The organism is Krasilnikovia sp. MM14-A1259, from assembly GCF_047159535.1.
Classification (GTDB): domain Bacteria; phylum Actinomycetota; class Actinomycetes; order Mycobacteriales; family Micromonosporaceae; genus Actinoplanes.
Genome location: NZ_BAAGAJ010000004.1, coordinates 1 through 54,988, shown reverse-complemented (window position 1 = coordinate 54,988; position 54,988 = coordinate 1). Strand labels below are relative to the sequence as shown.

The 54,988-nt window shown below is 72.8% G+C and carries 55 protein-coding genes and 1 pseudogene (1 of these 56 cut by a window edge); 13 read left to right on the top strand and 43 right to left on the bottom strand.

The window, feature by feature from the left end:
* Window positions 1-1,048, bottom strand: the 5' portion of a protein-coding gene (locus tag ACMCNK_RS36165; protein WP_412741211.1) for a hypothetical protein. It extends 104 nt beyond the left edge of the window; only the first 1,048 of its 1,152 coding nucleotides appear in the window; the start codon lies at window positions 1,046-1,048; the stop codon falls past the left edge of the window.
* Between the two features lie 140 nt (window positions 1,049-1,188).
* Here ACMCNK_RS36165 and ACMCNK_RS36160 point away from each other — a divergent pair, with 140 nt between their 5' ends.
* Window positions 1,189-1,368 carry a hypothetical protein gene (locus ACMCNK_RS36160; protein WP_412741210.1) on the top strand — a complete coding sequence of 60 codons (180 nt, stop codon included), beginning with the start codon at window positions 1,189-1,191 and terminating at the stop codon, window positions 1,366-1,368.
* 7 nt (window positions 1,369-1,375) lie between these two features.
* On the opposite strand, the gene ACMCNK_RS36155 is transcribed toward ACMCNK_RS36160, so the two are convergent.
* Window positions 1,376-2,314, bottom strand: a complete 939-nt coding sequence (locus tag ACMCNK_RS36155; RefSeq protein ID WP_412741209.1) for a hypothetical protein — start codon at window positions 2,312-2,314, stop codon at window positions 1,376-1,378.
* 169 nt (window positions 2,315-2,483) lie between these two features.
* Here ACMCNK_RS36155 and ACMCNK_RS36150 point away from each other — a divergent pair, with 169 nt between their 5' ends.
* From ACMCNK_RS36150 to ACMCNK_RS36125, 6 genes are all read left to right on the top strand, one after another.
* Window positions 2,484-3,125: a hypothetical protein gene (locus ACMCNK_RS36150; protein ID WP_412741208.1), complete on the top strand. Its 642-nt coding sequence runs from the start codon at window positions 2,484-2,486 to the stop codon at window positions 3,123-3,125.
* Between the two features lie 86 nt (window positions 3,126-3,211).
* The gene (locus tag ACMCNK_RS36145) at window positions 3,212-3,478 is read left to right on the top strand and encodes a hypothetical protein (RefSeq protein WP_412741207.1); all 267 of its coding nucleotides are present in this window, start codon (window positions 3,212-3,214) and stop codon (window positions 3,476-3,478) included.
* A complete protein-coding gene (locus tag ACMCNK_RS36140) occupies window positions 3,475-5,064 on the top strand; it encodes an exonuclease domain-containing protein (protein WP_412741206.1) in 1,590 nt (529 codons plus the stop codon). The genes ACMCNK_RS36145 and ACMCNK_RS36140 overlap by 4 nt, the downstream gene beginning before the upstream one ends.
* A 71-nt stretch (window positions 5,065-5,135) precedes the next feature.
* On the top strand, window positions 5,136-5,426 hold the full coding sequence (locus ACMCNK_RS36135; RefSeq protein ID WP_412741205.1) for a hypothetical protein: 291 nt from the start codon (window positions 5,136-5,138) through the stop codon (window positions 5,424-5,426).
* Window positions 5,423-6,673, top strand: a complete 1,251-nt coding sequence (locus ACMCNK_RS36130) for a DNA-processing protein DprA (protein ID WP_412741204.1) — start codon at window positions 5,423-5,425, stop codon at window positions 6,671-6,673. The genes ACMCNK_RS36135 and ACMCNK_RS36130 overlap by 4 nt, the downstream gene beginning before the upstream one ends.
* Window positions 6,670-7,416, top strand: coding sequence for a ComF family protein (locus tag ACMCNK_RS36125; RefSeq protein ID WP_412741203.1), 747 nt, complete (start codon window positions 6,670-6,672; stop codon window positions 7,414-7,416). Before ACMCNK_RS36130 ends, ACMCNK_RS36125 begins: the two co-directional genes overlap by 4 nt.
* A gap of 187 nt (window positions 7,417-7,603) precedes the next feature.
* Here the strand turns inward: ACMCNK_RS36125 and ACMCNK_RS36120 are convergent, their stop codons facing one another.
* On the bottom strand, window positions 7,604-7,807 hold the full coding sequence (locus ACMCNK_RS36120) for a DUF397 domain-containing protein (protein WP_412741202.1): 204 nt from the start codon (window positions 7,805-7,807) through the stop codon (window positions 7,604-7,606).
* On the bottom strand, window positions 7,804-8,631 hold the full coding sequence (locus ACMCNK_RS36115; protein ID WP_412741201.1) for a helix-turn-helix domain-containing protein: 828 nt from the start codon (window positions 8,629-8,631) through the stop codon (window positions 7,804-7,806). The genes ACMCNK_RS36120 and ACMCNK_RS36115 overlap by 4 nt, the downstream gene beginning before the upstream one ends.
* Before the next feature lie 512 nt (window positions 8,632-9,143).
* Here ACMCNK_RS36115 and ACMCNK_RS36110 point away from each other — a divergent pair.
* From ACMCNK_RS36110 to ACMCNK_RS36095, 4 genes are read left to right on the top strand one after another with little or no spacing between them, the layout of a single operon-like run.
* Window positions 9,144-9,488 (top strand): hypothetical protein, encoded by a 345-nt coding sequence (locus ACMCNK_RS36110; protein WP_412741200.1) that lies wholly within the window; start codon window positions 9,144-9,146, stop codon window positions 9,486-9,488.
* Window positions 9,485-9,763, top strand: a complete 279-nt coding sequence (locus tag ACMCNK_RS36105) for a hypothetical protein (RefSeq protein ID WP_412741199.1) — start codon at window positions 9,485-9,487, stop codon at window positions 9,761-9,763. The genes ACMCNK_RS36110 and ACMCNK_RS36105 overlap by 4 nt, the downstream gene beginning before the upstream one ends.
* Before the next feature lie 19 nt (window positions 9,764-9,782).
* On the top strand, window positions 9,783-10,043 hold the full coding sequence (locus ACMCNK_RS36100) for a hypothetical protein (protein ID WP_412741198.1): 261 nt from the start codon (window positions 9,783-9,785) through the stop codon (window positions 10,041-10,043).
* A gap of 19 nt (window positions 10,044-10,062) precedes the next feature.
* The gene (locus ACMCNK_RS36095; protein ID WP_412741197.1) at window positions 10,063-10,761 is read left to right on the top strand and encodes a hypothetical protein; all 699 of its coding nucleotides are present in this window, start codon (window positions 10,063-10,065) and stop codon (window positions 10,759-10,761) included.
* 219 nt (window positions 10,762-10,980) lie between these two features.
* Here the strand turns inward: ACMCNK_RS36095 and ligA are convergent, their stop codons facing one another.
* The 15 genes from ligA to ACMCNK_RS36020 all read right to left on the bottom strand — a co-directional run bounded on the left by ligA (window position 10,981) and on the right by ACMCNK_RS36020 (window position 25,677).
* Entirely contained in the window at window positions 10,981-13,113 is a 2,133-nt protein-coding gene (gene ligA / locus ACMCNK_RS36090) for an NAD-dependent DNA ligase LigA (protein WP_412741196.1), read from the bottom strand.
* Window positions 13,114-13,231: 118 nt separating this feature from the next.
* A complete protein-coding gene (locus ACMCNK_RS36085) occupies window positions 13,232-13,786 on the bottom strand; it encodes a hypothetical protein (protein ID WP_412741195.1) in 555 nt (184 codons plus the stop codon).
* A 325-nt stretch (window positions 13,787-14,111) separates the two neighbouring features.
* Window positions 14,112-14,576 (bottom strand): hypothetical protein, encoded by a 465-nt coding sequence (locus tag ACMCNK_RS36080; protein ID WP_412741194.1) that lies wholly within the window; start codon window positions 14,574-14,576, stop codon window positions 14,112-14,114.
* A 39-nt stretch (window positions 14,577-14,615) separates the two neighbouring features.
* Entirely contained in the window at window positions 14,616-17,849 is a 3,234-nt protein-coding gene (locus ACMCNK_RS36075; protein WP_412741193.1) for a LysM peptidoglycan-binding domain-containing protein, read from the bottom strand.
* Between the two features lie 15 nt (window positions 17,850-17,864).
* Window positions 17,865-18,287 (bottom strand): pilus assembly protein TadG-related protein, encoded by a 423-nt coding sequence (locus ACMCNK_RS36070; RefSeq protein WP_412741192.1) that lies wholly within the window; start codon window positions 18,285-18,287, stop codon window positions 17,865-17,867.
* On the bottom strand, window positions 18,284-18,748 hold the full coding sequence (locus tag ACMCNK_RS36065) for a TadE/TadG family type IV pilus assembly protein (protein ID WP_412741191.1): 465 nt from the start codon (window positions 18,746-18,748) through the stop codon (window positions 18,284-18,286). Before ACMCNK_RS36065 ends, ACMCNK_RS36070 begins: the two co-directional genes overlap by 4 nt.
* Before the next feature lie 47 nt (window positions 18,749-18,795).
* The gene (locus ACMCNK_RS36060; protein ID WP_412741190.1) at window positions 18,796-19,254 is read right to left on the bottom strand and encodes a TadE/TadG family type IV pilus assembly protein; all 459 of its coding nucleotides are present in this window, start codon (window positions 19,252-19,254) and stop codon (window positions 18,796-18,798) included.
* On the bottom strand, window positions 19,251-19,424 hold the full coding sequence (locus ACMCNK_RS36055; protein WP_412741189.1) for a hypothetical protein: 174 nt from the start codon (window positions 19,422-19,424) through the stop codon (window positions 19,251-19,253). The genes ACMCNK_RS36060 and ACMCNK_RS36055 overlap by 4 nt, the downstream gene beginning before the upstream one ends.
* 33 nt (window positions 19,425-19,457) lie before the next feature.
* On the bottom strand, window positions 19,458-20,333 hold the full coding sequence (locus ACMCNK_RS36050) for a type II secretion system F family protein (RefSeq protein ID WP_412741188.1): 876 nt from the start codon (window positions 20,331-20,333) through the stop codon (window positions 19,458-19,460).
* Entirely contained in the window at window positions 20,330-21,217 is an 888-nt protein-coding gene (locus ACMCNK_RS36045; protein ID WP_412741187.1) for a type II secretion system F family protein, read from the bottom strand. The genes ACMCNK_RS36050 and ACMCNK_RS36045 overlap by 4 nt, the downstream gene beginning before the upstream one ends.
* On the bottom strand, window positions 21,217-22,755 hold the full coding sequence (locus ACMCNK_RS36040; protein WP_412741186.1) for a CpaF family protein: 1,539 nt from the start codon (window positions 22,753-22,755) through the stop codon (window positions 21,217-21,219). Before ACMCNK_RS36040 ends, ACMCNK_RS36045 begins: the two co-directional genes overlap by 1 nt.
* Complete coding sequence (locus ACMCNK_RS36035) at window positions 22,748-23,539, bottom strand: ParA family protein (protein WP_412741185.1); 792 nt, start codon at window positions 23,537-23,539, stop codon at window positions 22,748-22,750. Before ACMCNK_RS36035 ends, ACMCNK_RS36040 begins: the two co-directional genes overlap by 8 nt.
* 4 nt (window positions 23,540-23,543) lie before the next feature.
* Window positions 23,544-24,239 (bottom strand): SAF domain-containing protein, encoded by a 696-nt coding sequence (locus tag ACMCNK_RS36030; RefSeq protein ID WP_412741184.1) that lies wholly within the window; start codon window positions 24,237-24,239, stop codon window positions 23,544-23,546.
* Window positions 24,239-25,120, bottom strand: a complete 882-nt coding sequence (locus tag ACMCNK_RS36025) for a hypothetical protein (RefSeq protein ID WP_412741183.1) — start codon at window positions 25,118-25,120, stop codon at window positions 24,239-24,241. The genes ACMCNK_RS36030 and ACMCNK_RS36025 overlap by 1 nt, the downstream gene beginning before the upstream one ends.
* Complete coding sequence (locus tag ACMCNK_RS36020) at window positions 25,114-25,677, bottom strand: hypothetical protein (RefSeq protein ID WP_412741182.1); 564 nt, start codon at window positions 25,675-25,677, stop codon at window positions 25,114-25,116. The genes ACMCNK_RS36025 and ACMCNK_RS36020 overlap by 7 nt, the downstream gene beginning before the upstream one ends.
* A 366-nt stretch (window positions 25,678-26,043) precedes the next feature.
* On the opposite strand from ACMCNK_RS36020, the gene ACMCNK_RS36015 reads away from it, so the two are divergent.
* A complete protein-coding gene (locus tag ACMCNK_RS36015; protein WP_412741181.1) occupies window positions 26,044-26,250 on the top strand; it encodes a helix-turn-helix domain-containing protein in 207 nt (68 codons plus the stop codon).
* A complete protein-coding gene (locus tag ACMCNK_RS36010) occupies window positions 26,243-27,013 on the top strand; it encodes a prepilin peptidase (protein ID WP_412741180.1) in 771 nt (256 codons plus the stop codon). Before ACMCNK_RS36015 ends, ACMCNK_RS36010 begins: the two co-directional genes overlap by 8 nt.
* Before the next feature lie 12 nt (window positions 27,014-27,025).
* Here the strand turns inward: ACMCNK_RS36010 and ACMCNK_RS36005 are convergent, their stop codons facing one another.
* From ACMCNK_RS36005 to ACMCNK_RS35890, 24 genes and pseudogenes are all read right to left on the bottom strand, one after another.
* Window positions 27,026-28,333, bottom strand: coding sequence for a competence protein CoiA family protein (locus ACMCNK_RS36005; protein WP_412741179.1), 1,308 nt, complete (start codon window positions 28,331-28,333; stop codon window positions 27,026-27,028).
* A 32-nt stretch (window positions 28,334-28,365) separates the two neighbouring features.
* Window positions 28,366-29,376 (bottom strand): ADP-ribosylglycohydrolase family protein, encoded by a 1,011-nt coding sequence (locus ACMCNK_RS36000; RefSeq protein ID WP_412741178.1) that lies wholly within the window; start codon window positions 29,374-29,376, stop codon window positions 28,366-28,368.
* Window positions 29,377-29,455: 79 nt separating this feature from the next.
* A complete protein-coding gene (locus ACMCNK_RS35995; protein WP_412741177.1) occupies window positions 29,456-29,860 on the bottom strand; it encodes a hypothetical protein in 405 nt (134 codons plus the stop codon).
* Window positions 29,857-30,321, bottom strand: coding sequence for a helix-turn-helix domain-containing protein (locus tag ACMCNK_RS35990; protein WP_412741176.1), 465 nt, complete (start codon window positions 30,319-30,321; stop codon window positions 29,857-29,859). The genes ACMCNK_RS35995 and ACMCNK_RS35990 overlap by 4 nt, the downstream gene beginning before the upstream one ends.
* 48 nt (window positions 30,322-30,369) lie before the next feature.
* The gene (locus tag ACMCNK_RS35985; protein WP_412741175.1) at window positions 30,370-30,654 is read right to left on the bottom strand and encodes a hypothetical protein; all 285 of its coding nucleotides are present in this window, start codon (window positions 30,652-30,654) and stop codon (window positions 30,370-30,372) included.
* 74 nt (window positions 30,655-30,728) lie between these two features.
* A complete protein-coding gene (locus ACMCNK_RS35980; RefSeq protein WP_412741174.1) occupies window positions 30,729-31,160 on the bottom strand; it encodes a hypothetical protein in 432 nt (143 codons plus the stop codon).
* A 35-nt stretch (window positions 31,161-31,195) separates the two neighbouring features.
* A complete protein-coding gene (locus tag ACMCNK_RS35975; RefSeq protein WP_412741173.1) occupies window positions 31,196-33,373 on the bottom strand; it encodes a hypothetical protein in 2,178 nt (725 codons plus the stop codon).
* Window positions 33,374-35,848, bottom strand: a complete 2,475-nt coding sequence (locus ACMCNK_RS35970) for a hypothetical protein (RefSeq protein WP_412741172.1) — start codon at window positions 35,846-35,848, stop codon at window positions 33,374-33,376. It lies immediately after the preceding gene.
* Between the two features lie 2 nt (window positions 35,849-35,850).
* Window positions 35,851-36,192, bottom strand: a complete 342-nt coding sequence (locus ACMCNK_RS35965; protein WP_412741171.1) for a hypothetical protein — start codon at window positions 36,190-36,192, stop codon at window positions 35,851-35,853.
* Complete coding sequence (locus ACMCNK_RS35960; protein ID WP_412741170.1) at window positions 36,189-37,307, bottom strand: hypothetical protein; 1,119 nt, start codon at window positions 37,305-37,307, stop codon at window positions 36,189-36,191. The genes ACMCNK_RS35965 and ACMCNK_RS35960 overlap by 4 nt, the downstream gene beginning before the upstream one ends.
* 18 nt (window positions 37,308-37,325) lie before the next feature.
* Window positions 37,326-38,549, bottom strand: coding sequence for a ParB/RepB/Spo0J family partition protein (locus tag ACMCNK_RS35955; RefSeq protein ID WP_412741169.1), 1,224 nt, complete (start codon window positions 38,547-38,549; stop codon window positions 37,326-37,328).
* A 118-nt stretch (window positions 38,550-38,667) separates the two neighbouring features.
* Window positions 38,668-39,609, bottom strand: a complete 942-nt coding sequence (locus tag ACMCNK_RS35950) for a replication-relaxation family protein (protein WP_412741168.1) — start codon at window positions 39,607-39,609, stop codon at window positions 38,668-38,670.
* Between the two features lie 16 nt (window positions 39,610-39,625).
* The gene (locus tag ACMCNK_RS35945; protein ID WP_412741167.1) at window positions 39,626-42,307 is read right to left on the bottom strand and encodes a hypothetical protein; all 2,682 of its coding nucleotides are present in this window, start codon (window positions 42,305-42,307) and stop codon (window positions 39,626-39,628) included.
* 590 nt (window positions 42,308-42,897) lie between these two features.
* Window positions 42,898-43,347 carry a hypothetical protein gene (locus ACMCNK_RS35940; RefSeq protein WP_412741166.1) on the bottom strand — a complete coding sequence of 150 codons (450 nt, stop codon included), beginning with the start codon at window positions 43,345-43,347 and terminating at the stop codon, window positions 42,898-42,900.
* 110 nt (window positions 43,348-43,457) lie between these two features.
* Window positions 43,458-44,477 carry a hypothetical protein gene (locus tag ACMCNK_RS35935; protein ID WP_412741165.1) on the bottom strand — a complete coding sequence of 340 codons (1,020 nt, stop codon included), beginning with the start codon at window positions 44,475-44,477 and terminating at the stop codon, window positions 43,458-43,460.
* Window positions 44,474-45,031, bottom strand: coding sequence for a hypothetical protein (locus ACMCNK_RS35930; protein ID WP_412741164.1), 558 nt, complete (start codon window positions 45,029-45,031; stop codon window positions 44,474-44,476). The genes ACMCNK_RS35935 and ACMCNK_RS35930 overlap by 4 nt, the downstream gene beginning before the upstream one ends.
* Window positions 45,028-46,818, bottom strand: a complete 1,791-nt coding sequence (locus ACMCNK_RS35925; protein ID WP_412741163.1) for a hypothetical protein — start codon at window positions 46,816-46,818, stop codon at window positions 45,028-45,030. The genes ACMCNK_RS35930 and ACMCNK_RS35925 overlap by 4 nt, the downstream gene beginning before the upstream one ends.
* Window positions 46,815-49,463 (bottom strand): ATP-binding protein, encoded by a 2,649-nt coding sequence (locus ACMCNK_RS35920; RefSeq protein WP_412741162.1) that lies wholly within the window; start codon window positions 49,461-49,463, stop codon window positions 46,815-46,817. Before ACMCNK_RS35920 ends, ACMCNK_RS35925 begins: the two co-directional genes overlap by 4 nt.
* On the bottom strand, window positions 49,463-50,002 hold the full coding sequence (locus tag ACMCNK_RS35915) for a hypothetical protein (RefSeq protein WP_412741161.1): 540 nt from the start codon (window positions 50,000-50,002) through the stop codon (window positions 49,463-49,465). Before ACMCNK_RS35915 ends, ACMCNK_RS35920 begins: the two co-directional genes overlap by 1 nt.
* Window positions 50,002-50,298 (bottom strand): hypothetical protein, encoded by a 297-nt coding sequence (locus ACMCNK_RS35910; protein WP_412741160.1) that lies wholly within the window; start codon window positions 50,296-50,298, stop codon window positions 50,002-50,004. Before ACMCNK_RS35910 ends, ACMCNK_RS35915 begins: the two co-directional genes overlap by 1 nt.
* Window positions 50,299-50,311: 13 nt before the next feature.
* A complete protein-coding gene (locus ACMCNK_RS35905; protein WP_412741159.1) occupies window positions 50,312-51,421 on the bottom strand; it encodes a hypothetical protein in 1,110 nt (369 codons plus the stop codon).
* Window positions 51,421-51,675 (bottom strand): hypothetical protein, encoded by a 255-nt coding sequence (locus ACMCNK_RS35900; protein ID WP_412741158.1) that lies wholly within the window; start codon window positions 51,673-51,675, stop codon window positions 51,421-51,423. Before ACMCNK_RS35900 ends, ACMCNK_RS35905 begins: the two co-directional genes overlap by 1 nt.
* Window positions 51,676-51,752: 77 nt before the next feature.
* Complete coding sequence (locus tag ACMCNK_RS35895) at window positions 51,753-52,490, bottom strand: hypothetical protein (protein WP_412741157.1); 738 nt, start codon at window positions 52,488-52,490, stop codon at window positions 51,753-51,755.
* 1,290 nt (window positions 52,491-53,780) lie between these two features.
* Window positions 53,781-54,988 (bottom strand): annotated as a pseudogene (locus tag ACMCNK_RS35890) (MFS transporter); the annotation flags it as partial.

The following is a 54,988-nucleotide window of genomic DNA, read 5'->3' as shown; positions in this document are numbered from 1 at the left end:
GCCGGTCCATGCCGGCGCCGAGGGACAGCAGCATGACGGCGGTGCTGACCCTGGTGCTGAGCGAGGGGCGGCGGTCGCGCAGCACATCGCGGATGAGCAGTCGCGGCAGCCCAAGGGCGGAGCTCATCATCCACGCGACCGTCGCGTCGCCGAGGTCACCGCTGTCCAGCTCGGCCTCCACGGCGGCGCACTGGGCCAGCGCCCATTCGCGCATGTCTGCCGCGGCGCGCCAGGCGGCCCGTAGCTGCTCCGGCGTCGCGGCGTCGATGGTGCGCAGCAGGTCTTCGCGGACGTCGCCGGCCGGCAGCAGGCTCGTCCCGGCGCCGTCGTTGATCTCCGCCGGGTCGGTGCCGGGCTCCTCGGGATACTCCAGCCACGACGCGATCGGGCTGACCGCGCCGGCGGGCAGCAGCGCCCGCACGTGCGGGGCCATCGCAGGACCGGACAGCTCGGAGACGCCGGCGAGCACGCCGGCGACGGCGAAGGTGGCGAAGTCCTTGGCGGTGACCGGCTCGGTGCTGGCGGGGCCGCGGTCGAACTGGGCCAGGTCGGGCGGGGCCCAGGACACGCCGGCGGCGGTGATCCGCTTGTCGATGCGGCGCATCCGGCGCGGTAACACGACCGAGGCGGCGTCGGCCGTCGCGCGTTCGGCCACGCTCCACGCCCAGTCGGCGCGGTCGTCGGCGTCGCCGGCCGGCCGGGGTGCGTCGCGTTCTCCAGGAAGCACGACCCGTTGCACGGCGGCGCGCCATGCCGCGCGGACGGTGGTTTCAGGAACGGCGAAGCCGTCTCCGAAGGCGTGCACAGCGAGGTCATGGGGTCGGCGGCCGGGCCGGGCGTGCTCGGCCAGCCACACCACCAGCTCCAGCGCACCGTCCGGGGCGATGGAGGTGCTGCCGCGGCCGCGGCCGAGCGAGCGGGTCACGTTGCGCGGCAGCAGCACGGCGCTGCGCCAGCGCTCGAGCTGGGTCGCGGACACGACGGCGCCCTGGGCTCGGGCGGCGGCCAGCAGGTCCTCGTCGGCGGGGCTGCTGGTTTTGCGCGGCATCGGCCGAACGTACCGGGTCGGCGTCGGCTCGCCGCACATTGGAGCCCCGCGAGCTCGGACAGGATCCGCGTCTGGCGGCCTGGTCCCCTGGTGATGTCGCCGCTCGACCCGAGCGGCACGTCGTCGGAAGGAACCAGGTCATGAGCAGGGAACGCACGTCAGATCGTCCGCGGTCGGTACGGCGCTGGTGGGGATGGGCAGCCGCTGCCGGTGTGGCTGGCGGGGCGGGCCTGGTAGCCGCGCACAGCCCGGTGTGGGCGGTCGGAATCGGTACGGCGGCCGCGGTGCTTGCCTCCGCGACCGAGGTGCTGCGCCGGTGAGCGCCGGTCACGACCGTCGGTCGGGCCGCCGGGCTGGCCGCGATGACGGCACCTGCTTCACCAGCGACTTCCACGGATCGACCGGAGGCGGGACGGGTCGAAGGTGCGCGACGTCGACCGCCTCGGCCAGGTCCTGCCGCACCGGAGTGGACGGCCCTGCCGGCAGCGCGGTCGGGGCTGGAGGCTGGGCATCGACTGCCGGGCCAGCAGGGTCGGCAGCGAGCGACGGCGGCGGCAGCGTGACCGTCGTGGTCCGGGCTCGGGCTGCGTTTCCCCGGCCGGTGGCGCGGACGGTGATCTGCTGGTGGCGCAGCCGGCCGCGGCCAGCGCCGAGGCCGGTCCAGTGCCGGTCGATCAGCTGCAGGGCAAGGTCGGTGCCCGGCCAGGCCGTGTCGGTGACCATTACCAGGACGCTGCCGCGCTGGCGGGCCCGGGCGGCCAGCGACCGCACCACGCGATCGGCGGGCGGGCCGCCCGGGGCCGCGGCGACTACCAGGTCGACGCCGTCGAGCAGCGCCGCGACGACGGTGGGCCAGTCCGGGCCCGGTTCGGGAACCAGCGCGAGTCTGCTGCCGTCGATGCGGTAGTCGGTGATCGCGGCCAGCAGGCCCAGGCTGGGCATGCCGGCCACCGCGGCCCACGATCCGGCCGCGACGACCGGGGCGATCAGCGCCAGCAGCAGCGACGTGCTGCCGGTCGAGGTGATGACGCTGCCACGACGCAGCCCGGCGGGAAACAGGTCGGCGAGCTCGGGCAGCACCGGCAAGGTGCGCGCCACGTTCGGACCAGTGAGCTGGACCTCGTCGGCCGTGGCGACGCTACGCGCCAACGCGGCGGTGCGGTCGCGGCCGAGACCGGCGGCGTTGACCTGCTCGATCACCCGCGCGACGTCCGCAGGACCGGTGATCCGTGCGGCACCGGTCCACGATCGCTCAGCGCTCGCCATCTCGTTCGCTCCTTCCCCGGGGTCGGTCCGCGGAGGTACGCCACCGGGGAAGAGATGACGAACATGTGTACTAATAGTCAGCATAACCGCTGCGGCCCCCGCACCGGCACGGCGGAAAGTCGTACTGCTTCATGCCGGGTCTTATGGTCTGAACTGCCATCATGTCAGCGTGAGGACGTTCTCGGTGCGGTGCGATCCGGATTTGGCGGAGGCGGTGGCGGCGCGGGTGGCGATCGCCGCGGCGGTGGAGGCCGACTGGTGGCAGCTCCACCGCCGCCAGCTCGACGACCTCGCCGAGGCCGAGGACTGGCCGACCGCCCGGCTGGCGGCCGCGCGGCGGACCTTGGCCGGTGAGCACGCGCGGCTGCGCGAGGCCGGGGTGCTGCGGGGCGCCCGCGGCGCCTGGGTGCTGCCGGCGTTGTCCGAAATGTTGTTCGAGCGGGGCTGGCTGGACCGGCGGTGGCGGCCGTTGCCGCCAGGCGCTCGCCGGGGCCGGCCGTGGGGTGCAGGCGATGCCGGCTACGAGGGCCTGGTCGTGTTGCAGCTACCCGACGATGTCGCCGAGCTGCTCGTGCGTGCCTGCTGGTGGTCATCAGCGCCCGCGGTCCGGGCGCTGCAGAAGTGGTACGACGCGCACGGCGATCACTGGCGCGGCGACCTGCACGGCGGCCGCCGCGGCTGGTCCGAGCTCCGGCCCACCATCGAGGAACTCGACAAACGCGACCGGTGGGCCGCACAGATCACCACCACCGGTCAGGTGCTACGCAGCGCCATGTTCCGCGCCGTTGAGACCCACTCAGTTGGCGGATAGTGATATTACTTTCCGCCGTTACATATGCTCTGAACTGCGAAAACATCGTTTGACAGTTGCATGACAGCTTCCTTATGGTGAGCATCATGTTGGAGATTCGGTTACAGGGCGACCTGGACGAGGCCCGGGCGCTGCTGGCGTTCCTGACCGCCGCCGGCGCCGAGGTGCAGGCCGGCGGGGTGCGGGTCCGGGCCGAGGGGTTCTCGCACCAGTACGCGGTGGTGCGGCTGCCGGACGGGTGCTGGCCGGGCGCGCCCGCTGCCGGTCCGGTGTGGGCGGACTCGAGCATCGGCGTGCCGGCGCGGGAACTGCCCGCCGGCGGCCGCCGTGATGTGCGGCGGCGCGGCCGGTGAGCACGGAGACGGCGGAGACGGCGGTGGGCGGCTACGACGTCGACGAGCTGGCCGCCCGGATCGGCCTGTCCCGCTGGGACGTGCAGCGCGCGGTGGCGAAGCAGCTGCTGCCGGCCGCCGACGTCGACGGCACCCGCTGGTCAGCTGCTCTGGCCGCCACGATCGCCGTTGGTGACGAGCTAGTCGACGCGCTCGACGCGGACTGCCGGTGGGGTGCGCTGCGCTGCGCCGAGCGGCTCGCGGTCCGCAGCGGACTGCCGATCGGCCCGGACGACATCGAGGACCTGGCCGAGCAGGGCCTGGTCGCCGCCGTCGACACGTACAAGGGGCATCCGCTGTATCGGGTGGGCGACCTGGTGGCGCTGGTGGGCGGGCCGGATCTCGCCGTGGCGGTGGCTGACCACAGGGCGTGGATGGCCGGCAGTCTGGACGCGTTCGACGCGGCCCGCCGGCTGGGCTGGCACACCGAGGATCTGGCGAGCGCGGCTGCGGCCGCCGGCGTGCGGCCGGGCCGGCAGGACCGGTACGCGATCGCGGATCTGGACCGGCTCGCCGCTGACGAGCAGTTCATGGCGGGCCGGCTGCTGGGCCCGAATCAGGCCGCCGAGTATCTGGAGATCCGCCGCACCGACTTCGACTATGTCATCGCGGCCGGCTGGCTGGACGCCGCACGGTTCCGGAAGATGCCGGTCGGCCGGTCCAGCATGGTGACCGTGCCGTTGTACCGGGCCGGCGACCTCGACGACGTACTGCATATCCCCGGCGTCGATTGGCGCCGCGTCCGCGAGGTCGCCAAGGGCCGGACGTCGCGGCTACGGGAGTTTGTCGCGAAACCGCCGTCGCGGGCCCGCATCATTCACCGGCTCGCCCGTGACCTGGGAACGAGGTTCCGCACCGACGTGTACGTGTGGTTCAACGGTCACGAGTGGGAGCTGGACTGGACGGTCGACGAGCTCGGCGGGCCGACCGCGAAGCAGATCACCGCGGCAATTGCCGAGGACCCGGTCACCGCCCAGTACCGCAAGGACCTGCAGGTGGGCACCGAGCGCGGCGGCGCGATCCGCTGGGCCACCGCCATGCTCGCCGCCGGCGCTGCGGTCATCTGCGACACCGAGACCACCGACCTGTTCGGAGCGATCGTGGAGATCGCGGTGATCGACGCCGCGACCGGCCGAACCCTGCTCGACACCCTGGTCAATCCCGGCTGCCCGATCGAGCCGGGGGCGCAGGCGATCCACGGGATCAGCGACGCGGACGTCGCCAACGCCCCGACCTGGGACAAGGTGCTGCCCCGGCTCAAACGGGTCACCAAAGGCAAGCAGGTCTTGGCGTACAACGCCGACTACGACCAGGGCGTCGTGCTGCGCGACACCGAGCGAGCCGGTCGCAAGGCCGGCCACCTCGCTGACGCCGATCGGTGGGCGTGCGTCATGCAGGCCCGCTCCGACTGGGCCGGCTCGCGCCGGTGGCTCCCGCTCGGCGGCGGCCATCGCGCCGTCGGGGACTGCCAGGCCGCCCGTGAAGTGCTGATCGACATGAGCCAGACCTCGCAGCAGCGGCCGGCGCGCAGTCGAGCGCGATGCTGAAGTACGCCCTCGGCGGGCTACTGCAGGAGGCGGATGCACTTTTCTGGACCTTTTTCTGTACGATTGCGGGTATGACGATCAACTCCCCACCGCAGCGCCCCGAGGTGGCGGCGGGCATGGCCGCTGCCCGGCAGAAGGGCGTGCGGCTGGGCCGGCCGCGCGTGGGGTTGCCGACGTCTGCTCAGCGCATTGACGAGCTGCGCGAGCAGGGCTTGTCGCTGGCGGTCATCGCCGGCACGCTGGACGAGGAGAAGGTGCCGACGCTGTCCGGTCGCGGGTCCTGGTCCAAGAGCAGTGTGCGGTACGTGCTCGACCGTCTCGAGCAGCAGCGGAGCCCCGCCAGCGGGACGAGGTCGTCATGAGTCATCCCGATAGCGGCGTCGACGCCGTCGTCACCGGCGACGAGATCACGGTGTTTCAGGCCAAGTCCTGGCATCCCACCGCCGACGATCCCGGCCCGTCGGGCTGGAAGCCGGGCATGAGCTTCGTCGTCCTCTACACGGAAGGGCAGTCGGAGACGACGTGGTTGTCGCAGCTGGCGGACGTGCCCACACCGCCGCAGGTCGCTAGCGTCGATCGCGAGCGGCTGCTGGTGTTGTGCGCGGTCCACCATGGCGAGTACGGCCGCATCGACGGGAACCTGCTCGCCCGCACCGCCCAGACCCCGGACGCCCTCGATCGGTGGTACGCGGGCGAGGTGCCGGAACAGTCGCCCAAGGCCACCAAGGCCCGCCGGGTCCTGGAGTGGGCGCTGAACGACCCGGCCGCGTGCCAGCGGGCGCAGGATTTCGTCGGTGAGCAGCTGGACGCCGCCGCGGCGGTCGACGCCGAGCTGACGACCGTCCTGGACGACGACTACCCGGCCAATCTACGGATGGTTCCGGACGCCCCGCCGTTCCTGTTCCACCGTGGGGCTCTGCAGCCGGCGGACGCCCGGTCGATCGCTGTGGTCGGTACGCGTCGCGCCACCCAGGACGGCTTGGCCCGGGCCAAGAGGATGGCGCGGGGGCTCAGCGACGACGGCGTCGTCGTAGTGTCCGGGCTGGCCCGGGGCATCGACACCGCCGCGCACACGGCCACCATCGAGCGAGGCCACCGCACGGTGGCCGTCATCGGCACCGGCATCGCCGCGCGCATCTACCCGCCGGAGAACGCGGCGTTGGCCGAGCGCATCGTCTCCGGCGGTGGCGCGGTCATCTCGCAGTTCTGGCCGACCGATCCGCCGGACCGGTGGAGGTTCCCGGCCCGCAACATCACCATGAGCGGCTTCACCCAGGGCACTGTGGTCGTCGAGGCATCCGAGACGTCCGGGGCCAAGATGCAGGCGCAGGCCGCGCGCCGGCACGCCAAAACGGTGTTCCTGCTGCGGTCGCTGGCCGCCGCCCAGCCCTGGGCCCGCGCGATGGTCGACGAGGCCCGCGCCCAGATGCAGCAGCCCGAGCAGCTCGAGCTCGGCACCGAGCCTGTCGACGAGCGGCGCCTGCCGCTGGCCGTGGTCGAGGTCAGCGACGTCGATGACGTCCTCGACCGGGTCGCGGCCGCCGACGCCGTACGCGCGGCCGCCGGCCTGCGGCACGAGCTCGCGCACGCCTGGCCGGCGCTGCGATGACCTTCCCGGCCGCGACCGGCAAACCCTTGGGATTTCCGAACTGCCCCACCTGCCCCTACTACGCCCAGGGCGCCTCGGACATCTGTATCGACTGTGCCCTGAGCACCGTCCCGCCGCTGACCGGGCGGCGTTGTCCGACCTGCGCTCAACAGGTCGACGCCGGCGGCTGCCGCAACCGGATCTGCACCATGCCGGCCGGGCAGCGGGGATTCACCAGCGTGGCCGCCATCTCCGTCGACTCGTCACCGCTGCGCGAGAAGGTGCGCCAGTACAAGTACGACGGGGTCATCGGGTGGGGCGCCATCTTCGGCCGGCTGGTGCTGGGCTGGCTCGACCGCCACGCCACGGCGGCCGCCACCTTCACCCACATCGTGGCCAACCCCAGCCACATCAACCGGCAGCCCTACCGGCACATCGAGTCGATGCTGCAGGCCGCCAAGACCGAGGACATCCACGGCCGGTGGCCGATCTACCCGGTGGCGCTGGTCAAGCCGGTCGAGACCCCGCCCTCGGCCGGCAAAGGCTGGCAGGCCAAGCTCGACGCGGCCTTTGAGCACGCCCGGGTGCTGCAGCTCAGCGCCGCCCCCGACTCCGGCCCGGCGTTGCGGGGCGCCCGGATCCTGCTGGTCGACGACATCTTCACCACCGGCGCACAGCTGCACGCCGTCGGCCGGCGGTTCCTCGACTCGGGCGCGGCAAGCGTCGACGGACTCGTACTCGCCCGCCACCCGTGGGGCCTGTAGACCGTCCAGGGCCCGCTGTGCCGCGTCGCGCACGCCGCTGCCGACCTATCGGTGCCGAACATCTGAGAAGCGGCTCCGCGTTTGACCCGCGAAGAACGAGAGGGGAGCCGCCCCTTGGTGCCAGTACGTCCAGCAGTCGGGCCGCAACCCGAGAGGGGAGCGGCCCGTCGATCGTCTAGGAGTCAGATCAGTGGAGAAGGTGGTCGAACTCTCCGTTGCGGGCTCCGTCTAGCCACGCGTCGAGCTCTGCCGCGGTGAATCGGAGTATGGGGCCGGCTCCGTTGTCCTTGCTGTCGCGTACCTCGATCATGCTGTCGTGGCGGCGCATCTCCACACAGCTGCCGCCGTTGCCCCCGGACTTTCGGGCTTTGATCCACGGTGTGGTGGTCATGGCTTGTACTCTCCGATCGGTACTGCATGCTTGTAGACCAGGTCAAACACGCGGCGGTACTCGGCGAGCTCGGCCGGCTTCTCCAGATAGCGGGCTCCGACCTGGGCCTCCAGGTACACCACGTCGGGGTCCTCGTGATCGTCGAAGTCGATGATCCGAAATGCGCCGGTCATGGCAGCGTGAGCGCCAATGTCGTACGGCAGGAACCGAATTTCGGTGTTGTCGCGCTGATCGAGCTCGCGAAGGTGCGCCAGCTGTGCAGCCTGTCCGGCTTTGCCGCCGACCCGGCGTCTGAGGACGCTCTCGCCGAGGACTATCACCAGCTCGGGTGACGGGGTCCGGCTAAATAGCGCCTTCTGGCGATCGAGACGCAGCCTGATGTGCCGGTCGATCGCGTCCTGGTCGTCTTCCGGTTGGGCCGCGCGGTAGACCGCCCGGGCGTACTCGGCGGTTTGCAGCTCGCCGGGGACGACGCCGTCCTCGAAGGTCTGGATGCGGCTGGCCGCAGTTTCGAGACCGACATAGAGCTTGAACCAGTCGGGGACGAGCTCGCCGTATTCCTCCCACCAGCCTTGCTCGGACGTGCCCACGGCGAGAGTCGCGAGCGCCTCGGTCTGGTCGGCGGCGGCCTCGTAGAACCGGCAGAGGGCCCACACATCGGGCACCCGAACCGGCACCTTGCCGGCCTCGATGCGCCATACCTTGGTGCGCGAAGCCAGGCGCGCCTCTTCGACCTGCACGGCTGTCTTGCCGGCGGCCTCGCGGAGCCGCTGAAGACGGCGGCCGAGCTGGCGACGCACAACGGTGGGTCCGGAAACGGGCATGCTCGTACCTCCGCGTTCAGTGTTTCACGACGAAACATCGCAGCGCACTAGGCCTCTCCAACGCGAGAGGCTCTACGCCTTTTTCGCGAAGCAAGAGGCTTCGTGAAACATTGCACCGCGCCTGTTCCTCTGGGATGCTACGCAGAGCGGTCGACGGCGCAGCAGGTTGTGATCAAGATCCGTCAGCCGCGGGAAAGGTCCGCGGCGATACACACCCGGCGCCCCCGGGGCCGCGGGCCAACCCGGCCCGGGAGTTGCGGTGCGCTGAGGCCCCCCGTCCTCCCGCCCGCACTCCCGGGCCCTCTGAATCCCACGACCGGGGAGGAGCCGCACATGGTGCTGCTGAGCGACCCCGAAGAAATCGATGCCGCCCTGCGCCGCGTCATCGTGCTGCATCAGCCGCGGCCGGATGTTCCTCGCTGTCGCCGATGTGGCGGCGTGTGGCGCGCCCCGACTGGGTGCGCGGCTCGCCGCTTGGCATTCCTGTTGGGCGCCGCTGACGGACGGGGGGCGTGAGGATGCCGGTGCCCACGATCCACCCGGACAACCGGGATGACGTTCCTCCGGCCGACAGCTACGGCCAGGGCGCCCGGGTCTGGGTGCACCGCGGCGGCAGCCTGTGGCGGCCGGGACGCATCGACTCGGCCACCCCCATGGCGGCGATGGTCACCTACCGGCCCACCGAGCACCGGGGAACGGCGGTCGACACCGTGACCGCCGCCCATCTCGCGCCACGGACCGAGGACGACCCGATGGACGGCGCGCAGCCCCGACCTGGCGCACGCCTTCCCGTACGGCCGCGGACTCCCGACCGCGACCAGGTCCGCGACCTGCCGGCCGCGGGGGAACGGCGATGAGCACCTACCGCTCGGGCACAGAAGACATGCGCGCCTTCGCTGAGCTGCGCATCCGGGAAGCCGAGCAGACGCTTACCGTCCACCACCCCGACGGTGTCGGCTGCTGCGCGTCCTGCGGCCGCGACGATCCCTGTGACACAACCCGGTTCGCCACGCAGCTCGGCCACCACTACCGGGCATGGCTCTCCGATGCCCGGTCCTGGGTCGACGGCGACAACCCGGCCGCCCGCATCCGCCCATATGTACTCGAGAGAAGCGGCGGCGATGCGACGTAGCGACCTGCACCCGGGAAACGTGCTGATCGTCGGCCCGCCCGCAACAGGGAAGACCGGCTCGACCTTCCGGTTCCGGTTACACAAGGTGCTCGACCGCCCGGCACAGGCTGGCTGGTGCCACCTCGACGGCCATCTCCTCGACAGCCTCGGCAACGGCATCCCCCGGACGATCTTGGTCCGGGTCAGCGGCCTGCGGCGCGATGACCAGCTTCAGCAGGGCCGCCGGGCACACTTCCTCGTCAACAACCGCGGGCGCCGCTTCCGCGCGGTCAAACCCTGACTCCAGGAGGTTCAGCCGCGTGACCGCTGACGACCTCAGCCACCTACGTGTAGCCATCCTGGCCGGCAACCCGCAGGCCGGCGACCTGGTCCGCCGTGATCTCACCGACAACGGCATCACCCCGGCCGCCAGGGTCGACCGGCACCTCCTGCTGACGGAGACCCATCAGCGCCAGGGCCGGATCGCCGACGCCCGGCTGGCACTTGGTGAGGCGTCCGCTGCGGCGGACGCCTTCAACTTGCCAGCCGGCGATCCATGCCGGACCGCGCTGTTCGCGATCCGCGCGGACCTGGCGGTGTGGGACGGCCACGTCGAGGCGGTCCAGGTGTGCACGCGGTACGCCGAGCAGGCCCGCGACCTCGCACAAGACCTCCTCCGGCTCGCGCACGCTACAGCGCTGCGATCCGTGGCGATCTACCACCGGGATAGCTGCGCCGAGGCCCGGCGGCTGCTCGGCATCCTGCACGAACGCGCCATCGCCGCCGCAGCGCCGACAGAAGCCCTCACCGTGCTCGCCCCGATGATCGAGCGGGGGTTGTCGGCCATGGCGGAGGGATGCCGACCGGGCGCTGCCCGGCCGCCCGGTCCGGTGCCGCCGCTGCCGGGCGGTGTCCTGAAGCCGAGCGTGGCTGACCCCGACCCTGACTATCTGGCCTCGCGGGTCCGGCAGCATCCGGCCCGGCACACCTGTGCGGCCTTTTCGACACCCGGCCGCTAGGCGACAAGATCTCGGCCTAATTCGCGGGCGGGGTGTGCACCACCCGCCGCCGTACATCCTCAGCGATCCCCTCGGGCCTTCGTGGCGACGGCTCGCCCACCGCCGGCCGCGCGTTGACGTGGGTGCGGCCGTTCGCTGGGCGACGGCGGTGGCCGGTGTCGAGGCCCGCCGGCGTTCCTCTCCAGCCGACGGGCCTCGGTCGTTGTGCCGCGCTGACGGCTACTTCAGGAGCGTGTCGATCGCGGCCTGGTCGCCTGCGGTGTACGCGGCCAGCAGCTGCGCGAACGTCTCTGCGGGCATCGTGCGCAGTCCCAGTTCTTCGGCCTTCTGCGCCTTGGAACCGGCGCCGGGGCCGATGACGACGAGGTCGGTGCGCGTGGAGACCGAGCCGGACGACTTTCCGCCGAGGGTTTCCACGGCCTCGTTGCCCTCGGTGCGGGTCAGGCCGGGTACGGAGCCGGTGACCACGACGGTCAGCGGCCCGTCCGGGCCGCGCAGCGGCGGCGTGACCGCCGCGGTGTCGGCTCCGCTGTCTCCGGCCGCCGGGGTGCCGGGCTCGGTCATGATGCCGACGCCCCGCTCGGCGAGCCGGGCGATGACCGGGGCCAGCTCGGCCAGCTCGGCGGCGATGACGGCGGCCCGTTCCGGGCCGACGCCTTCCACGTTCTGCAACTGTTCGACGGTGGCCGCGCACAGCGCCTGCATGGTGCCGAAGTGCCGGGCCAGACGCCGCGACATGGACCGGCCGGTCATCCGGACGCCGAGGCCGGTCAGGACCCGCGACAGCGGCTGGCTGCGCGATCCGGCGATGTTGGCGACCAGCTTGCCCGCGGAGGTGGCGCCCATCCGCTCCAGCCGGGCGAGGGTGACCTGTTCCAGGTCGTACAGGTCGGCCGGGTCGGTCACCAGGCCCTGCGAGACCAGCGCATTGACGATCTTGTCGCCGAGGCCCTCGATGTCCATCGAGTCGCGGGCGGCGAAGTAGTGCAGCGCCTCCGCGGCCCCGCACGCGCGTCCTCTGGTGCAGCGCCACCGCTTCTGACTGCGGTCGATGTCGCCGCCGCAGCGCGGGCAGGGCACCGGCGGGGTGAACGGCTGCGCGTCGGCGGGCCGCTCGTCGAGCTTCGCGCCGGTGATCTCCGGGATGACCTCTCCGGCGCGGCGCACGAAGACGGTGTCCCCCACGCGGACGTCGCGACGGACCAGGTCGTCGAAGTTGTGCAGCGTGGCGGAGGTGACCACGACGCCGCCGACCTGGACCGGGTCGAGCACGGCGACCGGGGTGATGACGCCGGTGCGTCCGACCTGGACCTCGATGCCCGCCAGACGGGTGGTGCGGGTGTCGGCGGGGAACTTGTAGGCGATCGCCCAGCGCGGCGCCCGGCTCGACGACCCGGCGTCGGCCTGGTCGGCGGCCTCGTCGGCCTTGACGACCACGCCGTCGACGGCGAATCCCAGACCACCGCGACCGTCGCCCAGCAGCCCGACGAAGGCCACGACCTCCTCGGCGCTGGCGCACCGGCGCAGCCCGGCGGCCGACTGGCCGGTGGTGGCCACCCCGAGCCGGGCGATCGCGGCCATCGCGTCGCTGTGCCGCTGCGCGGCAGCGCCGGGCAGCCCGTGCGCGGCGTACGCGAAGAACGACAGCGGGGCCTCGTACGCGCGGTCCTGGGCGCGCAGCGTTCCGGCGGCGGCGTTGCGCGGGTTCGCGAACGGCTGGCCGCCGTGCGCGACGCGCAGCTCGTTGGCGCGGGTGAAGTCGGCGTCGGTCATGAAGACCTCGCCGCGGATCTCGACGGTGACCGGCTCGGTGAGCTGGACGGGCAGTCCGGCGACCCGGCGGGCCTGGAGGGTGACGTCCTCGCCGGTGCGGCCGTCGCCGCGGGTCGCGACCTGCATCAGGTGTCCGTCGACGTAGCGGGCGGCGATCGCCATCCCGTCGATCTTCGGCTCGACGGTGTACCCGTCGACGCTCCGGCCGAGGGTCCTGGCGAGCCGGGCCGCCCAGGCGCGCAGCTCGGCGGGGTCGAAGACGTTGTCCAGGCTCAGCATCGGCGTGCTGTGCTCGACGTCGCCGCCGCGGCCGACGCCCGCGGCGACCGTGCTGGTCGGCGAGTCCGGCTGCTGCCAGTCGGGGTGTGCCGCCTCGGTCGCGGCGACCCGGGCCAGCAGCGCGTCGTAGGCGGCGTCGTCCATGGCCAGCTCGGTGCCGTTGTAGTACGCCGCGGCGGCCGAGCGGATTGCGGCGATCGCCGCGTGGTAGTCCTCGGCGCTGCGGTACGCCTCGGCGTGTTCCGCGTCGACGACCGGATCGGTCGCCAGTGTGCCGGTCGTGGTCGGTTCGGTGGACATGCACAGCCTCACTTCTTGGTGGGTTGACGGGTGGGAAGGCGGGGTTCCTCGGCGCTGCCATACCGGGGAACCCCGCTGGTCTGTGGGCCGCATCGGCGGCGCGGATCGCTGGGCGGGGTCAGGCCCGCTGCGTGTAACCGATCAGCTCCGGATCGCTGCTGTCGTCGATCGTGAAGCCGTACCAGGCATCGCCGGAGGACCGGCCAGTGCCGTGAAAGTCCCGCACCGTCTCGTTCGCCCAGTCGCTGACGTCTTGATCCGGGCGGCGGACCGGGAGCCGGGCCTGCACCACGTACGAGACGACGGTGTCGTACAGCTCGTACTTGTTGACGATGGTCAGCGACACGGTGACGGTGTCGCCGGTCGGCGTGCCCGGCCGGAACTCGGCCCGGTAGCTGCCGTCGGTCTCGCGCCACCACAACAGGTCCGGCAGCAGCTCCCGGCGGCCGGTCAGCCGCTGCGAGATGGCCAGGCCACTGTCCACGTCGCTGCCGGTCGGCTCCGGCGTGACCGTCCGGAGCGCCACGAACGCCCCGGTGGTGAGCTGTTCGGCGTTGAGCACCTGGTCGTCGTCCAGGCGCACGGCGTCGGCGGGCAGCGGCGGCGTGCGCCGCCTGGGATCGGGTTCCGGAACGTCGCTTTCGCGCCGGACGCGGGCTTGGCAACGCGACATGGTTGTCCCTCCTGGAGCGGCGGGCGCTGTCCGGAGGCGATCGCATCCCTGAACGACTCGACCGCCCCGACACCGCCAACAACTGGCCATCTATCGTAAAGCATAACATGCTTTGCGATAGATGGCGACGGCGGTGCACCGCCCTGAACAACAGAAACGGCAGGTCGCGATAGCCGGAGGAGAACCAACCGGGATGACTCGCGCAGGTGCCAGCCCGAGGGCTGATGGCCTCGCGCCGGGTACGACGCCCCGTACCCGGCGGGGTCCTAGCGGTGGTCCAGCAGTACGGTGCGGCCGGGCGGGCCTGCGCCCGCTCGCTGTCGGCTCATACCGCGACGCCCGCGGCCGGGCTTGGGTGCGCGACCGGGTGATGCCGGCGATCGCCGGTCGAGCCGTTCGGGCACAGGTAGCGGTTCGCGTCCTCGCTGTAGTACCGGCCGCGGCCGGTGTGGTCCTCGAACAGACCGGCATTGCAGCGGCTGCAGGTGGTCTGGGGCTCCGGGCTCGGGGCGGGCTTCCGGCGACCACCGACGAACCCGACGACGACCAGCACCAGGATCATGGTCAGCGGCGCCAGCAGGAGTATCCAGTCGTTGATCGGGGGCGGCCCCTGCAGCGACGCCGGCAGGAAGCGCTTCAGTAGGCGCATCAGCAGCACCATGGCAGGGCCGGTCATCGCGATGAGGCTCAGACAGGACGCGACCTCGTCATAGACGCCGCGGTGGTAGACGACGGCCCCCACGACCATGGTGATCGCAATGACCAGCAGCGGAACCCAGAGCGGCATCATGGCGGGCCTCGCTTCTTCGTGGTGGCGGTTCCGGTCGGGTCAGCTGGCGAGCGTGCTCGGGAAGGTGAGCCGGCGCACCAGTTTGTAGGTGGTGGGGTCGAGGTCTTCCGCGTCTTCGGCGTCGCGGTGGCGCATCAGGTCGTTGATCAGCGCGGCGAGTTCGCTGTCGCGGCCCTCGGCGTGGGCGAGGCGCATGGCGTCGCGCCACGGCTGGCTCTCGTGGCGTTCGGGATCGGCGAGCCAGGCCTGTTCGACCGCCCAGTGCGCGCCGGGCAGGTCGCCGGCGGCCTGGTACAGCTCGACGAGCTGGTGGGCGGTGTCGACGATCGCGGCGACCAGGTGCATCGGGGCGACGTCGGAGTCGGGCAGCCACGCGTACGGGGTGCGCTGGGTGTGGTAGCCGTCCTCGACGCCGGCGAAGGGCGCGCCGCGGACCAGTTCGAGCGCGGCCCGCAGGTCGGCGGCGCCGTCGGCGTCGCGGGCCTCGCCGCGGGCGCGCAGCCGCCGGAACAGTACCCAGTCGAACAGGTAGCCCTCGACCAGGTGGTACGGCTGGGCGCCGGCCATCCGCGGCATCCACAGCCCGCCGTCGGGGGTCTCGCCGAGCCAGGCGCGGGCGTGGGAGATGGCCGAGCGCCGCGAGCGGGAGCTGGCGGTCTGGTCACGCCAGATGGCGTCTTCGAGCTGGGCCGCGGTGCTGCCCTTCGCGCCGCGGGAGGCGAGGTAGACGACGAACTCGGCGTAGAAGCGGTGCCGTTCCTTGGGTTCCTGACCGGCGCCGGTGATCTGGACCGGGCCGAGGACGCTGATGCGTGGCCGTGTGGTGTCGCCGCTGGTCCAGGCGGCGAGGTCGGCGTCGAGGTGCGGGTCGCGCTCGTCGCGTTCCCGGCGGCGGCGTTCCATGGTCTCGGGGTCGGTCGAGGCCGGCGCCGGACGCAGGGGGCGTGGCGCCGCGTCGGTGTTCGCCAGGTGCCACGAGGTCACGGCGCTGGCAGCCCGTGCCGGGATGGGGCCCGCCGCGGTGACCGGCTCGAAGTCGGAGCCGTCGTCCTGTTCGTGCTCTTCGCCGTCGTCGACGGTGCCGAACATGTCGTCCATCCCACCGGCGACGTCGTCGACGTCCTGCTCGGCGGGGGGCTCGTACAGGCCGCCGGCGGCATCGGTGCCCTCGGCCCATGCCTCGGTGTCGGCCGCCGGCGGTGTCGGCTGGTCGTCGGTGTCCTCGGCGGTGTCCAGCAGGTCGGCGAGGGGCTGCAGCATCGCCGGCGGCAATGCCGACGCGGTCAGGGCGGCGTCGGTCAGGAACGCGACGCGTAGCTGCCCGTCGGCATCGACGGTGAGCGGCCACCTGCCGGGTGGCTGCTCGGCGCCGGTGACCACGGCGGCGTACCCGCTGGAGGGTGCGTCGGCCAGCTCCTGCTCCAGTTCGGTGAGCAGCTCGTGGTGCTCGGCGCCGGGGTTGGCGATGAGCAGCACCTGCGGTGGCCACGCCTCGCCGGTTTCGGTGCCGCGGCCGACCATGGTGGTGGCGGCGCCGGCGGCCGCCAGCGCGTCGCGGGTGTCGGCCAGGCGCCGGCGCAGCCTGGCGACGGCCTGCTCGATGGAGTCGGCCGTGGTGATCCGGCGGCTGTCGAGTTTGGCCAGCCACGCCGCCTCGTCCGGGTCGAAGCCGGCCAGGACCACGTCCACCTCGTCGGACCAGCGGTTGTGCGCCAGTTCGCCGCCGATGTAGCGGACCAGGTCCAGTGCGCGGGCCGGGTCGCCGGTCACGGTGACCATGCCGAGACGCTCGAGATCGATCAGCAGGTGCTGGCCCGGCTGCGAGCCGACGGTGACCAGCGACGGCAGCGGCGCCAGGTGCTCGCTGCCGTCGGGCAGCTCCGCCTGTGCGGGCAGGGTCCAGATGGTGGGGCTGTCGCTAATCCAGGGCTGCGGCGGGGCGGGGCATTCCTTGGTGAGGACCAGGTGAATCGCCTCGTCGTCGACCCAGGCGGCGACCACGTCGGGCCACTGCTCGTCCGGGCGGTCGGCCAGGCCGGCGGCCAGGGTACGCAGGGCGGCGTCGAGCCGGCTCCAGTCGATGGATACCGCGGCGACGTGCAGCTTCGCCTCGGCGCTGCCGTCGACGGGCCGCGCGATGCGCCGGCGGGGCCGGCGGTGCTGCTGCTGGCGGGCCCGGCGCCGGCGCAGGGCGAGCAGGGCCAGCGCGGCGAGGACTCCGAGGCTGCCCACCGTGGCGGCGACCGGGACGACGGCGTCGTCGTCGCTGCCCGCGTCGTCGGCGTCCGCGGTGGGCGCCGTCGCCGGTGCGGCGCTGGCTGCGCCGGCCGGGTTCGCCGGCCGGGTCGGCGTGCTCGTGCCGGAGCTCGCGTGCGGCGCGGCGGGCGCCGGCGCGGCCTCGGTGGGTGCGGCGTGGGTGGGCGCGGTGGTTGCCGGGGCCGGCGGGGTGGTCGCGGCGGGGGCCGGGTCGGCCTCGGCGGGCTGCGGCGCCGGGATGCTCGCCGGTGGCGTGGCGGCTTCCTCCGGGTCGGTGACGTGGCCGGTGGCGTGGCGGCGTGCGCCGTGGTCGTGGGCGTCGTCGGGCAGGACGAACCGCTGCCCGGGGTGGATCAGGTCGGGGTCTTTGATCAGGTGTGGGTTGAGGTGGGCGATCTCGGTGTATCGGGTGTCGTCGCCCAGGACCCGCTGGCTGATCGCGGACAGGTTGTCACCCTTGTGGACCCGGTAGGTGGCCGGGGCGTCGGTGTCGGCGCCGGCGTGATGGCTCGCCGCGGTCGCGGCGGCCGTGCTAGCGACGGTAACCGTGGTGGTCGCCGGCGACGCGAGGGCCGTGATCGTGGTGTGTGCGGGCGCGATGGCGGGGCTGGCCTGCGCCGGTGTGCTGGACGCGACGGCGACGGCGGGTGAGGCCACCAGCAGGCTGACGCCGGCGACCAGGCCGGCCGCGATGCTCTGCATCCCGCTGAGCGCAGGCAGCCGCGGCGTCCGGATCCCCCGGACCCGGGAGACGACCTCGACGATGACCGGGACGGCGAACGCGACCCAGGCGATCCACCCGACGACGGTCACCGCGGCGATGAACAGCGCGCCGCTGTCGTCGGGACGCGTCAGGGCGTCGCTGATCTGCGTCCAGCTGGGCAGGGTGTCGGGCAGCGGGTTGCCGCCGAGCAGCGCCAACGCGATCGGGGCGCCGAACAGCAGGGCGAGCAGCGCCAGCAACGCCGTCAGACCGGTCAGGATCTGACCGGTCCGGCGTACGGGGTGTGGTGCCATGGGGATCTCCTGGGGTCAGCCGGTCAGCAGCTGGGCGCTGCCGTGTCCGGTGACGGTGAGCTGGCCGTAGCCGATCAGGTCGAGGATGACGGGGTTGTACTGGGCGGTGACGGTGACGTTGACGTGCTGCCGGTCGCCGCTGAGCGTGACGGTGCCGCTGACGCCGGCAGCGGCCAGGTACTGGCGGGCCGCGGCGACGGCCCGGTCCGGGTCGACTTCCTTGCGGCCGCCGGTGGCGGCCTGGTCGAGGTCGATGGCCTCTCCGGCGGCGCGGGCGGCCTCGGCGGCGATGTTGTCCGCACGCTGCAGCGTGCGGACCCTGCCGCCGCCGTCCACGGCCAGCCCGATCATGACGAGGACGACGAATGCCATGATCACGACGAACAGGGCGATGCGTCCCTCGTCGCCGTCGCGGCACCGGCGCAGGTGGGTGCTCATGAGCGGGCCCGGAACGGGTCGACGGGGCTGGTGAAGTTGGCGTTGATCCGTCGGGAGCCGGGCAGACCGGGGGCGGTGACGCCGGCGAACGTGACGGTGCAGCCGATGCTGACCTTGACGACCCCGACCCGGCCGGGCGGGGCGGAGAATCCGGAGGTGTCGACGGCGACGTCGAGGTCCGCGCAGTTCAGGCCCTGCGCGCCGAGGCTGCGGCGGGCGGTGGTGATCGCGTCGGCGTACGCCTCGCGGCTGTCGCGGGCGATGCTCGCCGCTCGCGCGGCGTCGTGTGCGGCGCCCTCGATCGACCCGCCAGCGACCTCGACCCGCATCCCGATCGCGGCCAGGGCAACGAACAGCAACAACGGCGGGGCGAGGATGACCGTCTCCAGCGCGGCGGAGCCGTCGTCGCGGCGCCACCGCAGCCGAGCGACGCCGCGGCGTGGGGTCCGCGGACTGGTCATGGTCGGCGCCTCCTTCGTTGGACGTACGTCAGTTCGGTGCGTGGTCGTCAGTCGACGAACCGTTCGACGGGGCCGGTCGCGGTCTGGCTGACGCGCCAGCGCAGTCCCGGGATCAGCGACAGGCTGTTGCCGGTGACCGTCACGGTCGCGGTCTCGGCGCCGCGGTTGACGCGCACGCCGGCGCTGGACAGGCTGTCGCCGCCAGCTCGGCCGATGAAGTCGCGGGCCCGTGCCGAACCCGCGCCGGCGCTGCCGTCGTAGGAACGGGCCGCGGACAGCCCTTCCTGCGCGGCTCCCAGCGCGATGGACCGGGCGTAGGAGTACATCGCGATCTGCAGGCTGAGGAAGATGACCAGCAGCACGCTGGGGATCACGACGACGGTTTCCACTGCTGCGGAGCCGTCGTCGTTGCGGACGGTGGACAGCAGCTGCTGCCACCGGGCGCGGTCCCGCTGCCACCACCGGTTGCGGTGGTGGCAGCGGGGGATGCGAGGCGTCTGCCTCACGTAATACCGCCGATCCGGCCGGTGACGGCCGCGGTGATGGCGGCGGCGACAGCTGCGGCGAGCGCCAGCAGCACGACGGTGAGAATGACCTGTTCCACCGAGAGCGCGCCATCGTCGCGGCGCATCGCCTCGCGGCCGCGCTCGCGCGCCCACGACAGCGCGTACGCCATCAGTTGATTCATGAAACTCTCCCCCTTGTTGTGTTACGGGTTGACCAGGCGAATCAGGAACGGGTAGCCGATCAAGACGAAAAGGATCAGCACGGTCAGGCTGGTGGGCACGTACAGCAGGGTGGTGCTGGTGTTGGCGCGGTCGTGCTCCTTGGTGCGCAGCTGCACCCGCAGCGACTGGGCGCGGCTGACCAGGGTCTGGTACACCTGGGCGCCCTCGGTGCCGGACAGGCGCATGATGTCGCCGACATCGCCGAGCGCGGGAACCCCGATCTCGTCGGCGACCCGGCTCAGCCCGTCCCACGGCGGGATCCCGGCGAAGCGGGCAGCGTCGAGACTTTCCTGGATACGCCGGAACACCCAGCCGTCTCCGACCTGTGCGGCCCGCTCGAGGGACTCGACGGGCCCGTGCGCGGCGGACCGCTCGAGGGCCACCAGGTCGAAGTAGACGGCGACCGCGCGGATGAACTCATCCCGGGCCTCCGCCGCCTGCTGTTTGATCATGACGTCGACCAGGAAGAAGAACACCACGGCCAGGGCGAGCGAGCCGGCCACCGGCACCACGATCGGCAGCTGCAGGCCGATGACCGACAGCAGGTAGGTCATGACCGGCACGAACAGCACCCCGACCAGCGGTAGGCCGATCTTCTCCAAGGCGTACCGCTCGTTGCTCTTGCCGATCAGGCGCAGCTCCCGCGTCGGCGGGCGCAGCCGGGGCCCGAACCGGGCCGCGATCCACCGGCCGGTCGGGCCGAGAGTCGGGTCTGCCGCGGCGGTCTGCTGGGCGTGCAGGCGCTGCAGGGCGGCGTCCAGGCGCGGGCCGGCCGGCAGCAGACCGCTGAGCAGCACCCAGAGGCCGAGGCCGGCGAGTCCACCGCAGACCATCGCGAGCGTGACCAGGGAGATCATTGGTGCACCTCGATGTTGGCGTTGAGCAGGCGCGGCGCCTTGCGCGCGGTGCTGAGCTTGCGAATCCACGCCAGCAGCGCCACGAACGCGAGCGTGCAGCCGACCAGCACGCTCTGCCCGCCGAGGCTGGTGTAGGGGCGCATGTAGGTGGGGTTCGCGAACAACAGGATGAACACGCCGAGGCCGAGGCCGGTCATGAACTTCGTGGTCAGCCGCGGGTCGGCACGGCTGGCCCAGACCTCGCGGCGCACGGTGACCTCCCGGGCGGTGTTCTCGGCGAGCTTGTCGAGGATGTCGGTCAGGCGCTGGCCGCGGTCGGTCGCGTGCAGGCGCAGCGCGACGATGACCTCGTCACTGCTGGCGTCGCCGAGGGCGGCGGCGAACCGGTCGAGGGCGGTCAGGATCGGCACGCCGGCACGCAGCTGCGTCTCGAGCTCCCGCAGGTCGCTCGCCAGCGGCGCGGGCGCGTCGCGGGTACTGACGATGATCGCCTGGTTGAGGCCCAGGCCGGTCCGAACCAGGTCGGCCAGCCGCCGCGTCCAGGTCTCCAGCGCCTCCAGCCGGGCGATGGCACGCTGCTCGACCCGGCCGGCGCCGAACAGCCACGGCACACCGATGACGGCCCCACCCGCGATGAGACCGGCCACCGGAATACCGGTGATCAGCCACACGCCGGCGGTGGCCACGACCGCGGCCACGATGATGAGCTGCCGGGTGCGGCGTTCGGCGCGCGACAGGCCGGTTCCGGTCCACAGCCGCACCACCCGCCGGCGCAGCTTCGATGCCGGCGCCGCCGGCCGGGTGGTGCCCACGATCCCGGTGAGCAGCAGGAACAGGCCGCCGAGCGCGGCGCCCACGGTCACGGCGAAGATCAGCGGCTGCATCAGCGCCCCCGCTCCCAGGACCCGCCGTCGAGCAGCTGCGGGTCCAGGCCGCCGTAGGCGAGCGCCTCCAGGATCTGGGCGTTGGGACGCACCCCGGTCGGCAGCCCGATCCCGCCGGGCTGGCGCGGCGCGAACAGTTCGCTGCGAGCCACACCCATGCCGTTCTCGGTGAGGCCGTTGACCTCCAGCACGTGCGAGACGTACCGGCGCGCGGGCTGCCCCTGGCGGCGTTGCATCGCCTGGAACACCACCAGGTCCACCGCATTGGTCACCTGCATGTAGGCGTTCTGGGCGTTCTGCGCCGCCCCGTAGCGCATCAGCAGGCTGGCCAGACGGTCGAACACGGCGTGCGCGTGCCGGGCGTGGATGGTCGACAGCGTGCCCTGGGTGGTGTCACCGGCGTCGAACATGGACACGATCTCGCCGGCGCGGACCTCACCGACCACCACCCGCTGCATGTTCATCCGCAGCATGTCCGGGAACAGATCAGTCAGGGTCTTCTCGCCCTCGGGGCGGCCGTTCGGTCCGATCTCACCGTGGCCCTGGCGTTCCTCGAAGGGCACCACCCACGGGTGCCGTTCCGGGTCCAGCGCGAGCTCGTAAACGGTCTCCATGGTCGAGAACCACTCGTCGGAGGGGATCTCGGAGGCGATCGCGCGCAGCAGCGTCGTCTTCCCGGACGACGGCAGACCCGCGATCATGATGTTGAGGTGGCCAGCGACTGCGGCCTTCAGGAAGTCGGCCAGTTGCGGGCTCAGCGTGCCGGACGCGGCGAGCTCGTCGAGGGTGACCCGCTTGATCCGGTGCCGGCGGATGACCACGACCGGTCGCGGGGTGACGATGTAGCCGGCGACCAGCCGGGAGCCGTCGGGCAGCCGCAGGTGCAGCATCGGCTTGGACGATGACAGGGTCCGCTCGGTCTGGCCGCCGGCCGCCAGCCGTCGCAGCAGCTCGAGGAGTTCCTCGTCGCTGCCCGCCGCGGTGAACGACGACTGGTCGATACGGCCGTCCGCGTACTCGACCCTGACCTTGTCGTGGCCGATGACCATGATGTTCTCGACGGTCTCGTCGTCGATCAGCGGCTGCAGCCGGCCGAAGCCGACCAAATAGGCGGTGACCGCCTGCAGCAACGCGGCCTCGTAGCCGGGCGCGATGCTGGCCCCTTCGCCGGCGGCGATGCGGTTGTCGACGTGCTCCCGGACCAGCCTGCGGGTCTCCTCCTCGGCGATCGCCCGCTGCTGGGTACTGGACACCGCACCGCCGCGCAGCCGCTCGCCGACCCGGTCGCTGACCTCGCCTTGCAGTGTGCGCACGAGGTCGTAGTCGAGCACCGGAGGCTGACCCGACACCGCAGCGGTGGCGCGTTGCCCGGGGTAGCCGGTGATACCGGCCGGCGCCACCAGCGGCGCCGGGGCGGCCGGGGCCGGCGGCGGGACAGCCGCCGCGGTGGTGACCGGGTCGATGGCCCGGTGGTGACCGTTGGGGGTGTGCTCGGCTGGACTCGGGGCGGGGCGGAAGAAGACCGGAGGGTTAGGCACGGGCCGCCTCCCGTGGTGCGGGCACGGCGAACACGTGCCGGCGCTGATCGATGAGGGTCTGCAGGGGTGTCGCCGCGGAGCGCAGGGCCCGCAGCAGGGTGGCGCTTGCTCGGGGGGTTCCGGTACCGGTCGACAGCATGGTGGCGGTCTTCGTGTCCTCGGGCAGGGTCGTCAGCACGGGAGTGTCCAGGCGCTTGGCGATCTCGCGGGGTTCGTAGTCGCCGATACCGCGCAGGACCAGACGCACGACGCCGCCGCTGTGTTCGAGCTCGCGGTGCAGCAGGCTCAGCCGGCTCGCCGCGGCGTCGATTGCACCGAGGGTGCGGCCCATGACCAGCAGCACCACGTCGGCGTGCCGGATCAGCGGTAGCGGGGCGTGCGGGGCCGGGATCCGGCCGCAGTCCACGATGACGTCGACCGGCGGCGTGGAGCGGTCCAGCTGGCGCAGGTATTCGCCGAGCCGGTCCCACAGTCCCGTGAGGCCGGCGCTGTGGGCGGGGTCGGTGATGCCCGGCAGCAGCAGCCGATGCGGTTCCTCGTCGTCGAGGTAGAGCAACTGCTGAGCGAAGTCGTCGACGAGCCGGCCGTGGTAGTCGGCCACGGCCAGCCCGGCGATGCCACGGTCCGCGGGGACCTGCCCGCCCAGGTAGCCGCTGAGCACGCTGCCGCCGGACGGGTCGCATTCGGCCAGCAGTGCGGCCCGGGGCCAGGCCAGGGTCAGCGCCAGGCTGGTGACGGTAACCCCGGGCGCTCCCTTGGCGGCCGTGACAGCGATCAGTGCCATCGGGTCACCTCGCCACCAGGGCGACGGCGACGCGGCCCTGCGACGCCCGCTCGAGCAGGCCCGGCCCGTTGGCCTCCGGCACGACGACGTCGACGACGACGGTGTCGTCGGTGGCTTTGGCGCCGACGCCGGCCACCGTGGCCGCCACCGTCGGAGGCGACGGCAGATCCGCCGACGTGGCCTTCTTCCCGCCGTCCAGGGTGACGTTGCGCGGGTCGGACGTGATGACCAGCAGCACCGGCTCGCCGGGGCGCAGCGGCCGCGACGGCAGCTGCGCCGGTTTGAGTTCCAGGCCGATCAGCTGCTGCCCGGCCGCAGGGACGGCGGTGGTGGTGAGCTGCTCATTGGTGAGCAGGGTGCCGGCGACCAGTTCCACCTTCGCGTACTTGCCGACGACCGTGTTGCGTTGCGTCGAAGGGATCGGAATCAGCCCGGACCCGGCGTTGACCTGAACCACCCGCAGGTCCGCGTCGGTGATCTGGTGTCCGGCGGTGACCGTAGCGGTCACCGCGAGCACGGGCTCATTGGTGCCCGCGGCGCGGGCGAACGCGTACGCGCCGAGGCAGCCCAGCACGAGGACGACCACGCCCGCGGCGATCAGTCCCGGCCGGCGGCGTCGGGGCAGCGCGGCCTTGACCACTGGGGCGATCGACGGTGCCGGTAGGGCGGCACCGTTGCGGGAGGTGTCGGTCAGGCTCATTAGTTGACCACCTGGAGTTCGTCGATCCGGACGGTTGTCTGCGAGGTGCGCGTCTGGTCGATGACGCCGGTGACGCCGCCGCCGTCCCAGTCGACGCGCCAGTCCGTCGTGGCGGTCACCGTGTACTTGCCGCCGGGCTTGTTGCGGCTGGACTGCGGGTAGGTGTATCCGCAGGTCGGCGAGGACTTGCCGCCGTTACCCGCACGGAACGGGGTACCCGGGCCGGTGCAGGTGACGCTGTGCCCGTCGCCCATGTCCCAGGTGATGCTCTGCGCCCGGGCGGTGATGGTGACGGTCAGACCGGCCTCGGTGTCCGAGGCACTGATCGGCCCCCATGTGTTCGCAGTGACGGTCGTCCACATCCAGGCCGGCAGGTTCACCAGACCGGCCTTGCCCGGCGCGGGCGCCATACCGATGTCCGCGCCCTTCAGCGTGATCTTGGCGAGGGCGCGTCGAGCCAGCACCTCGGGGTCCGGCGGCGCCTGGATCGGGGCACCCGGAACCCACTGCAGCCGGGCCTCCCCGTTGCAGGTGATGGTGTACCAGTTGCCCTGCTCGCCGGCCGGCGGCTCCTCGGCGCCGCCGGGCGGCGGCGGGGGTGAGACCAGGTAGTAGCAGCCGTCGGCGGCGTTGAAGAAGCCCAGGCTGGGAATGCTGCACGGCACCGTCTTGCCCTGGTAATGGCATCCACCGCCACCGCCGGCGCCGCCCCCACCACCGTTGTTGTCGCCTCCGCCGCCGGGATCGCCCGGCACGTCACCGACGACGGTGCAGTCCGGGCCGGAACAGCCGCCCGGCGGGTTGGCCAACGCCGGCGTGGCCGCAACGGCCTGGGCGACGACGAGGACGGTCAGAGCTGTCAACAATCGGCGGGTCAGCATGTGCGCCCCTGCAGGATCTCGGACTTGGTGAGCACCCAGCCCCGCGTGCCGCCGTAGTTCGTGGCGGTGGTCTGCAGCACGATGCGCCGCGGGCCGCCGCTCTTGTTGGGCACCGGCTTGCCGCTGCTCTTGTAGACGAGGATGTAGTTGGTGGCGTCGTAGCAGTCCTCGACGATCACGGTCTGCGGCTTGCCCGCCAGATCCACCTTCGTGATCGTCGGGGTCGACTGCGGGACACCCTTGTAGACGATGTTCTTCTGCCGCATCTGGAACAGGAACGCGACGATCTCCTGCTTCATCGGCGCCTCGAGGTAGCTGAGCAGGTCCTTGTTCTGGTAGTCCGCGCTCTGGCCCGCCTCGGCGTACACCTGCCGGAACCCCCGGTAGCGATTCAGCACCGTCTCGGAGGCCGCGGCCGCGGCCGGCTCCACTGACGGGCTTGCCGAGGCCGGCGCCGGTGGCGGCGCCGACGAGCTGCTCGGCGCGGCGGGCTTCTTGTCGCCACAGCCGGCCGTCAGCAGGACCGCGCCGACGGCGAGGCCTACGCCCAGCCTCATGATTGGTATCGAACGTTGCGAATGCCTGGAATCCCGCCCCATTACGCCTCCCCTGGCGTGGCGTCGCTCTTGCAGGCACTCCCCCGCGCCTGCCCCGCATCCCCGGCACCTTTGCGCCCGAGATCAAGTTCGAGGGGCGCCAATCTAGCCGATTGACGCAGGTCACCACCAGGCATAATCTTCCGAGCAGTTCCGAAGTTGATCCACTTGGATAACTGATCGTCACGAGATCGGCACCGTCCCCAGGGGAAAGAACCGGAACAGAGCCCTCGTTTCGCCCGATAACCGTCGCGGTCGTCACGAATCCGCCGGGCCGCCACTGCGGACAGTGATCATCGAAAAGTTTTCGACAGGGAGCTTGGTCAAATGCCCGACAGGCCCGCGAGCATGTCTCCCCTGCTCACGACCGCACAGCTGGCGCAGCGCCTCAACCTGTCGACCAAGACGATCTACAAGATGGCCAAGAGTGGCGCGATCTCCGCGATGCGCGCCCCGGGCACCCGCACCCCGCTGCGCTTCGACCTGGCCACCGTCGAGCGGGAACTGCGCGCCAACGGGCCCGCCAATGACTGAGCAGTCGACCGCCGTCGACGTCGGCCGGCGAGGCGCCGACCGTGCCCCGGCGTGGTGGCGGGTCGCGTCCGTCGCCGGCTGGCTGCGCGCCGCGGCGACCGCGTGCAGCGTGCCGGCCGGCACACCCCGGCTGCGCGCCTGCCCCGAGTGCGGGCACCGGCTGTTCGCCCCGACCGGGCCCGGCGTGACGATGCGCGGCGAGTGTGCGGGGTGCGGGGCGCGGCTCGGTCCCCGGGCCTGGGTCCTCGAGCTCGCGGTCACGGCCGCGCTCGCCGCGCTCGTGCTGGGCCCGCGCCCGGGCGTCGAGCTGCCGGCGTACGGCTGGTTCGCCGTCCTCGGGATCCTGCTGGCCGCCGTGGACATCCGGGTGCGCCGGCTGCCGAACGTGCTGACCGCGGCGTGGGCCGGCGGTGTCCTCGCGGGCCTGGGTCTCGTCGCGCTGGTCGAGCACCGCGGCGGCGACTGGGTCCGCGCCGCGCTGGCCGGCGTCGGCGTCGCGGTCCTGTTCGCCGTGATCGCCGTCCTGCGGCCGGGGGCGCTGGGCTGGGGCGACGTCAAGGCCGCGGTCGCGGTCGGTGCCGTGCTCGGCTGGCTGGGCTGGGCCGCCCTGTACGTCGGGTTCTTCGTGGCGTTCGGCCTGGCCGCCGGATATGCGGTGGTGCTGCTGGCCCGCGGGGCCGGCCGGCGCAGCGGCCTGCCGTTTGGGCCGTTCCTGGTCGCCGGGGCGCTCATCGTCGCGGCCTGGTGGCCGTCGGTCGGCTAAGCGCCGCGACGGTCAGCCCCGATCCGTGCCGGTCAACCGCTGCAGCGCCGCGGTCATCCGTCGCCACCATCCCTGCCGTGACGCAACCGGCGGCGCAGCGGGAACCAGCGGTGGCGGGGCCGGACGCGGCGCGGGCCGGGGCGACACCGGTGGTGCCGGCTTCGGAGACTCCTGCGGAGCTTCGGCCGCCGCCTGTGCCTCGGCTGCGGCGATCCGGGCGGCCTCGGCTGCGGCGATCCGGGCGGCCTCGGCTGCGGCGATCCGGGCGGCCTCGGCTGCGGCGATCTGGGCGGCCTCCTCTGCGGCGGCTCGCTCGGCGGCCGCGCGGGCTGCGGCCTCCGCGGCCGCCGTCTCTGCGGCGGCCGCGGCGGCGCGTGCGGCGGCGGCTTCCTCCTCGAGGGTGACCTGGCTTTGGCGGTGGCGACGCCGAATGGGTGTGAGCAGTTCGCCGGCCGCCCAATCCAGGTGGGACCGGTCCAGGTCCTCGATCTTCAGCCAGCAGTCGGGGAAGGTCGCCAGGGGCGGCAGCTCGTAGGCGCGGCTGGCCCAGACCCCGCGGACGCCTGTCAGGTAAGCCTTGCGCCGGGTGTGGGCGGTGGCCAGGCACGCCCAGACCGGGTTGAACCACAACGGGATGACGCCGGCGCGCAGCATCGCCTGGTGCAGCGGAAGCAGTCGCACCGCCTCGTGGCCGTGCGAGGTGGTGCGCTTGAACATCGGACCGGTGTTCGCGAGCAGCCACACGTCCACGATGCCCGCGCGGCGGTAGAAGTCGTGCCGGGCCGTCCACTCGGTCTCGTCCAGGGCGGAATACTGCAGCTCCACGGCCAGCCTCCGGCCGTCGCGCATGGTGACCAGCACGTCGGGCTGACGCCGCTGGTCCTCGATCCGCAGCTGGATGTCGTCGACACGGACCTCCGCGCCGGGGAACTTCGTCCGGGCCCAGGCCGCCATCCTCTGCTTGGCGTTGAGGTGCCACCAGGTCTCCCCGGCGCCCGCCCCGTTGTGTTCGGCTACGCCGGGTGGGTGGGCGAAGCAATGCCGGCGCTTGCGGTAGTTGTTGACTCTGCCGAACGCGATGCCGCAGGCCGGGTAGGGGCAGAGCAGTTCACCGGCTCTGCAGCGGTCTTTCCAGGTCGGCGCCCCTGGCGCGCGGGACACGGGGAGCGCGGCAGCGCCGTCGGGCAGGTACAGCCACTCGCGGGTGTCCCGGTCTAGCGCCCACACCTGGTAAGGCGCGTAGTCGAAGAACCGGTCTGCGGTTCCCGGCTGGACCGGAGCGTGAGGGGTCCGCCGCGCGGTCCGGTCCTGTTCGGACATGAACGCTCCTCCTGTCCCCGTGCGTGGCGACCCTATGCCCCGGGTCGGACACTTTCGGTGTCCCAGATCGCGCCGAGGGCGGCGAGCTGGTCGGCGTACTCGATGCGGGTGAACCATCGGTCCGGCCAGATGCTCATGCCGCCGGCGGCTCCGAGGAACGCGCCGGTGAGGCAGGCGATCGAGTCGCTGTCGCCGGAGCTGGTCGCGGCGCGGGCCAGGGCGGTGACCGGGTTGTCCGGGAACAGCAGCGCGCAGTACAGGCCGGTGGCCAGGGCTTCCTCCGCGATCCAGGCGGCGCCGGTCGCGGCGCACGGATCGGCGCCGCGGTCGGGGTGGATCAGGGCCTCGCTGAGCCGGTCGACGGCCGCGGCGCACTCGTCCCAGCCGAAGGCGATGAACGACTCGGGGGTGCTGGCCCGGGCCACACACCACAGGTCACCGAGCCAGTCGTGGTGGTAGCGGCGGCGCTGGCTGGCGCAGTGCGCCCGCAGCATGGCGGGCAGCGCATCCAGGTCGGCGCCGTCGCGTAGCAGCCGCACGGCGTAGGCGGTCAGCTCGGCGGCGGCCAGGCCGGTGGGGTGCCCGTGGGTCAGCGCCGCCTGCAGCTGCGCGACCCCGGCGAGCATGTCGAGGTCCAGGCCGGGGACGAGTCCCACCGGGGTGACGCGCATGTTCGCGCCGCAGCCCTTCGAGGCGACCACGGTGGCGTGCTGCCACCGGCCGGGCCGGGCCAGCCGGGAACAGGCGCTCAGGCACGTGCCGCCCGGGGCCCGGTTGTTGTCCGGGCTGCGCCACCAGGCGACGAACCGGGCCCGCAGCTGCGGTTCGAGGTCGTCCGGGGTCAGCGCGGCGTCGTGCAGCGCGTGGGCGACGGCGAGTGCCATCTGGGTGTCGTCGGTGACCAGGGCGGGCGCGCCTTCCAGGTCGCGGGGCCCGCCCGGCCCGTACCGGGCGACGATCTTCTCGACGGTCAGGAACTCGGTGGGTTTGCCGAGGGCGTCGCCGTAGGCGAGGCCGAACAGCGATCCGGTGGCGTGCAGCATGGCGGTACTCCTGACGAAAGTGGAGGGCGGTCCCACTCCCGCGGCTGTCTACGGCGGCGGGCGGGCCGGGCGGGATGGTTCAGGCGATGCCGGCGACGGTGTCGAGCAGCTGCTGCGCGCGGGCGAACGCGATCTTCTTGTGGCCGTAGCTGGGCCAGCGGGCGTGCATGACCTCGTGCGCGATGACGGTTTCCGCGTCGCCGCGGGTCGGCAACAGCCGCGGGCTGAGGTAGATCAGCGGGACCGGCCAGCGGGCGCCGGCCGGGCCGGTGTAGGCGTTGCCGGCGCACCAGGCGCCGACGGTGCGGCCGGTCCGACGCTGGTAGGAACGCGGGTCGAGGACGACATCCACCGCAACACCGGCCGCCGCGGCGTAGGCGTGGGTGCGGGTGAGCAGCCACCACGGGTCGGCGCGCACGGCACTGTCGGCCGGGTCCAGGCGGTGGTGCAGCAGGCTCTGGCGGTGCTGCACGAGCGCGCTCACGGCTGCTCCTGTCCGCGGGCGGCCAGCAGCTTGTCCAGGGCAGGCAGCGGTACGCGCAGCAGTTCCGCGAGTTGCTCGCGGCGTTGATGGTCCAGTTGCGCCTGACCGGATTCGAGTTGGCTGTATCGGGCCTGGGTGATGCCCAGGTGTGCGGCGACCTGGCCTTGGGTGAGGTTGCGCAGCGCCCGCAACAGTTCCACCGTCATCGGCGCCTCGGGGTCGAGCAGCTCGGCGGCCTTGACGCCGAGGGCCGCAGCCAGCGCGTGCAGCGCCTTGGCGGCCGGGCGGCGGGTTCCCCCCTCGTAGGCGACGATCTTGAGCCGTTCCCGGGTCACCGCGCTGTCCGACGCCGTCTCGGCGACGCTGCGGGCCAGCTGTTCCTGGCTCAGTCGCCGCTCGCGGCGCAGCGTGCGCAGCCGTTCGGCACTGAATGCCTCGATCACGTGGCGGGCCCGTGTCATGGCTTCCTCTCGTCGGCGCTGGTGCCGGGCTGCCGCCCGGGCAGGGTGTTACGCCGCCTCGGGCAGCTCGTCCATCTGGTACTGCACAGCCTGCATGAGCACCACCCGGTTGAACCGGTCCAGCGCCCAGCCGCGCTTCGCGGCGGCCGGGCTGCGCAGCGCGTCGCGGATCGCTCCGGCGAGGTTCCGGGCGGCCAGCTCCGGGGTCTCCCCGATGCCGAACAGGCCCTTGTGGAAGCTGCGGTCGGTGCCCGTCGCCACCCATCCGAGGCCCTCGATCTGCGCCGGGGCGAGGGTGTACGCGGCGACGTAGGTGTTCTTGTCGACCTTCATGTCGGTCCTCCTGTCTACGGCTCCACCACCGTGCTTATATCAAGGTAACGTTAGATTGATATAAGCGCAAGGGGTTATGCGTACCGTCCGGTCCAGGAGTCCTCGTCGAGCGCGTCGAGGGCGAGCTCTTCGGCGGCGTCCAGGCGGGCGCCGACGAAGGTGTCCCAGGCGGCGAGGATGTCGGCGGCGGCACCGGTCGCCGGACGGATCCGGGCGCGTTGCCCGCTGCGCAGCGCCATGACGAGCTCGCCGCCGTCGGTGTGCACGCCGGCGAGCTGCAGGGCGCGCCGCGGGCATTGGTTGAGTGCGAAGACCGTGGTGCCGTCCTCGCCGGTGACCGGTGCGGACAGCGGGCGCAGCCACAGGCAGTCGGCGTCGTCGGCGTCCAGGCGCCAGGCGCGGGCCAGCGGCGCGACGAAGGTGGTCTCGCCGGCGGGGTCGGCGACCACCAGTTCCGCGTCGGCGTCGAGCAGCTGCTGCAGGGTGTGCTGCCAGTCAGGGTTCATGGAGTGCTCCCGGCGGGTCGAGGTGAGTGGAGGCTTCAGGTGACGACCTGGTCGATGGGGCGACCACGCAGCTCGGTGATGCCGCGATCGGTCAGCAGTTTGAGGATCTGGGCACGTTCGCCGGCCCCGGAGCAGACGATGCGGCTGGGTGCCTCGGCGCCGAGCAGGTCGATGCCCTCGCGGAACATCACCTCGTTGTTGCTCGCGCCGAAGGTGGCGACCTTCATCGGGTCGCGGGTCAGGGAACCGGAGTAGTTGCTGTTGGCCGGGTTGATGGCGCCGAAATGGTCGCCGTTGTAGCCGTACCAGTCGGCGCGGCGAATCAGTACGTGCGGGTCGTCCCAGACCAGGGCCGGACCGCCGCTGGGGGCCTTGCCGGAGACGCGCAGGAAGACGCTGTTGGCGCCGCCGGACTTCTTGTCGGCGGCCTCGCTCATCCCGATGCCGGTGGCGGTGCCCATAGTGGCGCGCCGTTCGGTGCTGGCCAGCACGCCGGTGGACAGCATCTGGGTCAGGCCCCCGCCGCCGAGACGGTGGACCAGCTTCTTGCCCTTGAACGCCTGCGCGACGGCCTTCGGATCGGCACCCACGTCGAAGCGCGACCAGGTGAGCCAGCCGCCGCTGCGCTGCGGGGTCGGGTCGTAGCCGGCGCTGGCGGCCAGTGCGGCGCCGTCGGCGTGGCCGGTGGCCTGGGCGACGGCGTCGCGTACGGCGGTGACCTTCTTCGGCAGGACGCGGGCGGCGGCTTCCAGCTGCAGACCGCGGGCCATCGCCGCCAGTTCGGTGTCGCTCTTGCCGACGGCCTCGTGGGCGTGGCTGTAGTACAGCTCCTGCAGCACCAGGTCCTGCAGCTGGGCGGAGTCGGCCAGGGCGCCGGCCACGGCCGGGTTGGTGGCCAGGCCCTGGGCGGTGATGTTGGCCTGCAGGTAGCTCCACTCCCCTTCGCCGGCGGTCATCGGCCGGTTCACCAGGTGCAGCTGGCCGAGCCGGTCGACGAGCTCGGCCGCGTGTCCGGTGCCGGGCGGGGCGATGACCTCGAGTTTGCCGCGCAGGCTGTAGTCGGTGTGCTTCGGGTCGTTGGCCGCGTACGGGCGGTAGACGGCCTGGTAGCCGTCGCCGAGGTCGATGGCGTATTCGGTGCCGCCGGCCTTGCTGCGCGCGGTGCCGTCCCAGCTCGCGGTGCCGGTGGCCGGGTCGATGCTGGCGTTGATCCGGGTCGCCTGGCGCGAGGTGATCGCGAGTCCGTCGTTGGCCTGGCCGGGTACCGGGACCATGGTGGTGACGGTGGCCAGGCCGGTGTGCAGGTACGGCTCCACCATGGGAATCTTGCCGCCCTCGGTGTAGCCGGCGCTCACCGTCCCGTCGACCCGGTCGCGGATCGCGGCGAGGTGCTGGCCGTAGTGCGCCGCCATGGCCTTCTCGTCCGCGGTGGCGCCGGGGTCGTTCTGGACCGCGGCGACGGCCTGCTCCGCCGCGGTCAGGTACCCGAGGACGTGTTCCGGGATCGCGTCGCCGTTCTTGAGCCGGTGGTTGACGCTCTTGGCGGCCTTGGCGACCTGTTCATGCAGCTGCTGCTGCTCGTCGACGGGCAGCCGGCCGTTGACCTCCTGCTGGACCTGCGTGGCGACCATCTCGGTCGAGCCGTCGGCCAGGGCCTCGAGCAGTTTCGCCTCGGCGGCCTCGTCGACGGTGGCCAGCAGCACCTCGCGCGGCCCGTCCGGGCCGTCGTAGGCGATCACGGTGGCGGCGGAGTCGACGAGGTCGGCGCCGCCGACCAGCGCCGGCACGCCGGTGGCCAGCCCCACCGGTACCTCGTCGGGCACCGGCAGCAGCGGTGCGTCCCGCGCGGGTGTCGGCTCCGGGTCCTCGACCGCCTCCGGCGGCGTCGCCTCGGCGGAGGCGGGCGGCTCGGGCGGTGGTTCTATCGCCACGTCCGCGGGAGCATCGGCCGCGGCGGCCGTCTCGGTGGCCACGGCGGGCTCGGTGACCGGCTCGTGGCCCATGACCGTGTCGATGGCGCCCATGAGCTCGTCGAGGAAGTCGCTGACCTGCGGCGGCAGCGGGCCGGCGGCGGCCGCGGTCGCGGTCGTGGTCGTGGCGTCGGTCGTGGCGTCGGTCGTGGCGGTCGCGGTCATGGTGCTGGTGTCGGGTGCGGGCGCCGCCGTGGGTGCGACGGCGTAGGACTGGTGGCTGCTCTTGCCGCCGGTTCCCATTTACTGGCCTCCCTTGAGCAGTGTGCTGGCGCCGGGCAGCTTGAGCTCGCCGCCGAAGAACGTGGTGAAGGCCTGCCGCAGGCCCTTCTTGCGGTCGACGGCCGCGTCGAGGAACGCCTCCGCGACCTGGGCGGTGCTGACCTTGTCGGCGGGGATGCCGTGGGTCTTCGCGGCGCGCTGACGCATCGCCGGCGCCCAGGACACGCCCTTCTTCGCTCCGGTGTGGGCGGTGTCGTGCAGCATGGCCCGCCACTGGCTGTCGGGGATCTTCTCGATCGCGGCGAGCACCGGGTGCGCCGCGGCCGGGTTGACCTTGACGCCCAGGGGCAGCGATCCGCTCTGGTGGGCCTGGTAGAGGGTGTGCGTGATGGTGGAGCCGACCGGGTTGTAGGACATGCTGAGCTTGTCGGAGTCGCAGAACTTGTACGCCTGGCCGAGGTCGATCGCGAGCATCCCGCCGGCCGGGGTCCGCAGCAGGTTCGCCGCGTGCCCGTCGTGGTTGCTGACCGCCCACGCGGCGACGTGGTAGCGCACGATCGCGTCGGCGTCGGCCTGGCCCCAGGACTTCGGTGAGGCGGGGAAGTGGTCGGCCTGGGTGACCAGCGGCTGCACCGAGCCGTTCTTGCCGGCGACGGTGGCCCGGTAGACCGGCACGGCGGGCAGCCCGGCCGCGGCGAACACCCGGGCGGCGTCGGACTCCGCGGCGGCGCGGGCCCCGCCGCTGGAGTCGCTTTTGAACATCCACGGCTTGCCGTCCGGGCCGGTGTGCAGGCTCTTGCTGTGTGTGCCGCCCAGGTGGCTGCCGGAGGTGCCCTTGCCGAAGTCCCAGCCGGCGACGACCTTGTCGTCTTGGCGGGCCGGCAGCCCGCTGTTGCTGGCCGCGGCGTGCTTGAGGGCGGCGACCAGGTCGGCGTGCTGGGCGACCCATCCGGCGGACTTCGCCACGATCGGGGCGGCCGCCTTGCCCGTGCCCGCCGCCTTGGCCGTGCCCGCTGCCTTGGGCTTCGCTGCTGGGCTGGCCGGTGCGTTGGCCGCGCCGTTGACGCCCGCGGGGGCAGCGGTCGGTGCGGCGCCGCCCGCTGCCGGGGTGGGCTTCGGGGCGGTGGCTTTCGCGGTGACTGCGCTCTGCAGCGCCGCGGTGTCGATGGCGGTGTCCCACTGCCCAGCGATGTAGTTCTGCACCTGCGCGCGGGTGCCGGAGCCGGCGTTGTCCAGGCCGAGAGCGGCCGCGGCGGCCCGCAACTCGCCCACCGGCTGGGCCTTGGCCCATTGCCGGAACGCGGTGGCGCAGTCCGCTGCGCCGACCGTGGACAGCTTCTGCAGCGGAACACCGGCCTGGCCGTGCCACAGGTTGATGGCGGCCTCGGCCTGGTAGCCCTTGCCGATGAGGGTCGCGAGCTCGGCGAGCTTCGCGGTCCCGGCGGCGTCCCAGCTCGCGGGGTCCTTGGGCTTGAGCGGGCCGCCGAGCAGCTCGTTGATCGCGGTGGCGGCCTGCTGACGGTCGGCGACCTGCCCGACGCGTTCGTCGGCGGTCTGCAGCAGCGCGCCGGCCTCGCCCTGCGGGGTGCTGCGCCGGGCGGCGGCGATGAGCTCCTTGTTGCCCAGGACCGCGGCCTGCTCGGCGGTGAGCATCCCGGACGCGACCGCGGCCTCCCGCAGCTGTGGGATCGCCCCGGTCTTGACCTTGCCGTTGAGGGCTTGGCTGATGCTGTGCGCGGCGGCGGCCTGCGCCACCGCCAGGGTGTGCGGGTCGTCGGGGCATGACGCGGTGGCCAGTTTGTTCTCCGCGTCGATGACCGCGGTGAGTCCGGTGTCGACGGCCGTGAGCTGCTCGACGCTCATGCCCCACTTGGCGTAGGGCAGGTCGGCGAGGGTGGTGGCGATCTGTGCCTGCAGGCCGACGACGTCGGCCAGGCTGGCGGTCCAGGTTCCGTCGTCGGGCGCCGGCGGTGGGGTCAGGTCGGCGAGGGTGAGCCCGTTGATGGTCTCGCCGGCGGCCAGGGCCGCGTACCGGGCCTGCGCGACCTCCTGGATCTTCTGCTTGGAGGTGATGTCGGCCGGGTAGAACGGGTCGAGCCAGTGCACCAGCGGGTGTGGCTGCTTGCCGGACAGCCCGACCAGCTCCGGATGCTGGAACCCCTGTGCCGCGGCGAGTTGCTGCAGCTGCTGCGGGGTGAGCTGCTGCAGCCAGGCCAGCTGCTGCGCGTGGGCGTCGCCGAGGGCTGCCTTGAGCTCGTCACTGCCGTCGCCGTACTGATCGAGCGCGGCCGCAACCTTGGCGGCGGCGGCCTGGAAGCCGGCGATGTCCGCGGGGTCGAGGTCGCCGTCGGTGAACGACGCCGTCAACGCCTGCAGCTCCGCCGGGATCTGCGCTGCCTGCGCCGCGGTCTCCGCCGGCCCGGTGCCGCCGTCCGGCCCCGGGGTGGTGGGGGTGACGTCGTACGCCTGGTGCGCGGTCTTGCCTCCGGTGCCCACGGCTACACCGCCGGGTCCATGAGGGGCAGGATCACGGCCAGCAGCTCGTCGAGGGCGAACTCGGCGGCGGTCCGCACGTCCACGCCGGCGGGCCCCGGGTCGATCTCGGTCAGCTGCAGGCCGCCGGCCTCGTCCGTCCACTGCTCGAGCTCGGCGGCGACGTCGTCGGCCTCGTCGAGGCGCTGCTGCCAGCTCGTGGCCCGGTCCCAGACGCGCGGCAGCCACACCGCGGCGTGCTCGTCGCCGGCGACGGCCAGGACTGCGACGACGTCGACGCACGCGCCGAGCTCGGCGTCCCATGCCTGCAGCAGGAAGCGGCGCGCCGGCGCCGCGGTGGCGCTCATCGCCGGGCCTCGGCGGTGTCGAGCAGCGACGCCATGTAGGTGACGCTGGCGGTGAACGCGTCGACCGGGCGGGCGTGCAGGTCCTGGCGGCCGTCGGCGGTCATCACCGCGCCGTGCAACGCGAACTGGTGCGGGTTCTGGCTAACCAGGTGCAGCCGCGACCCGAACAGTTCGACGGCCAGGTCGATGCGCGCGGCCCGCGACAACCCGGTGATGATCACCGGCAGGTGCGGGGGGAGGTTCTCGGCCAGCCAGTGCAGCCCCGGCAGCACCCAGGTCTGCCAGTCAGAGTCCTGCCGCACGGTCTGCAGGTTGATCGCGACGGCGGGCGGGTCGGTGTCGTCGACCCAGGCGGCCCACCGGCGGAGGTCTTCGAGGCGGTACCAGTACAGGTTCGGCACGGTGTTCATGCCGGCGTTGACGAACTCGTCGGCGATCAGCAGCGACATCCGCATCGACAGCAGGTGCTGCGCCCGCGGCCAGTTCCCGAAGATCGAGTAGTTGGGGGCCAGGACCAGGTCCCAGCCCATGGCGGCGATCCGCTCGACGAACCGGTCGACGCGGCGGCGGCTCCAGAGCGCCTCGACGAGCGGGTCCAGGCCGTAGCCGACCAGCACGGCCAGCTGCCCGGGCCGCAGGCCCAGCACCTCGTGCACGTCGCGGTCGGTGAACCGCCGGTACAGGCTGGCGGTGTCCGGGCTGAACACCCGACGCAGCCCGACCCCGTAGGCCGGCCACCGCAGCTGGGCGTCCCAGGTGGTGACCGCGGAGCCGTCGGTCTGCGGCACGAACCGGGGCAGCCCTGCGGGCAGGCGCCGCTCGCCGAGGTCGATGTCGTCGAACTCGAGGGTGCCGCCGACATCGGCCATCCACGCGCCGATGTCGGTCCGCGAACCGCACCGCACCGGGCAGGTGCGGCACACGTCCGTACCGGCGGCCGTGGTCACGGTGGCCTCGGCCCGAGCGCAGCCGCAGTAGGAGCAGTCCGGGTTGGTGCCCGAGCACAGCGGGGCGATGACCGCGGCCGCGTCGACCGGGTCGGGCCCGGCGTACCAGGGACAGCGCCGGCAGTCGCAGCCGGCCGCGGGGGCCAGCAAGGGCAGGTTGATGGGCATCGGTCAGTCCCCCCGATCTCAGGCGGCGGCCGCGGCCGGCGCCGCGGGCTCGGTGATGGTGGTGTCGAGCAGCTGCAGGATCTGTTCGGCGAGCAGCCGCAGCGAGGCGGCGTCGAAGCGGCCGGGGCGGGCACCGACGCGCAGGTCGGCCGACAGGCGCCGCAACGCGCCGAGCGCCTCGGTAACCACGGCAGTGTCCAGCGCGGCCGGCCCGGGCCCGGAGCTGCCGCTCCCGGCGCCGGGCGGGCCGCCGGCGCCCGGGGAGCCGGCAACGGTGGGGCCCGGCGCCGCCGGGGCCGGGGCCCGCAGCTTCTCGGCCCGGGCCAGGTTGGACAGGTCCCGGCCCCGTTCGGCGGCGTCGACGACCGCGCCGGGATCGCCCGCGCCGGCGGGCGCTTCGGCTTCGGCCACCGCGGCGGCGAGCAGGTCCGGGCGGCCGCGGCTCTTGACCGCCGCCCAGATCTCGTCGGCGACGGCGCCCTGGTCGCGGCGCAGCCCCACGAACCGGATCCGGGTGTGCAGGGCGACCTTGTGGGCGTCCATGTCCTCGACCAGGTCGCGGGGCAGGAACTCGAACGCGCGCACCAGCTCGCGGGCCTTGCGCGGACTCATCTGCAGGCCCAGCCGGGTGAGCACCTCCGACCACGGGGCGGCGCAGCGCGAGTCGCCGGCGCGCAGACGTTCCAGGGCCCTAAAGCGCTCGGCCGGATCGTCGAGCGCGTACACCTCGGCCGGGACGGGCTTGCCCGCGGCCAGCAGTTTGCCGACCAGCACGGCGCAGCGGTGGAACAGCAGCCCCGCGGCCTGCTCTCCAGGGGTGAGCGGCTCGCGGGCCAGGTTCTCCACCAGCTGCCAGACCCGGCGCTCCTCCTCGGTCAGCGGGCCCGGGCAGACGACCGCGGGGATCGTCTGGAAGTGCGGGTTGTCTTCCATGTGGACGGCGCCCCAGCGGCCGGCGCGCAGCCGCCGCTCCCCCAGCGCCAGGACCCGCCGCGGCGGACCGTCGGCGGCCGGGATCTCCTCGACCAGGATCGGCTGCAGGTAGCCGATCTCCGCGATCGACGAGATCAGGTCCGCGAGCTCCCGCGGCACCGTCGAGTCGCCCGGCGTGCGGCCCTGCACGTCGGTGCCGGGCGAGCCGGGCCCGCGCAGCGGCAGCAGCTCGAAGCGGCGCTGCCGCAGCCGCGGGGACAACGCGCCGAGGCGCCGCAACAGCGACACCTGGCTCTCCCCCGTGTCCATTACCGCTCACCTCCTCCTACTTTCACCAAGCGCATCGGAGGGCCTCGCGAGTACAGAACCGTGTCCGGTGAGGACGGATTAGCGGCAAAGATCGTTTTTGGGCGGCGGGTAGGCGGGGCTACGTCCGCGCCAGCCGAAGGCCGGGGCCGATCTGCACATCCGCCTCGGATTCGGGGTCGTCACGCAGATCCACCGGGTGCTCGGCCAGCGGGGTGCGCCAGATGGCGGCGTACGGGCCGTCGGCGAGGACCTGCTCGATCGGGGCACAGCCGAGCCAGAGGGTGGGCAGGTGGCGGCGGATCGCCGGGTCGGTGCGGCACAGCTCGGCGACGACGTCGATGCGCCGGTCGATGACGGTGCGGCTCTGGTCAGCGAACACGATCAGGATCTTCGGGAAGGCGGGGTAGGCGCGTGTCCACACCGGTCGCGGGTTGGCCGTGCCGGGGCCGGCCGGCCCGGTGTAGGTGAGCAACTCCGCGTACTGGCGGATCTTGTTGCGCAGCACCAGCGGGCTGTACCGGCCGCGGTCGATCTCAACGAAGCGGGTGAGCAGAGTGTCGTCGTCAGCGGTGCGCAGCCAGCACCGCACCACCAGGTCCGGCACGACGACGCGGGCCCGGGGCGCGACGCCGTAGCGGTGACCGACCTCGTGGTCCCAGTCGTACGGGCCGCAGTAGTGCCCGAGCCGCTCACCGTGCCGGGCGAACGCGATGCCCACCTCGTTGGCGAGCAGGGTGTGCCGCTGCAGCGCGTTGGCCGCCTTCTCAGCGGTCATCAGGTGACGGCGTTCGAGCACCAGGTGCTGCACCGCGGCCCGGCCGGCGGCAGTGACGTACCAAACCCGCCGCGGCCGCGGCGGGCGGCGCGCGTCGCGGTCGGGGACGTGCCCGAGCAGCCCGCCGTCGGCCAGCCGGCGGGTGGAGCGCTGCAGCGTACGCACGTGCACCTCGGGCGCCAGCAGGGACCGCAGCTGCTCGGCAGTGAGCAGCCGGTGGTGCAGGCAGGCGGTGAGGATGTCGAGTTCCAACTGCGACAGTTGCCGCACGGCGGTCGGGGTCATCGGGTTACCTCCCTGGTCAGCTCTGGTTCAGCGGTCGGGTGCCGCGCCGCGGCGGCAACGCGACGACCGTGCCGCCACCGCCCGCGGCGGCCGGTGCGGCGGGCACGGCCTGTGCCGGTGGGCGGTTCTGCCCGCGCCGGCTCAGCAGGGCGGTGGCGATGCGCTCGTCGAGGGTGTCCAGCCCGGCGAGGATCTCCCGGATCGGCCGACGGCCGAGGTTGCGGTCGACGGCGGCGTCGATGACCTGCGGGGCGAACGGGTTGTAGAGCTCCTGGTAGATGTCGGAGACCTCGAAGCCGTACAGGAAAACCGGATCGGTGCTCTTGCCGTCGACGCGGAACGAGCCGATCGCGGTGTACTTGTCCAAGGCGGTGATCTGCTCCGGCGGGAACTTGCCCCATTCCCGGGCGACGGTACGGGCGCTCTCGACGCTGGAAGCCGACGTGATCAGATGCGACCGGTTGGTCAGGAAGGCTTCCTCCAGGTAGTCGGGCAGCCGCTTGATCGACTGCGCGGCGGCGGCCATCCGCAGCCCGAACTTCCTCGTCTCCTCGAGCATCCGGGCCAGGTCGCGGGTGGCGTACTGCTGGATCTCGTCGGCGAACAGCCAGAACGGGCGGCGCTGCTCGGGCGGCAGGTCGCGGCGGCTCAGCGCGGCGCGCAGGGTGTCGTACAGCAGCAACGCGGTGATCAGCTTGTCCTTGTCGCCGGTCCCGGACGGGCAGGCCAGCACGATGTAGCCGTTGTCCATCGCGTGCCGCACGTCATAGGTCGACTGCGGACTACCGAACAGGGCGGCGACCCGGTCGGAGGCCCGCAGCCGGTCGAGCAGGTTGGTGACCGGGGTGATCGCCTCCGCCGACAGCTTGGCGAACCGGGTCTCCCAGAAGCTGCGGGTGTGCTCGCTAAGAAACGGCAGCACGACGGTGCGCCAGTCCTCGTCGGCGAGGATCGTGGTCATCTGGAAGATCGTCGGCTGCAGGTCGGCGGGCAGCCTCATGCCGAGCTCGCACAGCGACTGGGCGGCCATCTGGGTCAGCGTCTGCGCCCGGTTGTTGACCGTGCCCCAGCCCATCGCGGACGCGAACGAGGCGACCACCGCCGACACCCGCGACTCGAGTTCCTCCGGCCGGCGCCCAGCCATGTCCAGCGGGTTCCAGCCGGCCTGCGTGTCCCCGCCAGCGGACAGGTTGAGCTCGAGCACCCGGTCGGCCGCCGCGCCGAGGAACGGCTTCATCCGCTCAAGCGCGTCGGCGTGCGGGTCCAGGTACAAGAACCCAACGTGGCCGCGGTCGGGGCGCCGCGCGTCCTCGATATTGGCCAGGTGCACCGCCTGCACGATCGCCCGCTCGCTCTTGCCGTACTCCGCCCGCCCGAGGTTGAGGGAGAACAGGCTCTCCTTGGCGCGGGTGCCGACCGGGCGCCAGCCGCCGCCGGGCACGACCGCGAAACCCTGCGGCAGGAACCCGGGCGTCTTGGCCGGGCTGATGTAGGTCGGCATGGTCGCCGGCGCCGGCGGCAAAGCCGGCGTGCGGGCGACCGCCTCGGATGTGCACTTGAGCGTGGGTGGCTTGAGCAGGCCGAGCATCTCGGTGGTCCGCACCCGACGGTTGCGGCGCGGGCTGAACCGGCCGGTGCGCTCGCGGTGGTCGAACCAGCCGCGCCGCCACCAGGAGTCGGCGCCGTCGAACCAGGTCCGGCCGACGTTGACGCCGCAGACCCGCCAGTAGTTCTCGCCGGAGAACTGCTCGAACGCCGCGAGCAGGGTCAGCAGATGCGCGCGGGCGCGCTCCTTGGACGGCGACTCGACCCGGATCAGCACCTGGGCCTGCCACAGCGGGTCGGTGGCGAACAGCTTGGTGCTCAGCGCCCGGGTCTGGATGCGCATCTGCTCGGCGACGATCCCGACCCGGCGCAGGCGGGTGGATCCTCCCCCCATCATGCTGCCCTGCTTCTGCCGGGCCTCGGCGGACTCGTCCTGGCGGCGTTGCTCGCGCTCGGCGGTCGCTACCGCGAAGCGGCGCCACAGCCGTTCCCGGGCGTGGGTAACCGCGGCCAGGTCGAGGTGCACCACCGCCCGGTCGCCGTCGGTGACCTCGGCCAGTGCCCGCGCGAACGCGTCGAGGGGGTCGGGGTCCAGGCCGCGGTCGGCCAGCGGCAGCCGGTCGGTGCGGGCCAGGGTCAGTTCGGCGCGCAGCACCGTGGTCTTGCCGGTGGGGGAGGAGGATTCTCCGTACCACCGTGCGCCGTCGCCGGCCGGTGTGGGTTCGTCGGGGTGGAATCGCGGCGGGGCCGCGGTGGCCGGGCTCTCGCCCGGCGCAAGCGGCGCCACCCCGGGCCACAGGGCGGTCTTGAGGACCGCCCGGGCGTAGTCGGGGACCGACATGCGGTAGCGCAGCAGGCCGTCGCCGTCGCCGACCAGCGACACCCGAACCGCGCTCGCCGAGCGCGGGAGCAGGCTGACGGCACGGCGGGCTCGAGCGAGCTGAGCGACTGCTTGCAGAACTGGACCGGGAGGTGGGTCGAAGACTGAGTCCGGGATCAGTTCGTAGGTTGCTCGGGTCTTCAGGCCCAGATGCGTCAGGACACCGTGGACGATGACCACGCCAAGGGCCACACCTGCTGTGACGCCGCTCCACGCCGCGATGGCCGTCACGGTCAGATGGCTGAACCACTCCAGCAGGAAGTGAGGCATCACGCTTTCTGGGGTGGGTAAAGATGTCGGGATCCGCGGCGGGGTGTTTCCACCGCCAGTGAGCTGCGCAAACACGGTCACGGCCGGACCGTCCCATGCGACGTGATCGCGACGTGAAAACGACATGATCGCGACACTGGGCAGGGCAGCGCCGGCTGGGGGCGAACACGATGCGGGCCTGGCAACCGGGGCACGGCAGTCTCCTTCTGACCGGGGGAGCAGAGCGAAGAGGGCTCCTACTATCACCAAGCGCATTTGGGGTCGTCTGGAGTACAAACCCCAGGTCAGAGCACTTGGACGGCGGCGCCCGCCGCGGGCCGCTAAACCCGCGGGTGAGTCCGGTCGGCTGGCGGCGGCCCGCGACGGGGTCACCGGGGGTGTTTCTAGGAGGGTGTTTCTAGCCGTCTGAGCAGGCAATACCGGCGGTCCTGGACGCCGCGCGGCCGCACTCCCGGCCACTGTGAAGTCGCCGGGCGATGACCAGCCCGGCGATGGGCGACAGACGCTTCCCGGTGTGCCCGGCGCCGCCGGGCACACCGTCAGCGCACGGTGAGAAGCACGCCGGCCCGTCGGGTCAGTGATTGTTGATCGTGTCAGTCGCCGGCACGGGCAAGGAGCCCGGCCGCGGCGGCGGCCTCGTTGAGCAGGCGGCGCAGGGCCGCGTGGTCGGCATCGATGTCGGCACCAGGCGCCAGCACGACGCCGCCCTCCTTCTTCGTCTCGTGCTCTGTGCGGAGGTAGACGCGCACGCCGAGGTCGCCGCGGATCGCGAGGTCGCGGAAGGCATCGGCGAGGTTGTCGATGAGTTGCGGCCAGGGGCGCTCACCGAACGGGACGCTGATCCGGATGTCCTCGACGCTCGTCCGGGCACCGATGATCTGTGCGCCGGTGGTCATGTGCCGCTCGGCGATGCCGCGGGCCTCGAGGATCTCCACCAGCTGGTCGAAGGCCGGGCCCGGCCTGTCCACGTACAGATAGAACTGCCGCGGGAAGGCAGGAACGACGCCCACGGCCATCTGCTCAATGCTCACATTGTTGGTCATAGGCGGACGATAAATGTCGGGTCTGACATAAACCGCGGCTCGGGGTCGTCGCGCCAACTCCCACCACGCGCACGCTGCGAATCCATCATCAGATGAAACTTTCAACGGTTTCAGTACATCGAGATGTGGACGTGGTTGGTGTGCCAGCCCGAGGGGTCGTTGCCGCCGAACGGGTTGTTGTAGGCGTGCCAGCCTTGGGTCTGGGTCCAGATCATGCGGAACCAGATGACGTACTTGATGCCGAGGCGGTCGGCGTTGGAGACGGCCCAGGCGGCCATCGCGTCGCCGCGCGCCTTCTGGGCTCCGGACGCTTCGCCGCCAGAGGTCATCATGAAGTCGCAGGCGCGGCCCTTGGGGTGTTCGCCGTGGTCGTCGACGCGGTAGCAGCCGGGCTTGGGGAAGCCGGCGGCGGTGGCCTGCTGGACGAGGTGCAGCGTGCGTGGGGTGAGGCAGCCGGCGCCGGTGGTCGGGTCGGGGACGATGCTGCAGCTCTCTTCCGGCCAGGTGCCGTCGGGGTTGCGGGGGGCCGGCTCGGCCGTGCCCAGCGTCGCGTCGGCGCAGCCGAGCCCGAGGTCACCGCCTGCCCCCTGCTGCGCGTTGACGAGCGCGGTGGCCAGGGGCTCGTGCTTGGCGTACGCGTCAGGGTAGGCGCTGATCTGCACGGCCTGGGCGGCCTCGGTGAGCGGGATCGTGGCCCAGTCGCGGATGGTGACGAGCTTGTCGTAGAACTTGCCGGCGGCGTAGACCGGGTCGAGGATCTGCGCCGGAGTGCCCCAGCCGGCGCTGGGGCGTTGCTGGAACAGCCCGAGCGAGTCGTGGTCGTTGTTCGCGCCGAGGTCGCCGAGGTTGTGCAGGTTGGACTCCTGCAGGGCGGTGGCGATCGCGATGACCCAGCCGCGGGCGGGGACCTTCTTCTGCTGCCCGACGGCGATGATCACGGCGGCGTAGTGGCGTTGCTCGTCGCTGAGGTCGCCGACCTTGGGCAGCGACAGGTCGGGGTCGACGCTGACGTCGCAGCCGGCGGAGGCGCTGCTGGTCAGCATCCGGTAGCCGCCGCCGATCACGCCGGTGCCGACGCAGCACAGCACGGTGATCACCGCGGCGATGACGGCGACGGTCCGCAGCCTCATCGGGCCGGGATCCAGTCGAGGGCGTGGACCAGCCAGCGGCCCTGGTACAGCAGGGTCAGGTGCAGGGTGCCAGCGTCGGTGGTGATGCGGGCGTCGGCACCGCCGGGGAGGGCCGTGATCTGGGGCGTGCCGGTGACCGTGGTCGCGGGCACGCCGGCCGGGTCGGCGTGGCGCAGTTTGCCGGCCAGGACGGGGGTGCTCAGGGCGGCCAGCCGCGGCGCCCAGCTGGTGGCGTCGGTGCCGGTGTGCCGGGTCCAGGATCGGGCGAAGCGGGTGGCGGCCGCGGCCGCGGCGGCGGTGTCGAGGTCGTGGGTGGAGTCGTCGTCGATGTCGTCCGGGGAGGTGGTGGCCGGCGGTGTGGCCCGGGCCGCCGGCGAGGTGGCCGCGGCCGCCGCGGGGGTCTGCACAGCGGTGGCGGTGCCGCCGGCCGGTGGTGATGCCGAGGTCACGGCGGCCGGTGGTGCGGGGACGTCGTCGGGGCCGGCCAGGCGCAGCACAGCGATGACGGCGGCCGCCGCGACCGCCAGCACGAGGGCGACCCGGCGGGGGTTCACGCGTTGCCGCTTCCGCCGCAGGTGGGGCACTCGCGGTCCTCGAAGTCGTCGGCGGACTCGAGGTAGACGCTGATCGTGCCTTCACCGCCGCAGGTCGGGCAGGTGCCCCTCGAGGCCGGACGCCGCTCGACCGGGAACGGGTCGCGCTGGTAGCCGGCGTCGTCGCGGTCCTCGCCGGTGAAGCCGCGCCGGAACTCCCGGCCGAGGATCTGAACGCGCTGGAAGGCGCGGCCGGCGTTGGCGTCGAGGGTCTGTACGTCGCGCCAGACGCCGCGCACGCTCCAGCCGCGGCCGCCCATGCCCATGCCGCCCATCCCGGACCCGCCGACCTTGGCGCGGTCGAGGCGGCGCACGGCGAACCGGACGTGCGAGCGGGTGCTCTGGCCGATGCGGCGGTGGCAGGCGAGCAGGATGACCGCGACGATGTCGACCAGCAGCAGCCGCAGCAGGAACCCGGTGCCCTGCACGCCGGTGAGCGCGCCGGTGGTGACCAGGAAGAACGACAGGCTGCCGAAGCCGATGACGATGGCGGCCAGCACGGTCGCGGTGGAGCCGACCCACAGCCACAGGGCGCGCCGGCCGGGGCCGCCCAGCAGCGACGCGGGCAGGGCGAGGACCAGCAGGATCGCGAGCACGGCCAGGGCGATCTGCCCGCCGAGCAGCGGGATGACCACGCCGATGACGACGTAGGTCAGCATGATCAGTGAGCCGATGAGGACCAGGATCGAGCCGACGATGCGGGTGCCGGTGTCCTGACGCAGGTGCTCGGCCAGGCGCGGGTCGCACTGCTTCATCAGGTCGTACATGGGGCTCTCGTCGTCCGCGTGCTCCGCCTTGAGGATCTTGTTGTAGGTGTCCAGGCACGGGTGCGCGCCGTCGCCGGTGTCGTCGAAGATCACGCCGTAGGCGAGCTGCTCGTGGGGCTGGCGCACGAAGGTGTCGATGATGGCGTTCTGGAACGGCGTGATGATGTTGTCCGGGGTCAGGTGGCCGGTGTTGGTCGCCGGTCCGGTGTCGTCCAGGGGCAGCGCGGCGAAGGTGATACCGACGTCGCGGGTGCCACCGAGCAGGCCGTCGTCGCCGAGCACGGTGTCGGCCGGCGCGGCGAGCACGACGCCGCTGACCGCGGCCAGGCAGAAGGAGATGAGGATCTCGCCGGCGCCCTTGCCGACCCGGCCGCGCAGGGCGGCGAACCCGAACCAGAACACACACAGCATCAAGGCCAGGGTGGGCAGCCCGAACCGGTCGACGACCTGGGTCTGATACTTCTGGGCGATCTGGGCGACCGGGCCGAGCATCGCGTCGGCCACACCGAAGTTCACGGACACGCCGAGCAGCCAGCAGGCCACCCACACGATCATCGAGTTCAGGCTGAAGATCCAGTCGGCGACCATCGTGGCGAGTTTGACGTCGCCGTGGGTGAGGCTGTCGGTCATGCCGTGGTAGCCGGAGTCGAAGTAGTAGCTGTCGAGGGGGTTGCCCTGCCGGTCGATGACGGTCGAGCCGCCGCCGAAGAACGTGCCGGGCTTGGTGTAGCTGGTCAGCTGGTCGCACGGCACGATAGGGCTGGTCGGCGGCAGTGGGGCACCCGTGCCGGGACCGCCGGGGGCGGGCTGCTCCACATAGGGTTTGCCGGAGCCGACGTAGCACATCGCGTCGCCGGGGTCGGCGGCCGCGGGGCTGGTCGGCAGCCACGCGACGAACACCGCGGCGAGGATGACCACGGCGCGGTACCACCACCGTCGGACGCCGCCGGCGGGCGTGCTGGTCGGCCTGGTGGTGGTCATAGCCGGCCCGCTTCGGCGTCCGGGGTGGTGCGGATCGCGGCCTGCAGCCGCGGCATCGGCGCGATGAGCACCCGCAGCCGGCCCATCCGCTGGTGGATCTTCGCGATGAACTCGCCTTCCCTGCCGGGCTGCACGACCGCGTCGCCGCTGGCCGGGTCGATGTGCGACAGCGGCGACAGGTCATCGGTGATGGTGCGCAGCAGCCGGTCGCGTACGTCGGGGTCGGTGACGCCGAGCGCGTCGACGTAGCGGCTCGCGAGGCGCCTGTTGCGCTGCCGGCCGATGAACGTGGCCGAGAGCAGCCCGAGCAGGGTGTCGTCGCCGGTGTCGTCGGGGTCGTGCCCGGCCAGCAGGATCCCCGCGTGGTTCTTGCGGCCGTCGCGGATCAGCTCGAGGACGGTGTCATAGCCGGGTGAGCCCTCCCCTTCGCGGGTCAGCCAGTAGCACTCGTCGGCGTGCACGAGGACGAACCGGGGGTCGCCGAACGCGACCGTCTTGGCGAGCTGGGCGCTCAACGTGAGCACCGCCCGGCCGAACAGCGCCGCGAACGGCAGCTTCGCCGCCTGCAGATCGCTGCGCAGCTCGTGCCGCTTGGGCAGGGCCATCTGGTGGGTCGCGAACACGATGTGCGCCGCGGTCAGGTCCAGCGCGGGCAGGTCGGGGTCGAAGATGACCCCGCACACCGGACGGCGCGCGGCCGCGGACAGCTGCCGGGCCAGCGTCCCGGCCGCCGCGCTACCGCGTTCGGCGTCCTCGGCCAGGGCCTGGATCAGCACGCTCATGCTGCGCTTGGCGTCCTCGGCGATGCTGGCCAGGGCCTCGGCGAGCACGGTGCCGGTCTCGCTGGTCGCGTCGACGCCGAGCAGCTGCGCGACGAACGTCTCCGCGGCGGTGATCCCGTCGAGGCCGGGCAGCACCCGCAGCGGGTCCAGCGAGAATGCAGTGGGGCGGGCCAGGTCGACGACCTGCACCGCGTGGTCGCCGAACACCGCGCGCAGGAACACCGACTGCTCCTGGGTGCGGGTGCGGTCCCAGCCGATGGTGCGGCCGCCGCCGGCGCCGACGTCGGCGAGGATCTTCTTCAACGTGACGGACTTGCCAGCGCCCAACTCCGCAAAGAGTCCGAGGCTGGCGGAGATGTCGCGCTGGGTCCAGCCGGCGATGTTGAGCTGCACCGGCTCGGCCAGGCCGCCGTCGGCGGTCAGCCCGAGGACCTGCCCGGTGCGGTCACCGAGCCGTCCGCCCACCAGCGGCATCGCCTTGGCCAGATCGTCGGCCAGCAGGAACTGCCGATAGTCGTCGACGACCCGCGGGGCCGGCACACCGGGCAGCATCGCGGCGTAGCAGGCGATCTGGTCGCCGGTCGGGCGCACCGCGATCAGGTCGTCGGAGAAGGTGAGCCGCAGCGCCTCGGCGCGTTCCTCGCACTCGGCGCGGGTGGCGCCCCACACCCCGAGGACCACGCTCATCTGGTACTCGACCTCGGCCTGGTTAGCGTCCAGGCTGGCCTGTTCGTCGGCGAGCTGCTGCTGGCCGGTCAGCACCCAGTCGGGCACGTCCTCGGTCAGCCCGGGCTCCTCGTTCTCGCCGGGGGTGTACTCGCCGAGCTGGTCGGCGATCTGCCGGCGCTTGCGGCCGACCTTGGTCTTGGCCTCGGTGCCGGTCAGTACCGTGGCCCGAATCGCCCAGTCGATCCCGAACGGCACGTCCTCGTGCAGCCCGGCCAGCCACTCCCCGCCCGGGAACAACCACTCGGTGGGCAGATCACTCAACACCAGAAACGCCTGGTGGGAGACCCCGGCGTCCGGGGTGGTGATCCGCACGTACCGGTGGCTGAAGGGGTTGCCGCCGGTGGCTGGGCCGCCGTCGCGCAGCCAGCGCATCCCCGACTCGAGCAGCGAGCTGCGCCCGGCCGGGCGGGTGCCGGCGGCGGCCGCGGCCCGGCCGCCCTCGTCCAGGTGGACCTCGCCGAGCGCGGCGTAGCTGGGCACCCGCAGCCGCCCGCCGCGCCAGGTCGCCGCGGCCCGGCCCTGCCGGCGAGCGGCCGCCAGCACCGGTTCGCCGGCGGTGCCGCGCCGCGGCGCCCGCCGGTGGATCCACAGCACCTCGTCCGGGGTCGCCGGGGTCAGCCCGGTGATCGCCCTCGTGACCTTCGTGGCCTGCGCCGAGCGGGCCCGGACCTCGGCCAGCGACGGCGCGGCCGGGGCCAGCCCGAACGAGCGGGCGAACTGCGACCCGGCGCCGGCGAGCGCGCCGACCGCGGCGGTCAGGGTGTTGCCGTGCGGCAGCGGCAGCGCCAGCCAGTAGGAGCGCTCGCGCAGGTCGGTGCCGGACAGCAGCCGCCGGTACGCGGCGGAGATCTCGGTGTAGACCGGGTGCCGGGCGGCGTCGATGCCGGCCAGGGTGCGCCGCGCGGTGTCGTCGGCGCCGACCCGGCCGCACAGGCTCAGCAGCAGCGGCTCGCCCCGCAGAGCGCGCAGCAGGGTGGCCGCCGACCGGCCGTAGGAGACCTTGTCCTCGGCGGTGGCATACCGGTACGGCACCGGGTCGACGCGCCACAGTGCCCACACGCTGCCGTCGTGGGTCCAGGCCAAATTGCCGACGACCGCGCGCAGCGGCTCGGCGGGCAGGGCGGCGCCCAGCATCAGCGGCCTCCGTTCTCGGCGGCCGCGGCGAGCAGGTCGGCCAGGCCGACCGTGCGCGGCGCGGCGGGGCGGGCCCGGGCGGCCGCCCGGGCGGCGGGGGCGGTCTGCGCGGCCAGGGCGGCCGGGTCGGGCAGCTCGGCGACGACGAACCCGCGCCCGGCCAGCCGCACCGGGGCGGGCAGCCGGTGGGCGCGGCCGCGCAGGTAGCCGGCCCGGGGCTGCAGCAGGTAGCCGACGGCGGCCAGCAGCGTGCGGACCGGGTCGCGGCCCTCGATGCGGGTCCGGCGGGCCGCGTAGGTGAGCACCGCCGGCAGGCCGACCCCGATGACCAGGTTGAGCGGCCCGAAGTGCGCCCACACCGCCCGGGTCTTGACCAGCAGCACGATGCTGCCGACCAGGATCGTCAGCTGGGTCAGGGTGTACGGCCCCAGCGGCAGCGTCCACCGCGACCCGGGCCATTTGCGGATCAGGTACGGCTGGCGCCGGCCGGCGGTGTACGAGCGGCCGACGGCGGTGTGCCGCTGCTCGGCGCCGGCCATCAGATCTCCCGCCCGGCGTCGACCGCGGCCACGATCGGGGCGGGGGCGGGCGCACCCACGACCTCGGTGCCGAACATGCGGGCGAGGGCGTCGACGTTGGTCAGCAGCATGTAGACGACGGCCGCGCCGATCGCGAAGACGATCAATTTACGGATGGCGCCCCGGGTCATGATCAGCATCCAGACCCCGAATCCGAAGACGAGGGTCAGGAAGACGACCGGGATGGTGGTGCTCAACCAGTTGGTGGTGTTGTCCACCCAGTTGGTGATGTCTCCGGCCAGCACAACGGGTTCCACAGCAGAGCTCCTTCTAACGGGGGGTGCCCGGCGTACCCGACGCCGGGGCGGACGAGGCGCCCGTGCGGGCGGACGGGGCGATCACGGCGGGCCGCGTGGACGAGCTGGGCGTGGGCGCCGGGACCGCCGGGGTGGTGTCGATGGCGGTGATCTCCCACCGGCCGCCGCGGACGGCGAGGGTCAGCGGGTAGGTCAAGCGCCACTCCCCCGGCTGGTCGCCGACCTTCGCGGCGACGGTGGCCAGCAGCTGCACGCGGGTGCCGTCGGCGGGCAGGTCCTGGCCGGCGCCCACCTCGGCGTCCTTGACCGCGGACAGCCGCTCGAGGCGCACCGCCGTGTACGGCGCCGGGACGACCGCGGCGATGGTGGTGCCCGGGGCCAGGTACCGCTCGATCTCGGGGCCACCGGCGAGCAGCGCAGCGAAGAACGGGGTGAGGGTGTCCGGGATCGGCTGGCCGGTCACGGCGAGCGCCCGCCCGTACGCCAAGTCCTGCCGGCCGGCGGGGGCCAGGCCGGCGACCTGCGCGGGCAGCGTCGGCGCCGCCCAGCCGGCGCACGTCCCGCCGGCCGCCTGTCCGGCCGGCCGGGTGAGGGTGACGGCGAAGAACTGCACGCCGACGCCGGCGGCGCGGCCCTGCTTGTCGAGGGTCACCACGTCGGCGCCGATCACGTACGCCCAGCCCGTGCCGGCCGCATCGGCCTGGGCGCTGACCGTGTAGGTGCGGGTCGCGGCCCGCGCCCGGGCCGGCAGCCGCGGCACGTCGGCGCTGACCAGCGCGCCCAGCGTCGTGGCGTCTCCGGCCAGCCAGGCGCTGACCAGCAATTCGGCGCAGCCGCCCGGCGGTGCCGCGGCCGCCGGCGGGGGGGCAGGTGCGGCGACGGCGGGCGCGGCACGGCGGCCTCCGAGGTTGGCCAGGCCGAGCAGGCCGAGCGCGACCGCGCCGATCAGCAGCGTCCACAGCAGCCCGTGCACGCCGCGGCTGGTGGCGGCCTGGGTGCGGCTGGAGCCGCGCAGGCCGTCGGCCGGCCAGTCGTCGAGGGTCTCCGCCGGCGGCTGCGGGGCGCGGCCGGGGGCAGGCGCGGCGACGAACGTCGGCACCTGGCGGGCCGGTGGGCGGCGCATCACGCCACCGCCAGCCGGCGCCGGGTCTGCGGCATCGCCGCGAGCAGCACCGCCAGGTCCACGCCGGCCAGCTCGTCGAGCACGACGAGGGCTTGGTGGGCCGGGCCGTGCAGGAACGTGTCCAGGCGCTCCAGCAGGGGCCGGTCCAGGGCCCGCCGGGAGGCGAGCAGCTCGTCGAGCAGCAGCCGCAGCTCCGCCTCGGTCCGCGTGATGTGGGCCAGCCCAGCCGCCACCTGGTGCAGGTCGTCGTCCACGGCGCGTTCCTCCTTTGCGAAAGGTGCCTCTACCTACACCAAGCGCATCGGAGACCGCCTGGAGTACAACCCGCAGGTCAGGCGGCATGTGTCAGGGCGTCACGGAGGCGGGCCTCGGCGTTGTTGCGCAGCGCGAACAGCCCGGTCGCGGAGCGGCCGAGCCGGCCGGTGAGCTGCTTCACGGGGATCTCGTCGACGCGGTGCGCCGCCAGGAGCAGCGCCTCCTCGGCCGACAGCACCCCGCGGGTCTGCGCCCACACGAACAGGTCGATGACCTCGACGCGTTCGTCGGCTTCCCGGCTCGCGGCCAGATCCGTCTCATCGTCCGGGAGCGGCTGCAGCCCGACCGGGACCTCCCCGCGGTCGTGGCGGGCCGCCCGGCTGAGCCGCTGCTGGCAGTCCAGCAGCAGGTTCGCGGCGATGCGCCGCGGCCGCCGCCGCCACGGATACGTGCGGATCAGCGCGGCCAGCTCCGCGAGGACGTCGGCCTGGGCGCCGACCGGGTCGCCGGTCACCGCGGTGATGCGCTGCGCGAGCCGGACCGCGCCGGCCATCAGCAGCTGCAGCAGCACCCGGGCGGCGAGGGCGTCGTCGCCGCCGTCGCGGGCGGCGAGCCGGGCCAGCGCGCCCAGGATCGCGTCCGAGCGTTCCTTGTCGCTGCGGTCCTCGGTGGCCGCCTGCAGCGCCGCCAGGTCGGCGTAGCCGACCAACGCCGGGTATGCCGCTGCCCACCGGGTCAGCGCCCGGCCGGTCGCCGGCGAGGCGGTCAGCGCCTGCCACTCGTCTTGCATCTGCCGAACCAGTCCCTGTCGCATGTCGACCTCCCCCGTTCGTGGTGCTGGGGAGAAGCCTGCTGAGCAGGTGTTATGCGACCTGTAGGCGTTGCTGTGCCCGGCGGTGTTGCCAGGTGTTTCTACCCGCGACACCCGTTACCGCCCGGCTGGCCGCCACCGCGGCGGCCAGCCGTAGGCCCTGACCTGGGCAGAAACGCCCCCGAGTACCGGGTTCACCTGGGCAGAAACACCTCCCGCTCCCGGCTACAGCCGGGGCTTGGCCGCAGGCCCGGATCCGGTTGCGGGTGGCTCACTGGCGCCCTGCCCCGGGCCTCGTGTCGAGGTGGTGGGCCCGACGCAGGTGGCCGACAACCGCCGGGATGCCGACGTCTGCCGGGCACCGTGCGGCCGGGCCGCCGGCCCACTGCGGGGTCGGGTCTGGTCTTCGAGGGCGCCGAGGATCGGCGGGTGCGGGACCGGGTCAGTCGGTGACCGGAAGTGGCCGGGCGGCCCGGGCGGCGACGCGGATCTGGGGGTTGCTACCCCTGGGCGGGCGAGGTTGCGAGGCGCCGTTTGCTACCCGCGCCCGGTGGTTTGCGACCCCGCACTTGCAACCCGCCGGCACGCGGTTGCGACCCGGACTTGCGACCCGCCGGCACCCGGTTGCGACCCTGCCGATCGTGGACTTGCGACCCTTGCCGACGCCGTGGTTGCTACCCGCCGCCGGCCTGACTTGCGACCCTGGCCGGACGGCCGTTTTCTACCCGGCGCCCGGCCCTGGTCTGCGACCCGGTGGCTGCGGTTGCTACCCGTGCCTGGCGTCGATGTGCGACCCGGCCGAACCGAGGGTGTTTCTACCCTGCGACGGCAGGTGTTACTAGGCGGTTGACCTGCTGTTTTCTACCCTGGACCCGGGTCGCCGGGAGCCGTCTCGCCGGGCCGTGCGGGGCACGTGTTTCTACCCCGCAGAGCCAGTGTTTCTACCTTGTCGGGCGAGGTGTTTCTACCCTCGCAGCCTGCGGATTTGCGACCCTCGGACCGGCCGGTTGCGACCCCTGCCGACGCCTGGTTGCGACCCTGCCGATCTGGACCTGCGACCCTGCCGACCCGGCGGTTGCTACCCGGGACTTGCCACCCCGCCGACGCCGGTTGCTACCCGGGACTTGCGACCCCCCGGCAGCACACCGGTTGCGCCCCTGCCGATCTGGACCTGCGACCCTCTGCCCATCCCGCGGGTTGCAACCCGCGGGATGGGCAGAGGTTCTCTGGGACAGCGCGTGCTGAAGGTCAGACGCCAGCCCCGGCGCCGCACCCCCGGCCCCGGCGAGCCGGTCAGCCTGCCAGGGCCGGCTCGCGGTCGTCCTGGTCGCTGGCAACCGGCGCGGTGGCGGCGTCCGTCAACCTGGACGACTGCGCCGGCACCGTCGGCACGGGTGCATCGCCATCGGCGGGCCCGTCGGCGCCGGTGTCCGCCGCGGATACCGTCCCCTCCTTCGCCCGCAGCGCGTGTAGGTGCTCGGCCGTGAGCAGCCCGTCCTTGCCGGCCCTGCGGACCTTGCTGATCGTGCGCGGCGCCACGGAGAGGCGTTCGGCCAGCTCCTCGTTCTTGGCATCCGGGTCGGCCTGCATCGCCAGCCAGATGGTCAGCCACTGCTCGTAGAACTTCGCCGTCGCCGGGATGTCCACCACGGTCGTGTCGGGCGCCTTCACCACCGGCTTCCGCGCCGCGGCGGCCCTGCCCAACGTGCCCGGCGCGGCAGTGTCGGCCGCGGCGTCGTCTCGCTGCCCGGCGCCGAGCTCGACCGGCGAGAAGGCCGGCGTGGGCGCGACCGGCACCGCGGCCGCCGGGGTCTCCATCGCCAGGGCAGCCGGGTCGGTGAGCTGGGTGGCCTGGCCGACCCGGCGACGCACCTCCCCGATTTCGTCCGAGGTCGCGGACAGGGTCAGGACCGCCAGCTTCGTGGACGTCCTCGCCTTCTGCCGCGTGCTCAGCGTGGTGTTGTGCAGGCGATACGTCAGCATCGTCATCTTCTTCAGGCGCCGCGCGGCCTTCATCGCGTCCAGGTCCGGATCGTCGTCCGGGATGAACAGGCCCCGCTGCTCGGCGAGCCGGCGCGGGGTGTAGGCGAAGCGCCCGCGGCGCACCCGACGGCCGGCGGCGGTCAGCGCCGCCCACCACATGAAGAAGATGATGCAGGGGATCGCCAGCCGCAGGATCTTCTCGGTGTTGGTGTGCGCATTGCTGGCGACGACCACTCCGGACATCACGGCGATCGTCGCGGCCACGTACAGCATCGGGCCCGTGTCACCCGGCGTGATCACCTTGCCGTCGGGCCCGTACACGGTGGTGCTGCGGTACTGGTCCGCGGCGATGCTCGTCGCGGTCAGGAAGCAGATCTCGAACACCGCGAACACCAGCACCGCGAACAGCGGCGGCAGCTGCAGATCGTCGATGGCGATGCGCCACATGCCCTCGGCGTTGAGCATCAGCGCCAGGTTCATCGAGGCCGCCAAGGCGATCGGCCGCAGTGGCCGGCCGC

Bases quoted from the DNA above. Each gene is read 5' to 3' on its own strand.
- ACMCNK_RS36160 (WP_412741210.1), top strand. From the start codon at position 1,189: ATGAGCAGGGAACGCACGTCAGATCGTCCGCGGTCGGTACGGCGCTGG.
- ACMCNK_RS36155 (WP_412741209.1), bottom strand. From the start codon at position 2,314: ATGGCGAGCGCTGAGCGATCGTGGACCGGTGCCGCACGGATCACCGGT.
- ACMCNK_RS36145 (WP_412741207.1), top strand. From the start codon at position 3,212: ATGTTGGAGATTCGGTTACAGGGCGACCTGGACGAGGCCCGGGCGCTG.
- ACMCNK_RS36135 (WP_412741205.1), top strand. From the start codon at position 5,136: ATGACGATCAACTCCCCACCGCAGCGCCCCGAGGTGGCGGCGGGCATG.
- ACMCNK_RS36130 (WP_412741204.1), top strand. From the start codon at position 5,423: ATGAGTCATCCCGATAGCGGCGTCGACGCCGTCGTCACCGGCGACGAG.
- ACMCNK_RS36125 (WP_412741203.1), top strand. From the start codon at position 6,670: ATGACCTTCCCGGCCGCGACCGGCAAACCCTTGGGATTTCCGAACTGC.
- ACMCNK_RS36120 (WP_412741202.1), bottom strand. From the start codon at position 7,807: ATGACCACCACACCGTGGATCAAAGCCCGAAAGTCCGGGGGCAACGGC.
- ACMCNK_RS36115 (WP_412741201.1), bottom strand. From the start codon at position 8,631: ATGCCCGTTTCCGGACCCACCGTTGTGCGTCGCCAGCTCGGCCGCCGT.
- ACMCNK_RS36105 (WP_412741199.1), top strand. From the start codon at position 9,485: ATGAGCACCTACCGCTCGGGCACAGAAGACATGCGCGCCTTCGCTGAG.
- ligA (WP_412741196.1), bottom strand. From the start codon at position 13,113: ATGTCCACCGAACCGACCACGACCGGCACACTGGCGACCGATCCGGTC.
- ACMCNK_RS36085 (WP_412741195.1), bottom strand. From the start codon at position 13,786: ATGTCGCGTTGCCAAGCCCGCGTCCGGCGCGAAAGCGACGTTCCGGAA.
- ACMCNK_RS36080 (WP_412741194.1), bottom strand. From the start codon at position 14,576: ATGATGCCGCTCTGGGTTCCGCTGCTGGTCATTGCGATCACCATGGTC.
- ACMCNK_RS36075 (WP_412741193.1), bottom strand. From the start codon at position 17,849: ATGGCACCACACCCCGTACGCCGGACCGGTCAGATCCTGACCGGTCTG.
- ACMCNK_RS36070 (WP_412741192.1), bottom strand. From the start codon at position 18,287: ATGAGCACCCACCTGCGCCGGTGCCGCGACGGCGACGAGGGACGCATC.
- ACMCNK_RS36065 (WP_412741191.1), bottom strand. From the start codon at position 18,748: ATGACCAGTCCGCGGACCCCACGCCGCGGCGTCGCTCGGCTGCGGTGG.
- ACMCNK_RS36055 (WP_412741189.1), bottom strand. From the start codon at position 19,424: ATGGCGTACGCGCTGTCGTGGGCGCGCGAGCGCGGCCGCGAGGCGATG.
- ACMCNK_RS36050 (WP_412741188.1), bottom strand. From the start codon at position 20,333: ATGATCTCCCTGGTCACGCTCGCGATGGTCTGCGGTGGACTCGCCGGC.
- ACMCNK_RS36045 (WP_412741187.1), bottom strand. From the start codon at position 21,217: ATGCAGCCGCTGATCTTCGCCGTGACCGTGGGCGCCGCGCTCGGCGGC.
- ACMCNK_RS36035 (WP_412741185.1), bottom strand. From the start codon at position 23,539: ATGGCACTGATCGCTGTCACGGCCGCCAAGGGAGCGCCCGGGGTTACC.
- ACMCNK_RS36030 (WP_412741184.1), bottom strand. From the start codon at position 24,239: ATGAGCCTGACCGACACCTCCCGCAACGGTGCCGCCCTACCGGCACCG.
- ACMCNK_RS36025 (WP_412741183.1), bottom strand. From the start codon at position 25,120: ATGCTGACCCGCCGATTGTTGACAGCTCTGACCGTCCTCGTCGTCGCC.
- ACMCNK_RS36020 (WP_412741182.1), bottom strand. From the start codon at position 25,677: ATGAGGCTGGGCGTAGGCCTCGCCGTCGGCGCGGTCCTGCTGACGGCC.
- ACMCNK_RS36015 (WP_412741181.1), top strand. From the start codon at position 26,044: ATGCCCGACAGGCCCGCGAGCATGTCTCCCCTGCTCACGACCGCACAG.
- ACMCNK_RS36010 (WP_412741180.1), top strand. From the start codon at position 26,243: ATGACTGAGCAGTCGACCGCCGTCGACGTCGGCCGGCGAGGCGCCGAC.
- ACMCNK_RS36005 (WP_412741179.1), bottom strand. From the start codon at position 28,333: ATGTCCGAACAGGACCGGACCGCGCGGCGGACCCCTCACGCTCCGGTC.
- ACMCNK_RS36000 (WP_412741178.1), bottom strand. From the start codon at position 29,376: ATGCTGCACGCCACCGGATCGCTGTTCGGCCTCGCCTACGGCGACGCC.
- ACMCNK_RS35990 (WP_412741176.1), bottom strand. From the start codon at position 30,321: ATGACACGGGCCCGCCACGTGATCGAGGCATTCAGTGCCGAACGGCTG.
- ACMCNK_RS35985 (WP_412741175.1), bottom strand. From the start codon at position 30,654: ATGAAGGTCGACAAGAACACCTACGTCGCCGCGTACACCCTCGCCCCG.
- ACMCNK_RS35980 (WP_412741174.1), bottom strand. From the start codon at position 31,160: ATGAACCCTGACTGGCAGCACACCCTGCAGCAGCTGCTCGACGCCGAC.
- ACMCNK_RS35975 (WP_412741173.1), bottom strand. From the start codon at position 33,373: ATGGGAACCGGCGGCAAGAGCAGCCACCAGTCCTACGCCGTCGCACCC.
- ACMCNK_RS35965 (WP_412741171.1), bottom strand. From the start codon at position 36,192: ATGAGCGCCACCGCGGCGCCGGCGCGCCGCTTCCTGCTGCAGGCATGG.
- ACMCNK_RS35960 (WP_412741170.1), bottom strand. From the start codon at position 37,307: ATGCCCATCAACCTGCCCTTGCTGGCCCCCGCGGCCGGCTGCGACTGC.
- ACMCNK_RS35955 (WP_412741169.1), bottom strand. From the start codon at position 38,549: ATGGACACGGGGGAGAGCCAGGTGTCGCTGTTGCGGCGCCTCGGCGCG.
- ACMCNK_RS35950 (WP_412741168.1), bottom strand. From the start codon at position 39,609: ATGACCCCGACCGCCGTGCGGCAACTGTCGCAGTTGGAACTCGACATC.
- ACMCNK_RS35940 (WP_412741166.1), bottom strand. From the start codon at position 43,347: ATGACCAACAATGTGAGCATTGAGCAGATGGCCGTGGGCGTCGTTCCT.
- ACMCNK_RS35935 (WP_412741165.1), bottom strand. From the start codon at position 44,477: ATGAGGCTGCGGACCGTCGCCGTCATCGCCGCGGTGATCACCGTGCTG.
- ACMCNK_RS35925 (WP_412741163.1), bottom strand. From the start codon at position 46,818: ATGACCACCACCAGGCCGACCAGCACGCCCGCCGGCGGCGTCCGACGG.
- ACMCNK_RS35920 (WP_412741162.1), bottom strand. From the start codon at position 49,463: ATGCTGGGCGCCGCCCTGCCCGCCGAGCCGCTGCGCGCGGTCGTCGGC.
- ACMCNK_RS35915 (WP_412741161.1), bottom strand. From the start codon at position 50,002: ATGGCCGGCGCCGAGCAGCGGCACACCGCCGTCGGCCGCTCGTACACC.
- ACMCNK_RS35905 (WP_412741159.1), bottom strand. From the start codon at position 51,421: ATGCGCCGCCCACCGGCCCGCCAGGTGCCGACGTTCGTCGCCGCGCCT.
- ACMCNK_RS35895 (WP_412741157.1), bottom strand. From the start codon at position 52,490: ATGCGACAGGGACTGGTTCGGCAGATGCAAGACGAGTGGCAGGCGCTG.